The organism is Solihabitans fulvus (genome assembly GCF_008386585.1).
GTDB classification, from domain to species: Bacteria; Actinomycetota; Actinomycetes; order Mycobacteriales; family Pseudonocardiaceae; genus Solihabitans; species Solihabitans fulvus.
On sequence record NZ_VUOB01000047.1, the window covers coordinates 1 to 57,671 of the forward strand.

The 57,671-nt window shown below is 71.1% G+C and carries 52 protein-coding genes (1 of these 52 running past the window's edge); 24 read left to right on the forward strand and 28 right to left on the reverse strand.

Translation table 11 applies throughout. The features are described from left to right. Positions 1-627, reverse strand: a 627-nt coding sequence (locus tag F0L68_RS25345) for an RNA-guided endonuclease InsQ/TnpB family protein (protein ID WP_149852308.1), incomplete at its 3' end; no start/stop codon positions are given. A 315-nt stretch (positions 628-942) separates the two neighbouring features. Here F0L68_RS25345 and F0L68_RS25350 point away from each other — a divergent pair. From F0L68_RS25350 to F0L68_RS25370, 5 genes are all read left to right on the forward strand, one after another. Next, the gene (locus tag F0L68_RS25350; RefSeq protein ID WP_149852309.1) at positions 943-1,200 is read left to right on the forward strand and encodes a hypothetical protein; all 258 of its coding nucleotides are present in this window, start codon (positions 943-945) and stop codon (positions 1,198-1,200) included. 156 nt (positions 1,201-1,356) lie between these two features. Continuing rightward, the gene (locus F0L68_RS25355; RefSeq protein WP_149852310.1) at positions 1,357-2,646 is read left to right on the forward strand and encodes an ABC transporter substrate-binding protein; all 1,290 of its coding nucleotides are present in this window, start codon (positions 1,357-1,359) and stop codon (positions 2,644-2,646) included. A 119-nt stretch (positions 2,647-2,765) separates the two neighbouring features. Then, positions 2,766-3,635, forward strand: coding sequence for a carbohydrate ABC transporter permease (locus F0L68_RS25360; protein WP_149852362.1), 870 nt, complete (start codon positions 2,766-2,768; stop codon positions 3,633-3,635). Between the two features lie 2 nt (positions 3,636-3,637). Next, complete coding sequence (locus F0L68_RS25365) at positions 3,638-4,510, forward strand: carbohydrate ABC transporter permease (protein WP_149852311.1); 873 nt, start codon at positions 3,638-3,640, stop codon at positions 4,508-4,510. Between the two features lie 132 nt (positions 4,511-4,642). Further along, positions 4,643-5,248 carry a hypothetical protein gene (locus tag F0L68_RS25370; protein WP_149852312.1) on the forward strand — a complete coding sequence of 202 codons (606 nt, stop codon included), beginning with the start codon at positions 4,643-4,645 and terminating at the stop codon, positions 5,246-5,248. Between the two features lie 23 nt (positions 5,249-5,271). Here the strand turns inward: F0L68_RS25370 and glf are convergent, their stop codons facing one another. Genes glf through F0L68_RS25390 form a run of 4 tightly spaced genes read right to left on the reverse strand, consistent with a single transcriptional unit; the run spans position 5,272 to position 10,172 of the window. Beyond that, complete coding sequence (glf, locus tag F0L68_RS25375; protein ID WP_188316825.1) at positions 5,272-6,459, reverse strand: UDP-galactopyranose mutase; 1,188 nt, start codon at positions 6,457-6,459, stop codon at positions 5,272-5,274. Then, positions 6,440-8,740 (reverse strand): hypothetical protein, encoded by a 2,301-nt coding sequence (locus F0L68_RS25380; RefSeq protein ID WP_149852314.1) that lies wholly within the window; start codon positions 8,738-8,740, stop codon positions 6,440-6,442. Before F0L68_RS25380 ends, glf begins: the two co-directional genes overlap by 20 nt. Continuing rightward, the gene (locus tag F0L68_RS25385) at positions 8,737-9,147 is read right to left on the reverse strand and encodes a GtrA family protein (protein ID WP_223199123.1); all 411 of its coding nucleotides are present in this window, start codon (positions 9,145-9,147) and stop codon (positions 8,737-8,739) included. The genes F0L68_RS25380 and F0L68_RS25385 overlap by 4 nt, the downstream gene beginning before the upstream one ends. After that, positions 9,144-10,172, reverse strand: coding sequence for a glycosyltransferase family 2 protein (locus F0L68_RS25390; RefSeq protein ID WP_149852315.1), 1,029 nt, complete (start codon positions 10,170-10,172; stop codon positions 9,144-9,146). Before F0L68_RS25390 ends, F0L68_RS25385 begins: the two co-directional genes overlap by 4 nt. A gap of 166 nt (positions 10,173-10,338) precedes the next feature. On the opposite strand from F0L68_RS25390, the gene F0L68_RS25395 reads away from it, so the two are divergent. After that, complete coding sequence (locus tag F0L68_RS25395; protein WP_149852316.1) at positions 10,339-12,282, forward strand: DUF8189 domain-containing protein; 1,944 nt, start codon at positions 10,339-10,341, stop codon at positions 12,280-12,282. Positions 12,283-12,360: 78 nt separating this feature from the next. On the opposite strand, the gene F0L68_RS25400 is transcribed toward F0L68_RS25395, so the two are convergent. The 3 genes from F0L68_RS25400 to F0L68_RS25410 all read right to left on the reverse strand — a co-directional run bounded on the left by F0L68_RS25400 (position 12,361) and on the right by F0L68_RS25410 (position 16,340). After that, entirely contained in the window at positions 12,361-13,260 is a 900-nt protein-coding gene (locus tag F0L68_RS25400) for a glycosyltransferase (RefSeq protein ID WP_149852317.1), read from the reverse strand. After that, positions 13,257-14,885: a glycosyltransferase gene (locus F0L68_RS25405; protein ID WP_223199124.1), complete on the reverse strand. Its 1,629-nt coding sequence runs from the start codon at positions 14,883-14,885 to the stop codon at positions 13,257-13,259. The genes F0L68_RS25400 and F0L68_RS25405 overlap by 4 nt, the downstream gene beginning before the upstream one ends. Before the next feature lie 132 nt (positions 14,886-15,017). Continuing rightward, positions 15,018-16,340, reverse strand: coding sequence for an acyltransferase family protein (locus tag F0L68_RS25410; protein WP_149852318.1), 1,323 nt, complete (start codon positions 16,338-16,340; stop codon positions 15,018-15,020). Positions 16,341-16,608: 268 nt separating this feature from the next. Between F0L68_RS25410 and F0L68_RS25415 the strand changes: the two genes are divergently transcribed. Then, positions 16,609-18,540: a DUF6541 family protein gene (locus tag F0L68_RS25415; protein ID WP_149852319.1), complete on the forward strand. Its 1,932-nt coding sequence runs from the start codon at positions 16,609-16,611 to the stop codon at positions 18,538-18,540. A 222-nt stretch (positions 18,541-18,762) separates the two neighbouring features. On the opposite strand, the gene F0L68_RS25420 is transcribed toward F0L68_RS25415, so the two are convergent. Then, on the reverse strand, positions 18,763-19,641 hold the full coding sequence (locus F0L68_RS25420) for an LLM class flavin-dependent oxidoreductase (protein WP_149852320.1): 879 nt from the start codon (positions 19,639-19,641) through the stop codon (positions 18,763-18,765). A 91-nt stretch (positions 19,642-19,732) separates the two neighbouring features. On the opposite strand from F0L68_RS25420, the gene F0L68_RS25425 reads away from it, so the two are divergent. From F0L68_RS25425 to F0L68_RS25445, 5 genes are all read left to right on the forward strand, one after another. Further along, complete coding sequence (locus tag F0L68_RS25425) at positions 19,733-20,545, forward strand: HAD family hydrolase (protein ID WP_149852321.1); 813 nt, start codon at positions 19,733-19,735, stop codon at positions 20,543-20,545. A 118-nt stretch (positions 20,546-20,663) separates the two neighbouring features. Then, positions 20,664-21,362 (forward strand): LbetaH domain-containing protein, encoded by a 699-nt coding sequence (locus tag F0L68_RS25430; protein ID WP_149852322.1) that lies wholly within the window; start codon positions 20,664-20,666, stop codon positions 21,360-21,362. Between the two features lie 20 nt (positions 21,363-21,382). After that, entirely contained in the window at positions 21,383-23,233 is a 1,851-nt protein-coding gene (locus tag F0L68_RS25435) for an HAD-IIIC family phosphatase (RefSeq protein WP_149852323.1), read from the forward strand. 9 nt (positions 23,234-23,242) lie between these two features. Next, entirely contained in the window at positions 23,243-23,476 is a 234-nt protein-coding gene (locus F0L68_RS25440) for an acyl carrier protein (protein ID WP_149852324.1), read from the forward strand. 13 nt (positions 23,477-23,489) lie between these two features. Next, the gene (locus F0L68_RS25445; RefSeq protein WP_149852325.1) at positions 23,490-23,942 is read left to right on the forward strand and encodes a VOC family protein; all 453 of its coding nucleotides are present in this window, start codon (positions 23,490-23,492) and stop codon (positions 23,940-23,942) included. A 79-nt stretch (positions 23,943-24,021) separates the two neighbouring features. Here the strand turns inward: F0L68_RS25445 and F0L68_RS25450 are convergent, their stop codons facing one another. Then, on the reverse strand, positions 24,022-25,056 hold the full coding sequence (locus F0L68_RS25450; RefSeq protein WP_149852326.1) for a lysylphosphatidylglycerol synthase domain-containing protein: 1,035 nt from the start codon (positions 25,054-25,056) through the stop codon (positions 24,022-24,024). Between the two features lie 287 nt (positions 25,057-25,343). Between F0L68_RS25450 and F0L68_RS25455 the strand changes: the two genes are divergently transcribed. The 4 genes from F0L68_RS25455 to lhgD are packed head-to-tail and all read left to right on the forward strand — an operon-like array spanning position 25,344 to position 29,843. Beyond that, entirely contained in the window at positions 25,344-26,441 is a 1,098-nt protein-coding gene (locus tag F0L68_RS25455; protein WP_149852327.1) for a DegT/DnrJ/EryC1/StrS family aminotransferase, read from the forward strand. Further along, complete coding sequence (locus tag F0L68_RS25460) at positions 26,438-27,415, forward strand: Gfo/Idh/MocA family protein (protein ID WP_149852328.1); 978 nt, start codon at positions 26,438-26,440, stop codon at positions 27,413-27,415. The genes F0L68_RS25455 and F0L68_RS25460 overlap by 4 nt, the downstream gene beginning before the upstream one ends. A 31-nt stretch (positions 27,416-27,446) precedes the next feature. After that, complete coding sequence (locus F0L68_RS25465; RefSeq protein WP_149852329.1) at positions 27,447-28,652, forward strand: glycosyltransferase family 4 protein; 1,206 nt, start codon at positions 27,447-27,449, stop codon at positions 28,650-28,652. Between the two features lie 6 nt (positions 28,653-28,658). After that, positions 28,659-29,843 carry an L-2-hydroxyglutarate dehydrogenase gene (lhgD, locus tag F0L68_RS25470; protein ID WP_149852330.1) on the forward strand — a complete coding sequence of 395 codons (1,185 nt, stop codon included), beginning with the start codon at positions 28,659-28,661 and terminating at the stop codon, positions 29,841-29,843. Here lhgD and F0L68_RS25475 read toward each other — a convergent pair. The 9 genes from F0L68_RS25475 to F0L68_RS44780 all read right to left on the reverse strand — a co-directional run bounded on the left by F0L68_RS25475 (position 29,840) and on the right by F0L68_RS44780 (position 38,915). After that, positions 29,840-30,862, reverse strand: coding sequence for a YVTN family beta-propeller repeat protein (locus F0L68_RS25475; protein WP_149852331.1), 1,023 nt, complete (start codon positions 30,860-30,862; stop codon positions 29,840-29,842). The genes lhgD and F0L68_RS25475 overlap by 4 nt on opposite strands. Before the next feature lie 103 nt (positions 30,863-30,965). Beyond that, the gene (locus F0L68_RS25480) at positions 30,966-32,441 is read right to left on the reverse strand and encodes a hypothetical protein (protein WP_149852332.1); all 1,476 of its coding nucleotides are present in this window, start codon (positions 32,439-32,441) and stop codon (positions 30,966-30,968) included. Positions 32,442-32,654: 213 nt separating this feature from the next. Further along, positions 32,655-33,923 carry a serine--tRNA ligase gene (gene serS / locus F0L68_RS25485; protein WP_149852333.1) on the reverse strand — a complete coding sequence of 423 codons (1,269 nt, stop codon included), beginning with the start codon at positions 33,921-33,923 and terminating at the stop codon, positions 32,655-32,657. Between the two features lie 19 nt (positions 33,924-33,942). Beyond that, on the reverse strand, positions 33,943-35,187 hold the full coding sequence (locus tag F0L68_RS25490; RefSeq protein WP_223199125.1) for an MFS transporter: 1,245 nt from the start codon (positions 35,185-35,187) through the stop codon (positions 33,943-33,945). Positions 35,188-35,346: 159 nt separating this feature from the next. Beyond that, the gene (locus tag F0L68_RS45530; RefSeq protein WP_438672318.1) at positions 35,347-35,982 is read right to left on the reverse strand and encodes a transposase; all 636 of its coding nucleotides are present in this window, start codon (positions 35,980-35,982) and stop codon (positions 35,347-35,349) included. Positions 35,983-36,016: 34 nt separating this feature from the next. Then, positions 36,017-36,322 carry a transposase family protein gene (locus tag F0L68_RS43675; RefSeq protein WP_223199126.1) on the reverse strand — a complete coding sequence of 102 codons (306 nt, stop codon included), beginning with the start codon at positions 36,320-36,322 and terminating at the stop codon, positions 36,017-36,019. 72 nt (positions 36,323-36,394) lie between these two features. Further along, a complete protein-coding gene (locus F0L68_RS25500; protein ID WP_149852334.1) occupies positions 36,395-36,865 on the reverse strand; it encodes a DUF350 domain-containing protein in 471 nt (156 codons plus the stop codon). A 76-nt stretch (positions 36,866-36,941) separates the two neighbouring features. Beyond that, entirely contained in the window at positions 36,942-38,108 is a 1,167-nt protein-coding gene (locus tag F0L68_RS25505) for a glutathionylspermidine synthase family protein (RefSeq protein WP_149852335.1), read from the reverse strand. After that, positions 38,109-38,915 (reverse strand): hypothetical protein, encoded by an 807-nt coding sequence (locus tag F0L68_RS44780; RefSeq protein ID WP_306463194.1) that lies wholly within the window; start codon positions 38,913-38,915, stop codon positions 38,109-38,111. A gap of 120 nt (positions 38,916-39,035) precedes the next feature. On the opposite strand from F0L68_RS44780, the gene F0L68_RS25515 reads away from it, so the two are divergent. Then, the gene (locus F0L68_RS25515) at positions 39,036-40,151 is read left to right on the forward strand and encodes a septum formation family protein (RefSeq protein WP_223199127.1); all 1,116 of its coding nucleotides are present in this window, start codon (positions 39,036-39,038) and stop codon (positions 40,149-40,151) included. A 4-nt stretch (positions 40,152-40,155) separates the two neighbouring features. Continuing rightward, positions 40,156-40,506 carry a metallopeptidase family protein gene (locus F0L68_RS25520; protein ID WP_149852336.1) on the forward strand — a complete coding sequence of 117 codons (351 nt, stop codon included), beginning with the start codon at positions 40,156-40,158 and terminating at the stop codon, positions 40,504-40,506. An 81-nt stretch (positions 40,507-40,587) separates the two neighbouring features. Here F0L68_RS25520 and F0L68_RS25525 read toward each other — a convergent pair whose 3' ends face one another. Both F0L68_RS25525 and pheA read right to left on the reverse strand, forming a co-directional pair. Next, complete coding sequence (locus tag F0L68_RS25525) at positions 40,588-41,226, reverse strand: histidine phosphatase family protein (protein ID WP_149852337.1); 639 nt, start codon at positions 41,224-41,226, stop codon at positions 40,588-40,590. Further along, positions 41,223-42,134 carry a prephenate dehydratase gene (gene pheA / locus F0L68_RS25530; protein WP_149852338.1) on the reverse strand — a complete coding sequence of 304 codons (912 nt, stop codon included), beginning with the start codon at positions 42,132-42,134 and terminating at the stop codon, positions 41,223-41,225. The genes F0L68_RS25525 and pheA overlap by 4 nt, the downstream gene beginning before the upstream one ends. 148 nt (positions 42,135-42,282) lie before the next feature. On the opposite strand from pheA, the gene F0L68_RS25535 reads away from it, so the two are divergent. The 3 genes from F0L68_RS25535 to F0L68_RS25545 all read left to right on the forward strand — a co-directional run bounded on the left by F0L68_RS25535 (position 42,283) and on the right by F0L68_RS25545 (position 44,818). After that, positions 42,283-42,897, forward strand: coding sequence for a macro domain-containing protein (locus F0L68_RS25535; RefSeq protein WP_149852339.1), 615 nt, complete (start codon positions 42,283-42,285; stop codon positions 42,895-42,897). 300 nt (positions 42,898-43,197) lie between these two features. Continuing rightward, on the forward strand, positions 43,198-44,124 hold the full coding sequence (gene coaA / locus F0L68_RS25540) for a type I pantothenate kinase (RefSeq protein WP_149852340.1): 927 nt from the start codon (positions 43,198-43,200) through the stop codon (positions 44,122-44,124). 64 nt (positions 44,125-44,188) lie between these two features. Continuing rightward, complete coding sequence (locus tag F0L68_RS25545; protein ID WP_149852341.1) at positions 44,189-44,818, forward strand: response regulator; 630 nt, start codon at positions 44,189-44,191, stop codon at positions 44,816-44,818. A 359-nt stretch (positions 44,819-45,177) separates the two neighbouring features. Here F0L68_RS25545 and F0L68_RS25550 read toward each other — a convergent pair whose 3' ends face one another. The 4 genes from F0L68_RS25550 to F0L68_RS25565 are packed head-to-tail and all read right to left on the reverse strand — an operon-like array spanning position 45,178 to position 52,253. Next, complete coding sequence (locus tag F0L68_RS25550; protein ID WP_149852342.1) at positions 45,178-46,320, reverse strand: GAF domain-containing sensor histidine kinase; 1,143 nt, start codon at positions 46,318-46,320, stop codon at positions 45,178-45,180. Between the two features lie 29 nt (positions 46,321-46,349). Further along, positions 46,350-49,682 carry a thiol reductant ABC exporter subunit CydD gene (gene cydD, locus F0L68_RS25555; protein WP_149852343.1) on the reverse strand — a complete coding sequence of 1,111 codons (3,333 nt, stop codon included), beginning with the start codon at positions 49,680-49,682 and terminating at the stop codon, positions 46,350-46,352. Positions 49,683-49,689: 7 nt separating this feature from the next. After that, a complete protein-coding gene (gene cydB, locus F0L68_RS25560; RefSeq protein WP_149852344.1) occupies positions 49,690-50,700 on the reverse strand; it encodes a cytochrome d ubiquinol oxidase subunit II in 1,011 nt (336 codons plus the stop codon). An 11-nt stretch (positions 50,701-50,711) separates the two neighbouring features. Then, the gene (locus F0L68_RS25565) at positions 50,712-52,253 is read right to left on the reverse strand and encodes a cytochrome ubiquinol oxidase subunit I (protein WP_149852345.1); all 1,542 of its coding nucleotides are present in this window, start codon (positions 52,251-52,253) and stop codon (positions 50,712-50,714) included. Positions 52,254-52,695: 442 nt separating this feature from the next. Between F0L68_RS25565 and F0L68_RS25570 the strand changes: the two genes are divergently transcribed. Then, a complete protein-coding gene (locus tag F0L68_RS25570) occupies positions 52,696-53,286 on the forward strand; it encodes a TMEM165/GDT1 family protein (protein ID WP_149852368.1) in 591 nt (196 codons plus the stop codon). Positions 53,287-53,308: 22 nt separating this feature from the next. Here the strand turns inward: F0L68_RS25570 and F0L68_RS25575 are convergent, their stop codons facing one another. The 3 genes from F0L68_RS25575 to F0L68_RS25585 are packed head-to-tail and all read right to left on the reverse strand — an operon-like array spanning position 53,309 to position 56,096. Beyond that, positions 53,309-53,968: an IclR family transcriptional regulator gene (locus tag F0L68_RS25575; RefSeq protein ID WP_149852369.1), complete on the reverse strand. Its 660-nt coding sequence runs from the start codon at positions 53,966-53,968 to the stop codon at positions 53,309-53,311. A 44-nt stretch (positions 53,969-54,012) separates the two neighbouring features. Next, on the reverse strand, positions 54,013-55,233 hold the full coding sequence (gene fahA, locus F0L68_RS25580) for a fumarylacetoacetase (RefSeq protein WP_149852346.1): 1,221 nt from the start codon (positions 55,231-55,233) through the stop codon (positions 54,013-54,015). Beyond that, positions 55,230-56,096 (reverse strand): hypothetical protein, encoded by an 867-nt coding sequence (locus tag F0L68_RS25585; RefSeq protein ID WP_149852347.1) that lies wholly within the window; start codon positions 56,094-56,096, stop codon positions 55,230-55,232. The genes fahA and F0L68_RS25585 overlap by 4 nt, the downstream gene beginning before the upstream one ends. 69 nt (positions 56,097-56,165) lie before the next feature. On the opposite strand from F0L68_RS25585, the gene F0L68_RS25590 reads away from it, so the two are divergent. Next, positions 56,166-57,350 carry a homogentisate 1,2-dioxygenase gene (locus F0L68_RS25590; protein ID WP_149852348.1) on the forward strand — a complete coding sequence of 395 codons (1,185 nt, stop codon included), beginning with the start codon at positions 56,166-56,168 and terminating at the stop codon, positions 57,348-57,350. Between the two features lie 46 nt (positions 57,351-57,396). Continuing rightward, positions 57,397-57,671: the 5' end (the start) of an SWIM zinc finger family protein gene (locus F0L68_RS25595; RefSeq protein ID WP_149852349.1), read on the forward strand. It continues 685 nt past the right edge of the window; only the first 275 of its 960 coding nucleotides appear in the window; it begins with the start codon at positions 57,397-57,399; the stop codon falls past the right edge of the window.

Genomic DNA, 57,671 nt, shown 5'->3' on the forward strand with positions numbered 1-57,671 from the left:
CTTCGTGCCGTCGGACAGGACCGCGAAATGCGTCAACCCCAGGTCGATACCGACCTCGGCGTCGGCCGGCGGCAGCACCTCGCCCTCGTCCTCGCCGGTCTGGACGACGAAGGAGGCGAAGTACCGGCCCGCCGCGTCCTTCACGACCGTGACCGAGGACGGGTCCGACGGCAGAGGCCGCGACCACCGCACCCGCAGGTCACCGACCTTCGGCAACCGCAACCTGCCGTTGTCCAGGATCGCGAACCGGGCGTTGCGGGTGAATCGGATGGCCTGCCGGTTGTCCTTGCGGGACCGGAACCGGGGCGGAGCGACCTTGCGGCCCTTGCCGGTGCCCGTGACCGAGGCGAAGAAGTTGCGGTAGGCCGTGTTCAGGTCCGCGATGGCCTGTTGCAGCACGACTGCGGACACCTCACCCAGCCAGGCACGCTCAGGCGTCCGTTTGGCCGCGGTGATGACCAGCTTGGACAGGTCCCCGTCGGAGATGTGCTGCTCGCCGTTCTCGCGTGCCCGCTGCCGTGCGCGCAGCCCGTCGTTGAACACCACGCGGGCACACCCGAACGCCCGCGCCAGCGACTGCTGCTGGGCGGGTGTCGGGCACACGCGGAAGTTGTAACGGAGTTGCACACCACCAGCATCGAACACACGTGCGAACCCACGCAAGATCACGATCGAGTGACTCCCACGCCCCGGCACCGTCGCGTGCGTACCTCAAGCAGCGCCACCGCCCGGTGTCAGGCACTGCCCGGTCCTTGACGGCCCGCCCAGCACGGGCTTTCACCCCGCCCTCAAGGGGCGGAGCACTGGCCCGCATTCGGAAGTAGCTCGACAGGTCCGCACCGCCCGCACGACCGTCCGCGCGCCGGTTCACCGACAGCGGACAGGCTGCGCTCACGGTGAACCGGCGTTGCCGCACCGCGGCGACACTGGTGGGCTGGCGCCATGACGACAGCACGAAACGCGCCGAAGGCGCTCGTCCTGCACCTCGTCGGCGGCGGCGAGCCGATCAGGATCGCCGTCTCCGAAGAGACCGCCACCGAGCTGGAGAAGCGGCTGGAGCGGCTGCTCGGCGGGTCGATCACCTCGGTCATTGCCGCCAACGGCGCCAGCGTGGCGATCAACTACGCCCAGGTCGCCGTCGCCCACCTCGAGCGGCTCCGGCCCAACGCGCAGGTGTACGGGAGCCCGGCTCCCCAGTAGCCGGCGCGGCGACCAGCGGGTGACCCGGTTCGTCCCACACTGAGGGAATTCCACCGCACTACGGCTGTTTCGGCACTGGCGCATTGCGGCTCGCGCGATACTCGGCCAACGCGCACGCAGCGCGCAGCAGCCGTCACTCTCGGAGGTCGCGAGCCGATGACCCAGCACGAGCACACCTCGGTTTCCCGCCGCAGCTTCCTGCACGCCACCGGCGCGGTCGCGCTCGCCGGCGCGTTCGGTCCGCTGTTGGCCGCGTGCGGCTCCAACACCGGCCGGGGCGCCTCGGACAGCCAGACGATCCAGCAGTGGTACCACGCCTACGGCGAGCCGGGTGTGCAGCAGGCGGTGCAGCGCTACGCCAAGGACTTCAGCGACAACGCCGGCAAGTCGAAGGTCACCGTGCAGTGGAACCCCGGCGACTACGACTCCAAGCTGTCCACCTCGCTGCTGTCGGGCGGCGGGCCGGACGTGTTCGAGTCCACCCTCCAGCTCAGCATGGTGCGGTCGGGCCAGGTCGTGCCGCTCGACGACGTGATCGCGCCAGCCAAGGACGACTTCACCGCGACGATCCTGGCCGGGCACACCGTCGACGGCAAGATCTACGGCGTGCCGCAGGCCGTGGACATGCAGATGTTGTTCTACCGCAAGAGCCTGCTCGACAAGGCCGGGGTGAAACCGCCGACCACCGTCGACGAGCTGATCGACGCGGCGAAGCGGCTGACCACCGACAAGGTCAAGGGCCTGTTCGCCGGCAACGACGGCGGGGTCGGCGTGCTGGGCGGGCCCGCGCTGTGGTCGGTCGGCCTCGACTACGTGACGCCGGAACACAAGGTCGGCTTCGACGACCCCGCCGCCGCCACCGCGCTTGGCAAGCTGCGCGAGCTGAACACCAGCGGCGCCCTGCTGCTCGGCGCGGTCAAGGACTGGTCCGAGCCGGACGCGTTCACCCAGGGCCTCGCCGCCATGCAGTGGACCGGGCTGTGGGCGGTGCCCGCCGTGCAGAAGGCGCTCGGCGACGACTTCGGCGTGCTGCCGTGGCCGAAGCTGACCGACGCCGGCAAGCCGTCCGTTCCGGTCGGCGCGTACGGCTCGATGGTCAACGCGAAGAGCCAGCACATCGACGAGGCCAAGGCGTTCGTGAAGTGGCTGTGGATCGACCACACCGACTACCAGCAGGACTTCAACACCGGCTACGGCTTCCACATCCCGCCGCGAAAGAGCCTGGCGGACAAGGCGGACAAGCTCAAGAGCGGTCCAGCCGCCGACGCGGTGAAGTTCGTGCAGCAGTCCGCGAAGTCGTCCAACCCGCCGGAGTGGACCCAGGCGATGAGCACCGCCTACCTCGACGCCGTGGCCAAGGTCGTCCGCCAGGGCAGCGACGCCGCGACCGAGCTGCGCACCGCAGCGGGGAAGGTGACCGACGAGCTCAAGCGCCTCTACGGGTGACCGGCGTGCCTGGCTCGACCGTGCCTGGATCTACGGAGCCTGGATCTACGGAGCCGAAACCCCGCCGCGGTAAGAAGGCCCAGGGCGGGAAGGGCCGGGGCAACGCCCGCGCCTTCTGGCTGTTCGTCGGGCCGTTCGCGGTCGGCCTCGCGGTGTTCGCGTACCTGCCGATCGGCTGGAGCGTGCTGCTCAGCTTCTTCGACGCGCGCGACACCGTGACGCCGACGAGGTTCGTCGGCCTGGACAACTACCTGCACATGCTGACCGAGGGACCGTTCCTGGCCAGCCTCGGCACGTTCAGCCTGTTCGCGTTGTTCATCGTGCCGACGACGTTCGTACTGTCGCTCGCCCTCGCGCTGCTGGTGAACCAGATCGGGTTCGCCCGCGCGTTCTTCCGCTCGGTGTTCTTCCTGCCGACGGCCTGCTCCTACGTGGTCGCCTCGCTGGTGTGGAAGCTGTCCATCTTCAACGGCGTCCGCTTCGGCCTGGCCAACACCGTGCTTGGCTGGTTCGGCGTCGACAACATCGCGTGGACCGCGTCGACCGACCCGCCGTGGTACTGGCTGGTGCTGGTCACCCTTCGGCTGTGGTTGCAGCTCGGCTTCTACATGATCCTGTTCATCGCCGGCCTGCAACGGATTCCCCGGCATCTCTACGAGGCCGCGTGGATCGACGGGGCCAGGCCGGGCTGGCAGACGTTCCGGCACATCACGCTGCCGCAGCTGCGCGCCACCTCGGTCGCGGTGCTGCTGCTCAACCTCATCGCCGCGTACCAGGCGTTCGACGAGTTCTACAACGTGCTCTCCACCGCGCGCGGCTATCCGCCGTTCGCGCGCCCGCCGCTGGTCTATCTGTACTACACCGCGCTCGGGCAGGGCGGCCAGGACTTCGGGCGGGGCAGCGCTGGCGCGGTGATCCTGGCCGCGCTGATCGCGATCGTGACCCTGTTGCAGGGCAAGGTGTTCGGCTTCGCCAGAAGGAGTGACTGACGATGGCCGACCACGACGTGCTGCGGCCGGTCGGGTACCGGCGGACGCCGGCCGGGATCCTCGCGACGGTCGCGAGGTACCTCGCGCTCTCCGTCGCGGCGGTGCTGTTCCTGCTGCCGTTCTATCTGGTGCTGCGCAACGGTTTCGCCACCGAACAGGAGATCACCGCGCAGGGCTGGCGGCTGTTCCCCGACCGCGTGCACTGGGAGAACATCGGGGAGCTGCTGGACGATCCGGCCGTGCCGATGCTGCGCAGCCTGGTCAACTCGGTCGTCGTCTCCGTGGCGCAGACCGTCGGCCAGCTGCTGTTCGCCTCGCTCGCCGGCTACGGCCTGGCCAGAATCCCTTACCGGCACTCGAAGAAGGTGTTCTACGCGGTGCTGGCGACGCTGATGATCCCGGCCGCGGTGACCTTCGTGCCGAGCTTCGTCGTGGTCTCCACGCTCGGCTGGATCAGCGACCTGCGCGGCCTGGTCGTGCCCGTGATGTTCAGCGGGTTCACCGCTTTCCTGTTCCGGCAGTACTTCCTCGCGTTCCCGGCGGAGCTGGAGGAGGCCGCGCGGATCGACGGGCTCGGGCACTGGGGCACCTACTGGCGGATCGTGGTGCCGAACTCGCTGAACTTCTTCGCGGCCATCGCGGTGATCACCTTCATCGGCAGCTGGAACTCGTTCCTGTGGCCGCTGGTGATCGGGCAGGACCAGTCGGCCTGGACGGTCCAGGTCGCACTGTCCACTTTCATCACCGGGCAGAGCATCAACATCCACGAGCTCTTCCTCGCCGCCGCGCTGTCCGTGCTGCCGCTGGTGCTGATGTTCGTCGCGCTGCAACGCTTTCTGGTCCGCGGCGCGGCCGAGACCGGCATCAAGGGCTAGCAACTTCCTGCTGGCCCTGCGGACTGGCACTGCGGAATCCGGGTGAAAACCCGGTCGCAGCGTTCGAGATCACGCCGGCACTCCTCGCCGCCGGGGGTGCACGGGCGGTAGCGTGCTGGACACTCTCAGGCGATGTGGAGGGTCCCCGTGATGTCCCGGCGGTGCGGGTTGCCGACCGAGCGAGCGCTGGAGATGCTGAGCCCAGGGCCGCTGTGGTCGCAGTTCCTCATGGTCGGCGTCACGGCGGTGCTCGCGCTGGTGGCGCTGGCGCTGCTCGCCGCGATCTGGCTCCGCGGCCAGCCGATGCCGGCGGCCCGGCAGGCGGTCCGCGCGATGCCTGCTGCGCGGCAGGCGATGCGCGCGATGCCGACCGAGCGTCCGCGCGTGCCGGCGCACGCGCTGCCGGACGGCGACACGCCGGGCCCGATGACCGTCACCGACCTGATCCGCCGCATCCGCGACGAGGACCGCTGGCCCGGCGCGGACCCGGACGGCCCCGGCGCCGACGACGTGGCCACCGTGGAGATCCCGAGGTGGCGAGGCGTGCCGTCGGACGCGAACGAGTACCCGACCACGCCGATCCTGGTCCGGGTCCGCTGGCGCTACGACCGCCCGACGCAGCGGTCGATGCCCAGCCAGTACTGGCCGTCGTCGGCTGGACCGCCCCGCTCGGCGGTCCTGCCCGGCTTCGGCAGCGTGCGCGTGGTGGTGGACCGCCCCCGCGTCGCCGGTCCGTGACGCGGGGGCGGGTCCGCGCGCGGTCAGTCCTCCAGCGACCCGTCCAGCGGCGTGCCGTCGGTCAGGTGCGGCGCGATCTTGTTGTCGAACGCGCTCAGCGCCGCGCCGATGGCCATGTGCATGTCCAGGTACTTGTACGTGCCGAGACGGCCGCCGAACAGCACGTTGTGCTCCTTGGCCTCGCGCTTGGCCAGCTCGCGGTACTTCTCGAGCTTGACGCGGTCCTCGGCGGTGTTGATCGGGTAGTAGGGCTCGTCGCCCTTCTCCGCGAACCGCGAGAACTCCTTCACCACGACGGTCTTGTCCGTCGGGTAGTCGCGCTCAGGGTGGAAGTGCCGGAACTCGTGAATCCGGGTGTAGGGCACTTCCTGGTCGTTGTAGTTCATCACCGAGGTGCCCTGGAAGTCGCCGACCGGCAGGACCTCGCGCTCGAAGTCGAGCGTGCGCCAGCCCAGCTCACCCTCGGAGTAGCCGAAGTAGTGGTCGAGCGGCCCGGTGTAGACGACCGGGGTGCCGGCCGGGATCTCGTCGCGCACGTCGAAGTAGTCGACGTTCAGCCGCACGTCGATGTTCTCGTGCGCGGCCATCTTCTCCAGCCACGCGGTGTAGCCGTCGACCGGCAGGCCCTCGTAGGTGTCGTTGAAGTACCGGTTGTTGAAGTTGTACCGAACCGGCAGGCGGGTGATGTTCGCGGCGGGCAGTTCCTTGGGGTCGGTCTGCCACTGCTTGGCGGTGTAGCCGCGCACGAACGCCTCGTAGAGCGGGCGGCCGATCAGCGAGATCGCCTTCTCCTCGAGGTTCTGCGCGTCCGCCGTCTCGATCTCGGCGGCCTGCCCGGCGATCAGCGCCTTGGCCTCCTCGGGGGTGAAGGACTTCCCGAAGAACTGGTTGATCAGCCCGAGGTTCATCGGGAACGAGTAGACCTGCCCCTGGTACTTGGCGAAGACCCGGTGCTGGTAGCTCGTGAAATCGGTGAACTGGTTGCAGTAGTCCCAGACCCGCTTGTTGGAGGTGTGGAAGAGGTGCGCACCGTAGCGGTGCACCTCGATCCCGGTCTCCGGCTCCGGCTCGGAATACGCGTTGCCACCGATGTGCTCACGGCGTTCGAGCACCAGCACCCGCTTGTTCAGCGTAGTTGCGGTGCGCTCCGCGACCGTGAGGCCGAAGAAGCCGGATCCGACGACGATCAGGTCATAGCCTGCGATGCTCACGCCCGCCGAGGGTACCGGGCTCACTCGGTGTCACCGAAACCGCGTCCCCACCGGTCCGGCGGCGCTGCCGGTACTGCCACCAGGACAGCCCGACCGCGCCGAGCGCGCCGAGCAGCGCGCCGAGCAGGCCGAGCGGGAGTCCGGGCGGCGCCCAGTGCAGCGTCAGTTCGCCGCTGCGCAGCCGCTCGGGGACCTCCACCTCGACCAGGCCGGCCGGCCCCGACCGCACCGGCACCGACACGCCGTCGACCTCGGCCTGGTAGCCGGGCCAGTCGAGCCTGGCGAAGGCGAGCCTGGTCGGCCCCGTCGCGTGCGGGCCGCGCTCGAACCGCACCCGTTCCTCGCGCTGGCCGACGGCCGTGTCCGCCGTCACAGTTGACCCGGCGGACACCCAGCCAAGGCGGCCGTCGGGGAAGCGATCCTGGCCGTCGCGACGCAGCACCGTGACCACGTCGTCGCGCTCGGCGACGGACCAGCCGGCCGGCACCTCCGGCGCGTCGATCAGGGCGCGCTGCACGACGACGGTGCGCAACCGCATCAGGTCCGCCAGCGGCGCCCCGCCGGCCTCGGTCGGCTCCCACAGCCTCGGGTACGCCTTCGCGCAGGTCGCGCCAACGAAGTCGAGGCACAGCGGCCCGGCGAAGTGCCGGTCGCCGATGCCCGTGTACGAGGTCACCGCGTCGACCCCGGCGGCCCGGTACATGTTGCCGAACAACAGGTGCCGCCAGGACCGCTCGGCGCCGACCCGGTTGGCCAGGCTCAGCTCGGCGACCTGGAAGGTCGTGCCCTGATATCGGTCGCCGAACTGCTGCCGCAGGTCGTGCGTGCTGGTCGGGAAGCTGTAGTCGGTGACATCGCGGTTGGCCGGGAACCAGGCCAGCTGGAGCGCGAGCACGGCCACCGTGCCGACCCCGAGCACGGCCGTCAGCCAGCGCGCGCCCCGGCGCGCCGCGAACACCGCCGCCGCGGTCAGCACCGTGAGCAGCGCCAACGCGACCGCGTGCCGGACGGCGATCTTGGGCCACGCGGAGAACGCCAGGTAACCGCTGCCGGCCAGCACACCGACCGTGACCAGGATCCGCCGCCTGAGGTGGTCCGTGCGCAGGCCCGCGGTGAGCAGCACAGCCAGCAGCACGCCGAGGCCGAAGTACGCGTCCTGCACCAGGCGCAACGGCCAGCGGAACATCCACAGGTTCGACGGGCCGAGCGCGGCCACCAGGTAGCAGCCGGAGAACACGAACACCGCCAGGAGCGTGCGCCAGCGCGCCCGCAGCACCCGCCAGTCCAGCCACGCCAGCAGCGGCAGCGCGAACCAGACGAAGTAGGTCGTCGGCACCGTCATGCGGATCGACCCCGGCGCGAAGGACCGGATCGTCGGCACGTAGCTGGGCATGCTCGACGCGAGCAGGTCGTTCACCGACGGCACCAACTGGCCGACGTTGTAGAGGTCCTTGCCCTGCCGCGCGGCCACCGCCCCGTTGTTCAGCAGCGGCAGGAAGACCAGCAGGGCGACGCCGCCGACCATCGCGCCGAGGCCGAGCAGGTGCCGGACCGCGCGCCGATCGCGGCCGACCCAGAACTCGACCAGCAGGCCGAGCAGCACCACGCACACGGCGAGCAGCCCGTAGGGGTTGCCGGCCGTCACCGCGAGGTAGCCGAAGACGAACGGCAGCCACGCGGTCGAGCGGCCCCTGGCCATCCGCCGCGCCGACCACCACACGAACGGCACCCACGCGCTGGACATGAGGCCGGCGGCCCAGGTGGAGGCGTCGAAGAACAGGGTGAACCCGCCGAACGGCAACGCGACCGCCACCGCCGCCGACAGCCAGGTCGACGCGCCGTACTCGCGGCACAGCAGGTACAGCCCGAGCGCCAGCAGCACCAGGTACTCGGACTTGACCACGGCGGCGCCGACCCCGAGGTCAGGGATCAGCGCGACCAGCACGTAGTTGGCCAGGTTGACGGGGTTCCAGGTGCCGAACATGGCCTCGGCGACCAGGTTGCCGCCGACCCAACTGTGCAGGTCGAGCATCAGCGGGAACTCGCCGGACAGGATCCGCTTGCCAAGCGCGTGCCACATCGGCACGAACTGGGCGGCGCTGTCGTCCCAGAAGTAGAACAACCGGTTGCGCAGCAAGGGAAGCTGCGCGAGCAGCGCGACCAGCACGCAGACTCCAGCCGCCGTCGCGACACCATGCCAGCGGCGCACCGGCGACTCGCCGGGGTCGGCGTGCTGGTGGCGCGGCGATTCGTCGACAGCGGTCCCGGACACCGTCGTCACGGCTGGTTCTCCTGTTCTCTCGCCGCCGCACGCTCAGGACGCTCCCGGTCCACGAGCACGAACTGGGCGACGAAGAACGTGATCGGCACGGCGACCAACGCGGCGGCCAGCGGGGCGATCCGCTCGTTCAGGTGGAACATGGCGACGAGCACGTAGAGACCGGCCGAGGTGATCACGAAGTTGGACACGTTGGACAGTGGGAAGAGCAGGAACTTCCGCAGCGTCGGACGGACCCGGAACGTGAAGTAGCAGTTCAGGAAGTACGAGCCGACCATCGCGAGCAGGAACGCGACGGCGTGCGCGACGAGGTAGGGCAGCACCTGCCGGAACACCAGGTACAGCCCGTAGTAGACACCCGTGTTGGCCACGCCCACGACGCCGAAACGGACGATCCTGCCCAGGTTCACCGCTCGTTCGACTCCGTCGAGGCGATCCCGAGCCCCCGGCCTGCCCCGTTGCGGTCCCTCGGGAAGCGCGTCAACGCCTCCGGCCCGAGCGCCACCGAGACCGGCGCGTCACCGCTGGCCTCCTTGACCAGGAAGTGCGGCCTGCGCTTGGTTTCGTAGTAGATCCGGCCGAGGTACTCACCGAGGATGCCGAGGAACATCAGCTGGAGCCCGCCGAGCCCGAGCACGCCGCAGATGATCGTCACGTAGCCCGGGGAGTCCACACCGTCCTTAACGGCGTGCCAGACGACCCAGATCGCGTAGCAGAACGCGATCATGGTGACCAGCATGCCGAGGTAGACGGCCAGCCGCAGCGGGCGGTTGTTGAACGAGACGACCCCGTCGATGCCGTAGTTCACCAGCTTGCGGAACGTCCACTTGCTACTGCCGCTGTGCCGCGCCACGTTCTGGTAGTCCACGGTCGCGGTGTCGAAGCCGATCCAGGAGAACAGGCCCTTGGAGAAGCGGTTGTACTCGCCGAGCGACAGCAGCGCCTGCACCGCGCGCTGGCTGAGGACCCGGAAGTCGCCGACCCCGTCCTGTAGCTCGATCTCGACGGCCTGGTTCATCATCCGGTAGTACAGCCGGGACACCATCCTGCGCAGCAGCGGCTCGCCCGTCCTGCTGCGCCTTGCCACCACCTGGTCGTAGCCCGTGCCGAGCACGTCGATCATCTGCGCCAGCAGCTCCGGCGGGTGCTGGAGGTCGGCGTCCATGATCGCGACGGCGTCGCCGGTCGCCTGGCTCAGGCCGGCCAACATGGCGGCTTCCTTGCCGAAGTTGCGGCTCAGCGCCAGAAACCGCATGCGCGGGTCGGCCTCGTGCAGCCGCCGCATGACCGCGAGCGTCGCGTCCGTGCTGCCGTCGTCGACCAGCAGCACCTCGAAGTCCCCGGTGATTCTGGACAGTGCCGCCACGAGGGCTTCGTGCAGATAGTCGAGCCCCAGCTCCTCGTTGAAGCACGGAACAACCACGGACAAACGCATCGGATTCCTCCAGTGCCGCACCCGGACTGGGATGCGGCCAGCGCCGCCGCGGCGGGACTGGGAACGTTCATGGGCACTGGGAACTGCGCCGTGAACATACCACGGTGACAGACGGCGACCGGCCCCGCCGCACGGCGCACCGGGCGGACCAGGCAGTATCGGCCGGGTGAGGGCGGAGCAAGGTCGACTGAACTCGTTTCGAGCCGTCGCCGCGTGCCTACTCGCGGTGCTCGTGGTGGCCTGCGCCAGTCCGCGCGACCAGCGACCGACCGACCCCGGCAGATCAGTGCTGCTCCAGGTCGTCGCGCACCAGGACGACGACATCCTGTTCATGAACCCCGACGTCGCCACTGGTGTCCGGGCCGGGCGGCCGACGGTCACCGTCTTCCTCACCGCGGGCGAGGCCAACGTCGCGGACCGGGCCGGCTACGCCGCCTCGCGGCAGATCGGCTCGCGCGCCGCCTACGCGGCGATGGCCGGCACCGGGGACCACTGGCGGGCCGAGGTCATCACCATGGACAACGACCACCAGGCCGAGCTGTACACGCTGATCGACAAACCGCAGGTCAGGCTGGTGTTCCTGAACCTGCCGGAGGACACCGACCGGCAGGCCAGCGGCGGGCCGCGCGCGCTGACCAAGCTGTGGGACGACCGCGCCAACGCCTACCTGACGCGGACGCTGGTGCCGACCGGCGGGGTCGTGACCCGCTCCTACGCCTACAACCACCTCGCCCTCGTGCAGGCGATCACCGACCTGTTCCAGCGGTTCGACCCCACCGTGGTGCGCGCCCAGGACCCGCGCCCCGACCAGCGCTCCACCACGAACTGGCGCCCCTTCCACGACCACCCCGACCACGTGATGGCCGCGCGGTTCACCGGCGAGGCCCTCGCCGACTACCGCGCGTCCGGCCGGAACCCTGGCCTGGTCGAGCTGAACTACCGCGACTACAACATCGCCGAGGCGCCGCAGAACGTCGCCGGCACCGCGCTCGCGGACAAGGCACGGTATTTCGCCGGGTACACGGCCAACGACCCCCTGGTGTCCAAACAGGATCTCGCCGGGATCTACGCCGCCTGGCAGAGCCGCATGTACCTCCGCTGGGCGCGCGGCACCTCGTGGGCCGGGGTCGACGCGAACGACCGGCCGGTCGCGTTCGTCGCGCGGGGCGCCGGGGTGGTCGGCTGGGCTCAGCGGGCGGACGGGTCGTGGGGGCGGCAGGCCGGGCCGCGCGACGGCGGCGGCCCGCTGGCGCCCGCCATCGCCGTGGTGCGCGACAACGGCAAACGCCTGCACCTGTTCGCCAGGCGGTTGGACAACGACGAGATCGTCACCACCGACCAGGAGGGCGACGGCTGGAACGGCGGCTGGCGGAGCCTCGGCAACCCCAACGACAGGTCGGGGCAGGCCAGGCGAGGCGAGGTCGGCGTGCCGGCCGCGGCGGTCGACGGCGACGGGCGGATCACCGTGTTCACGCGCAACGGGAACGGCGGTGTCAGCGCGCTCGCACAGACCGGGCGGGACGGTTCCTGGCAGCGGGACTGGCGCGATCTCGGCGGGACGGACGTCCAGGACGGGCTGGCGGCCCGCGCAGGCGACGACGGCAGGATCGAGCTGTTCGCCAGCACGCGGGACCGGGTGCTGCACTGGGCGCAGCCCCGCGGCGGCGCGGAGTTGGCCGCCGATCCCGGCTTCGCCTCGGTCGCGCCGACGGCCGCCCCGGCGCTCGCGCGGCGCACCGACGGGCGGCTCACGGTGGCCTACCCCGTCGCCGGCACTGGGCAGTTGGCCGTCAGCTCGCAGGACGCCGCGCACGGGTGGGGTCGGCCGCCGGTGCTCAGCGGCCCGCCGGGCGGGGTCGGCGGCGTCGGCGCGGTCGACACGCGGCGCGGTGTGCTCGTCGTCGGCAGGGACAACGGCCTCGGCGTGACCACCTGTCTGCTCGGCGCGGACGACCGCTGTCCCGGCTGGACCGCGCAGGGCGGCGAGACCGTCGACGGGGAGACCGCCGCCGTCACCACGAGTGCCGACGCGGACACCACGCTGCTGACGTTCGGGCTGGACGGCAGGCTGCTGGTCAACCAGCGGCAGCGCTGGCAGGCGGTGGACTGAACGCACGACGGGCCCACGGCGGTGTGCCGTGGGCCCGTGGTGCGAGCGTGTGCCCTGGGCTGACCGAGGAACCGGCGGTCAGAGGACCGAGCGCGGCATATCCGGCTTCGGGTTGAACTTGACGCCCTCGATGACCTTGCGGAACAGCTTGGCCCGCAACGACCACGGCACCTTGCCGCCGCGCAGGCCCTGCTCGAGCCGCACGACGAACTTGAGGAACGCCACCGGGTTCTCGTGGTGCAGCCGGAACGACGCCTCGTTGCGCGCGCCGTACTCGAACTTCCACATGTTGGACGCGTTCACGTCACCGAAGTTGACGCCGCGGTTGACGCCGAGGTCGTGCACCACGACGCTGCGCAGCACCTGGACGCCGGGGCCCGCCTTGGTGACCCGCAGCGTGTACTCCTGGTCGTCGAACCAGATGAAGTACTCCTTGAGCGGCAGACCGAACCGGGTGAGCGCCCAGCGCGGGAACAGCACCGAGACGAACGAGCAGTGCGTGACCAGCACGTTCTCCTGCCCGCGCGCGATCAGCTTGCCCCAGTCCCAGGTGGTGCCCGGGTTGTTCATCTCGCAGATGCCGCCGTCGGTCCACTTGACCAGCGAGCACGCGTACGGGAGCTCCATGTCCATGGCCTTTTCGGCCTGGTGCAGGCCGTTGACCAGCTCCTCGAGCGCGTCCTCGTTGGCGTAGCAGTCGTCGTCCATGATCCAGACGAAGTCCGCGCCGAGCTCGTAGCCGCGCGCCATGCCGGCCGCGAAGCCGCCAGCGCCGCCGGTGTTCTCCGACAGTCGCAGGATCACGACGCTGTCGTTGGTCTCGTACTTGGCCAGCACCTCGTCGGTGCCGTCCGTGGAGGCGTTGTCGACCACGACCAGCCACTCGGGCCTGCGGGTCTGCGCCAACACGTGGTCAAGGACCTTGACGAGCTTGTCCTTGCGGTTGTAGGTGACGACGACGGCTGCGACGGTGCTCACGGAAGCCATCCTTGGTAGGTGTCTCGGATCCAGGTGCGGGCGTCGGGAAGCTTCGCGAACGCCTCGGCCTTCGCGGCCTGCTCGTCCAGCCAGGTCTTGCGCTGTGCCGGCGAGATCATCATGGTGCGGATCCGCTGGGCGGCCGTCTTGATGAACGGGTACGGGTGCCGGGAGCACAGCAGATCCTCGGCGATCAGCGAGGCCTGCGAGCCGACATCGGTCGAGACGACCGGGATGCCGGCCGCGGTGGCCTCGAAGGAGGTCAGCGTCAGCCCCTCGTTGTCCGAGGAGATGACCAGCGCGTCCGCGTCCGCCAGCGTGTCCGCGACCGGTCGCGCCGGGGTCCGCAGCTCGAGCACGTCGGACAGGCCGAGGCGGGCGATCAGGCCGTGCACCTCGCTGGACAGCTCGCCGTCGCCGTGCACGATGAACTTGACCGGGCCAGGCGCGGAGGACTTCAGCTCGGCGGCCAGCTGGAGGAACAGGTAGGGCCGCTTCTGCTGGGTGAACCGGCCGACGAACGCGACGGTGAACGGGCCGTCGTGATCCTTGCTGACCGGGCCGGACTGATCGATGCCGCCGGTGGTCAGGTTGGCCAGGGTGGCCAGCTTGACCCGCTCCGGCGCGAGGCCCTGCCGACCGATCAGGTAGTCGCGCAGCATCGGCGAGATGACGTGGTGCACGTCGATGACGTTGGTCATCCGCACCGAGATGTCCACGAAGCCGCCGGTGCGCCACTCCAGGATGTGCAGCGAGTCGATCACCGGGATCTCCGGCCGCACCGACTTGATCCACGGCAGGCGCTGCACCAGCCAGCTGCTGTGGTGCAGGTGGATGCCGCGCACGTCGTAGGCCGACAGCACGCCGTTGAGGAAGGCGGACTCCTGGTCGGGGCTGATCGGGTGGCTCAGCGGGACGACCACCGCGCCGTCCAGCTCCGGCCGCGTGATCCACGGGTGGGTGGACGGCCGGTCGACCACCACGATCGGCAGGAAACCGGCTTCCTTGGCCAGCTGGATCGTCTCCAGCGCGAACCGCTCCGCGCCGCCGAGCTCGAGCCAGTGCAGGCCGAACAGGATCGCCGGCGTGTCGCCGTGCGGGTTGGCCGAGGCGCCGCGGCTGATCCGGACCGGGGCTTTTCGGGGCACGTCGTGCCTGCGGTAGCGCCGCTCGGTCATGTCGGTGCGGTACTGCCGCAGCACGTCGAACTGGACCGGCGCGAAGAACCGAACGGACCGGCGGACCTTGCCGAGCACGCCGTTGAGCTGGTGGTAGGCCGAGGCGACCTCGGGCTCGCCGCCCAGGTCGACGGCCAGGTCCACGAGCTTGTCCTGGGAGCCGGCATCGGCGGTGGTGTGCACCGAGCTGCGGAACACCAGCGAGCCGACGACCTCGCGGTCGTCCTCCCATTCGATCCGACGCGTCTGATCGTCGGTCAGCGACGGCATGGTGCCTCGCGGGCCCCGCAGCACCGTGAGGCGGAAGGTCTGGCCAGGACCGGCCAGCGCGTGGAAGTTCGCGGCCCCGACCACGAGACGACGCTCCCGGTCGTCGAGGAGACCGTCGTTCTCCACCAGTCCGACGCAGCTCTCGTCGAGCACCTCGAACGGCATGGCTGATTTCACGTTCTCAGTATTGTCGGTCACAGCTCTCGAATGGGTAGAGGGCGCTCACCGCGCTGCGCGGCAGCCGATCGATCTAGATAGTACCCAGTCGCCTCGGCAGCCCGTCGGGGTGTCGGTCGACACACACCGGGCTCAGACGTTCATGGAGCGCGGAAGCAGCCTGCGCATGGTCTTCCTGGCCCGCTCTTCGACGAAGTTGAACAACAGGTGCGCGGAGAGCACGGCGAGCGCGATGGCGACCAAAACGATCAACCGATAGGCCAGGGACGTCGGCCGGTCGGCAATGTGCAGGTGATTGCCCAACACCCTGCGCATGGCGTCCAGGTAGAGCCAGTGCACCAGGTAGAGCGCGAAGGACACCTTGCCGCCCCAGACCAGCACCCTGGTGGCGAGCAGCCTGGTGAACAGGTCGCGCCTGCTGACCGCGAGGGAGCCGATCAGCAGCAGGAACAGCGGGACGACGACCACGGTCTCGATCGAGCCCCACATCAGGTGCCCGTAGATGCTCCAGTTCTGGTCGTAGCGCCACCGCTTGGCCGGGTCGATGGCCGGGATCAGGTACAGCAACGCGATGATCACCACGAACACCGTGGTCGGCCGAAGGAACCACGGCAGCCTGGCGTTCGTTCCGTGGCGCATCACCAGGATCGAGACGATCGCGCCGCCGGCGAACTCGGACAGCACGCGGAGCGGGACGATCCCCTCCACGATGTTGTCGTTGTTCCACAACAGGTCGCTGCCGTCCTGGAAGCCCATCCCGATGAACACCACCGGCAACACGGAGAACAGCGCGAGCAGCACGAGCCCCCGGCTGCTCACGTGCAGGCGCAGCTTGGCGAACAGCACGACGAACACGGTGAACGCCAGGTACGCCATCCACTCGGCGGACAGCGACCAGTCGATCGGATTCCAGTCGTGATGGGTGGTCGTCCACGCCTGCACGAGGAAGACGTGCGCAAGGAATCGCTCCGGGTTGAGCGCGGCCTGCATCCGTCCGTCATTGTTGTGCACGGTCAGAAACGCCAGATAGGCGGCCCACACCAGCATCATGAAGAACATCAGCGGCCAGATGCGAGAGAAACGCAGCCAGAGGAAGCCGACCATCTTCTTCCAGCTGTAGCCGTCGATCATCCGGTCGAGGTGCGTGTAGGTCAGGATGAATCCGCTGAGCACGAAGAACAGGTCGACGCCGAGGTAGCCCACGTTCATCAGCGGCACGAGCGGGTGCAGGAAACCGAAGCCCAGCAGCAGCTCTGGCCGGAAGTGGAACATCAGCACCCAGCTCGCGGCCAACGCGCGGACGCCGGTCAGCTGAAGGATGTGCGAGGCCGGTTTCGCCGGCTCGGCGGCGTGCGGCGTCGTCGTGCCCGGGGTGTCCGTGATCGGCACCTCCGGACCGGCCGGTCCGGCCGGGTCCGTCAGAGCCACCGCGGCGTTGCCATCGGTCGTGTTCATCTCAGTCCTCGAACCAGTCGATATCCGAACGTGCGCGGGCCGCCGAGACCATCGACTGGCTAGCCGAGATTCCGGACCGAGCGGTCGCGCCGGGCCGGGGTCCGGCACACCGTGCAGCAGGTTAACGTCCCCGCCCACGCCACGCGTACCCAGGAGGGTGACGGTCGTCGCAAGATGCACGCACCGTTACCCATACACTGACCGCCACCCCACAATCCGTACCCGGAACCATGAGGATCCTGTGCTATCAGCCGTCCTACTAGCTGCCGTGTACCTGGTCCTGTTGTACGGGCCGGGCATCGTGCTAGGCACGCTCCTTGGACTTCGCGGTCTCGTCACGGTCGCGGTCGCGCCTGCCGTCACCTACGGCGTGGTCGGCGCGGCCACACCGCTGCTCGGCAAGCTGGACATCAGGTGGAACCTCGGCACCGCAGCCGTGGTGTTCGCCATCACCGTCGTCCTGAGCTGGCTGGTCGGCCGCTTCGTCCGCCCGCTGCTCGACCGGTGGACCGGTCGCGGCGAGGTGCCTGACGAGGCGACCGACGAGGTCCCGGCCGACGAGGCACACCGCACGCGGAAGATCCTCGCCGTGCTGGTCGGCCTCGGCTTCGCGGCCGTCATCGGCGTGGTCGAGGTGCTGCGGGGCATGGGTTCCGAGGGCATCGACTCGGTGCACCAGGGCTGGGACCCCGCCTGGCACGCGAACTACACGCAGTGGATCACCGACACGGGCGACGCCTCGCCGTTGCGCGCCGGCGACTTCCAGAACTGGTCCTCGCACGCGCCGACCTACTACCCCTCCGCGATCCACGCCCTCGGTTCGCTGGTGCAGCAGGTCACCGGGCAGAACGCCGTTCGACTGATCAACATGGACATGCTGCTGATCACCGCAGTGCTTGTGCCGATCAGCGTGGCGGCCCTGACCTGGTACGTGTCCCGGCGCAACGCGCTGGCCACCTCGCTCGCGGCCGCGTTCTCCGCCAGCTTCTCGATCTTCCCGATCGACCAGATCTGGCGACCCGCGCTGCCCTTCGCCATCGGGCTCGCGCTGCTCGGCCCGGTCCTCGTCGTCCTGCTGACCGGCGTCACCCGACACCGGGGGCTGATCCCGGTGGCCGCGCTCGCGCTGGTCGGGATCGCCTCGGTGCACACCAGCGTCGCGTTCTGCGTCGCGTTCTTCTGCTTCTGGTGGTTCGTGGTCCGGGCGCTGAAACCCCGCCGCGAGCTGGTCGGGGAGTTCCTCGCGCTGGCCGCGCTCGGCGCGCTGGCCGCGGTCGCGCTGGCACCCCAGGTCAAGGGCATCCTGTCCCAGGCCGGTCGGGTCGCGACCTTCGACTGGAGCCAGGGCGTCAGCACGATCGAGGCGTCGAGGCAGGTCTTCGGCTTCGGCTTCGGCGACGACCAGCTCGCCAAGTTCGGCTTCCACACGGCCCAGACGACGCAGTACCTGCTCGCGGTCGTCGTCACCCTGTCCGCGCTGGTGGCGCTTCGACACCGCAGAACAGCCTGGCTGACCGTCACCTATCTGTTCTTCGCCCTGCTGTCGGTGCACGCGTCGGTGCCGCACTGGAAGATCATCGGACTGCTCAGCGCCCCCTGGTACAACGATCCGTGGCGCACCGCGGCCATCGCCTGCGTCGCGGCCACACCGCTCGTGGGCATCGGTCTGGCGTCGCTCGGCGGGCTGCTGCGGCTGCCGGGCACCGCGCGGCCGTACGTGGCGATCGGCGTCAGCCTGGTGATCTTCTTCGCCTCGGGATTCGGCTACGTCGACCAGAACGCGAAGCGGGTCGAACGGGGCTACCGGCCGGGCGTGCTCGACGCGCACGAGGTCGAGGCGATGCGCGAGCTGCCGAGGGTGACCGGCGGCAAGGGGCGCGTCCTGAACGACCCCTACGACGGTTCCGTGTGGATGTACGCGATCAGCAAGCAGCCCTCGGTGTTCACCCACTACGACGTCGGCGTGTTGAGCGACGACCAGTGGTACATGGTCAACATGCTCAACCAGTGGGACACCAATCCCGCCGTGCGGGCCGCCGCCAAGCGGCTCGGCGTCCGCTACCTGTATCTGGCCACCGACGAGATCTACGGGAGCCTCGCCCGGCCGAAGGGCTACCTCGGCATCGAGAAGGTGCCCGGCGTGAAGGTCGTGCTCGACACGGGCACCGCCAAGGTCTACCAGCTGCCCGATCTCGGCTGAGGTCCGTGCCGTGGGGCCCGGCACCGGTCGTGCACCGGTCCCGGGCCCCACGGCCGCCGGCCCGTCACGGTGGTGTGGGTCGGCTGCCCCTGCCGGCCCACACCACCAGCACCGCGCCCTGGCCAGCTGCCCCGTCCGGCCACGACCACGATCGGGTCGTCTGAAGGGTCCCGCCCCGCGTGCCACTAGACCAGTGGGGCCACTCGGTCGAGTGGGGACCGATCAACCAGCCAGCCCCGGCAGCACCTCGGCCGCCACCTGCTCCAACACGGACTCCCTGCCCGCGTACACGCCGTCGGCGCGCGGCCAGTGCGTCACCAGATCGGTGAAGCCCAGCTCGGTCGCGCGACCCACCATGTCGCGGAAGCACTCCACACTGGACAGCGAGAACACCGGGGACGAGTCCACGCTGATGTACTTGTCCAGCGTCGCCGGATCGCGGCCGGCCTCGGCCGCGGCCTTGTCGAACCGCTCCGACAGCTCGCCGACCCCGCGCCACCACTCGGCGTTGTCCTCGGTCTCCGGGCCGGTGGTCACCCAGCCGTTGCCGTACGTCGCCGCCACCCGCATCGCCTTCGGGCCGTTCGCGGCCACCAGGAACGGCAGCCTCGGGCGCTGCACACAGCCCGGCGCGCTGCGGGCCTCCTCCGCCGCGTAGTAGCTGCCCCGCCAGGTAGTCCTGTCCTGCCTGAGCAGCTTGTCCAGCAGCTCGACGAACTCGGTGAACCTGGCCGTCCGCTCCCTCGGCGCAAGCGGCTCGGCGCCCAGCACCACGGTGTCGTAGCCCGGGCCGCCCGCACCGACGCCGAGGGTGAACCGGCCGTCGGAGATGTCGTCGATGGTGAGCAGCTCGCGGGCGAAGGGCACCGGGTGCCGGAAGGCCGGGGACGCGACGAACGTGCCGAGCCGGATCCGCGAGGTCACCATCGCCGCCGCGGTCAGCGTCGGCAGCGCGCCGAACCACGGCCCGTCGACCAGCGTGCGCCAGCCGAGATGGTCGTAGGTCCACGCGTGCTGGAAGCCGTACTCCTCGGCGGCCCGCCACTTGGGCTCGGCAACCCACCACCGGTGTTCGGGCAAGATCACGATGCCAATACGCACCTTTGGACCCTAACGATCGTGCCCGGCAGGTCGACAGTGAGTGCGCTCACGACCGCCGTGTCCGACGTCGGGACAGGGCAGGATGGACAGAGTGGAAAGACCCGGCCTGGTGGCCTCCGACGTGGACGGAACCCTGATCACCCCGCTGGACCGGGTGACCGATCGCACCGCTGCGGTGCTCGGCAGGGTGATGGCGTCCGGAACACCGTTCGTGCTCGTCACGGGCCGGCCGCCGCGCTGGGTGCCGTCGGTGGCCGAGGCCGCTGGCACCGACGGGTACGCGGTCTGCGCGAACGGCGCGGTGCTCTACGACATCGGCGCGGACCGGGTGCTCTGGCAGCGCGGGCTCGCGCCGACGCTGCTCGCCGACCTGGCCCGCGAGCTGGACCTGGCGCTGCCGGGCTGCGCCGTGGCCACCGAGCGGGTCGGCACGTCCGCGCTGGACCACACAGTCCGCCAGTTCGTCGCCGAGACGGCCTACCACCACCCGTGGGGCGACGGCGACCACACCGAGGTGACCCGCGGCGAGGTGCTCGGGCACACCGCGGTGAAGCTCCTGGTGCGGCACGGCGAGATGACCAGCGCGGCGATGGCCGTCGCCGCCGAGGCGGTGTTCGGCGACGCCGTGGACGTCACCTTCTCCAGCAACTCCGGCCTGCTGGAGATCTCGGCGCGTGGGGTGACCAAGGCGACCGGGCTGGCCGAGGTCGCGCAGCGGGCCGGCGTCGACGCGGCCGAGGTCGTCGCGTTCGGGGACATGCCCAACGACGTGCCGATGCTGCGCTGGGCCGGCCACGGTGTGGCCATGGCCAACGCCCACCAGGCCGCGCTCGCGGTGGCCGACGAGGTCACCGCGCCGAACTCCGAGGACGGCGTCGCGCTGGTCCTGGAACGCTGGTTCTGACCGGCAGCTGAGCCGCTGCGGACCTGGTCCCTGCGGCATTGGGTGCCTCGGCGAGACCGGCCGGGCCCACCCGTGACCTGTGCGGGCCACGCGCCGCACCCATGACAGGATGGTTGGCGTGGCGAACCGCATCCACCCCACCGCGATCATCGGCGACGGCGTCGAACTCGGCGACGACAACGTCATCGGGCCGTACGCGGTCATCCTGGGGCCAACGACGATCGGACACGGCAACTGGATCGGCCCGCACGTGGTCATCGGCACGCCGCCGGAGAACCGGTCCACCCCCCACGTGGTCGGCTGGGAGGGCGAGCAGGGCGAGTTCGGCGTGCGGGTCGGCGACCGCAACCGGCTCCGCGAGCACGTCACCCTCCAGGGCGGCACGCACCGGCCGACCCAGGTCGGCAGCGACTGCTTCCTGCTGGTGCACAGCCACATCGGGCACGACGTGGTCCTCGGCGACCACGTGACGCTGGCCCCGGTGGTGCAGGTGGCCGGGCACAACGACGTCTGGTCCTACGCGAACCTCGGCATGAGCGCGGCGGTGCACCAGGGCGTGGCGATCGGGCCCGGCGCGATGGTCGGCATGTCCTCGGCCATCCGCAAGGTGGTCAAGCCCTTCTCCGTGACGGTCGGCAACCCGGCGAAGGCAGTGAGCGTCAACACGGTGGGTTTGTCCCGGCTCGGCTGTGATGATGAGACGGTGCAGGCCATGTTCGGGTACCTGGCCGGCAGGGAAGCGCTGCCGGACGGCCTGCCCACCGAGGTCGCCAGCCTGCTCAAGGCGTGGGACGACCGTCCGAAGACCAAGAAGTGACCGTGTCCCGAGCCCGGGAGATGAGTGCGATCAGCGAGACAGTCGACAACATCAAGAGCGCGGTGCGGGACGGACGTGTCCCCGCACCCGCCGACCTGGCGGCCCTGGCGGACAGCCGGGACGGCGCGCTGCTGCGGCAGGCCGGCCGGGCGCTGGCCAAGCTGACCGAGGCCGACGGCCTGCGGCCGGTGCGGGTCGGCCTGCTGGCCACCGCCACCCCTGGCCCGCTTGAGCAGCTGGTCAGGGCGACCGTGGTGGCTGGCGGCATGCTGCCCACGTTCACGGCGGCCGACTACGGCGCCTTCGACCTCACGCTGACCGACGCGGACAACCCGCTGTTCGGCGCCGAGCAGGACGTGGTGTTCTGCCTGCTGGACGACTCCTACTTCCTGCCGAAGGACTGGGGCGGCGCGGACGTCGACGCGCTGACCGAGTTCGTCACCGAGCGGGCCACCGCGCTGTGCGGGCTGCTCTCGGCGGTGGCCGAGCGCAACGGCACGACCCTGTTGCTGCACACCGTCCCCGCGCCGACCGAGGTGCTGGACACGATCGTCAGCTGGCGGCAGCGAGCGGCGTTCGCCAGGTGCTGGGCGAAGCTGAACGCGGCGCTGCTCGAACTGCCCGAGGCGAACCCGACGATCGCGGTCGCCGACTTCACCAGCGCGCTGGCCGAGGCCGCGGTGGCCGCCCGCGACGACCGGCTGCGCCGGTACGCCGACCTGCCCTACACCGACGACGCGCTGGTCCTGCTGGCCACCGAGGTCCGGCGGTTCCTCCAGGCGAAGTCGGGGCTGTCGCGCAAGGTGCTCGCGCTGGACCTGGACAACACGCTGTGGGGCGGCGTGCTCGGCGAGGTCGGCGCGGAGGGCGTCGAGCTCGGCGGCCTGTACCCGGGCAAGTGCTACAAGGAGCTCCAGCGGACCGCGCTCCGGCTGCGGGACCAGGGCGTCATCCTGGTGCTGGCCAGCAAGAACGACGCCGAGCACGTGGACGCGGCGCTGCGCGACCACCCGGAGATGCTGCTGCGTCCCGACGTCTTCTCGGCCACCGCGGTGAACTGGTCCCCCAAGGCCGGCAACCTGCGGCAGATGGCCGGCGAGCTGGACCTGTCGGTCGGCTCGTTCGTGTTCCTGGACGACTCGCAGTTCGAGCGCGGCCATGTCGCCGACGAGCTGCCCGAGGTCACCGTGCTGCCGGCCGACGGCGACCCGGCCTACCTCACGCGCACCCTGGTGCGCGGCGGCTGGTTCGACACCCTCGACCTGACCGAGACGGACAAGAAGCGTCCCGGCTTGTACAAGGTCCGCGCCGAGCGCAGCCAGTTCGCCGGCGGGTTCGGGTCCTCGGAGGACTACCTCGCCGCGCTGGACATCACGCTGTCCGTCGCGCGGGCGACCCCGTTCGAGGTCCCGCGCATCGCCCAGCTCGCCGCCCGCACCAACCAGTTCAACCTGACCGGCGTGCGGTTCAGCCAGAACGAGACCGCGCAGCTCGCCGAGGACCCCGCGCACCTGGTGTTCTCCTGGTCGGTCAAGGACCGGTTCGGCGACGAGGGCGTCGTCGGGGCGGCCTGGGTGGCCGCCGACGGCGACACCTGGCGGGCGCTGAACTTCGTAATGAGCTGCCGGGTGCTCGGCAGGGGCATCGAGCTTGGCGTGCTCGGCTGGCTGGCCAGGCAGGCCAAGGCCGCAGGCGCCAGCGCGCTCGAAGGACGGTTCGTGCCCTCCGCCCGCAACTCGGTCGCCGCGCAGCTGTGGTCCAAGGCTGGCTTCGACCTCACCGAAGAGGGAGCCGACGGCAAGATCTTCACCCTCCACCTGGACAATGTGGAGGATCTGGTGCCCGCCTGGGTACGCGTAGAGGAAAGGTAGACAGCTCCCGTGAGTGACACCCAGCAGGCCGTGGTCGCGGTCGTGGCGGACGTGCTCGACATGTCCGAGGATGACCTGCACCCCGACACCGAGTTCTCCTCGCTGGAGGACTGGGACAGCATGGCGGCCCTTGAGCTGCTCATGCAGTTGGAGTCCCAGCTCAAGGTGAAGCTGGACCTGCGCGAGTTCCACACCGTGCGCACCGTCGGGGAGCTCGCCGCCCTGGCCAAGCCGGGCAAGTGACGGCGGTACCGGCATGATCCTCGGCATCGACCATGTGGGGCTGCTGACCGACGACCTGCCCAAGGCCGGGACCTATCTCGCGGCCATGGGCCTGGACAAGGTCGAGGCCGGGGTCGCCGAGCAGTACGGCGTGGCCTGCGAGTTCTGGCAGCTCAGCCCCGATCCCGCCGCCTTCGCGATCGAGCTGGTCGCGCCGGTCCGCGAGGACGCGGTGGTCAGCAGCAGGCTGAAGCGCAACGGGCCCGGTCTGTACCACATCGCCCTCGAGGTCGACGACATCGTCGGCGAGCTGGAGCGGCTGCGCCAGTCCGGCTTCGTCCAGGTCGACCAGGAGCCCTGCGCGGGCGCGCGGGAAGGCATGCAGGTCGCCTTCATGTTCCTCGGCAAGCCGGTGGGCATGATGGTCGAGCTGGTCAAGTACGACGCGCCCCGACGTTCCGCCCAGGACACCTCTTCAGTGTCCTAAAGGGTCCCTTCAGGACACCTCCTAAAAGGGTCTCTTCAGGACACCCAACGTCCTGAAGAGACCCTTCATGACCTGACACTCAGGAGGGGTCGGCAGCCACTGCGACGCCGTCGACCCGCTTGCGGTGGAGCTGGGCGATCAGCCACGCCGCGCCGGCCGAGCTCAGGTCGGCCACGGTGAACATCAGCCGGGACACCACGACCAGCGCGGTCGCCTGACCCAGCGGCATCACGGTGGTCAGCGCCGCGGCGACCACGGCCTCACGGGCGCCGAGGCCGGACGGCAGGAAGAACGCGAACAGGCCGGCCGTCATCGCCACACCCATCGTGCCGACGCACAGCAGCAGCGAGCCGAGGCCCGGCGACCCGGCGGAGTGCGCCAGCAGCCACAGGTGCACGCCGAAGACCACGTAGACCAGCGCGGCGACGGCCGTCGCCTTGAAGATCGCGATGCCGTTGAGCGGGTGCGGCAGCGGCTGCTTGCCGATCAGCCGCAGCACGCGGGAGACCAGCCAGGTCAACGGCTTGGGGTGCAGGAAAACCAGGCCGACGGGCAGCAGCGCGAACAGCCACAGCAGCTCGCGGTTGCCGGTCAGGATCACCGGGAGCGCCAGCAGCGCGGTGATCATCGAGGCGACCACGCCGATCCCGGTGGCGATCAGGCCGGCCGTGAAGGTCCGCGCCCTGCTCACCCCGGCCTCCTTGGCCAGCTCCATGGACAGCAGCACCGCCCACACCGAGCCCGGGATGTACTTGCCGAGCTGGCCGACCAGGTAGAACTTGGACGAGTCGACGACCGACACGGGCGCGCCGAGGTCGGACAGCACGATCTTCCAGACGACCGGGCCGAGCCACACGCCGACGAGCACGGCCAGCATGGACAGCGTCACCGACTGCCAGGACAGCTTCAGCAGCGTCGCCGAGATGTCGTTCCACTGCCTGACGACCTGGTAGGTCGCGCCGGCCAGCACCACCAGCAGCAGGATCCGCCTCGCCCACGCGATCAGCGTTGCCCTGCGCGTGCGCGCCGGCTTGGCGGTCGCCGCCGCCGCATCGTCCGTGACGGACATGTCCTCCGCCTGCCCTCCGGCATTCAGGTCGTGCTCGACCGTCATCGAGTCTCCCGTGATCTTGACGGATGCGCCCGTCCGGACGCATGCCAGGCTGCGCGGGCCGCCCCACGCCACCTTCGTGCCGCGGCGGAATTCGGCGTTGAGATGGTAACGGTCGCTTCAACCCCGGCCGGGGGCGCGGGTCGCGGTGACTCCCACCGATCCACGCCACAGGGTCTCAGGCCAGGCCCACCAACGATCCAGGTAGCCTGTGGAACCGCGCCGGGGCGGAACCGCAAGGTGACTGTACCTGACGCGTCCGACCGTCTCCGGAAGCGAAAGACTGCTGCATGATCCCCATCACCGTTGTAGACGTTCGCGATGCAGAGCCCCTCGTCACCGAGGTGCTCAAGTCCGGTGCCATCGCTCAGGGCCCGATGGTCAAACGCCTCGAGGAGGCGTTCGCCAGCGTCGCGGGTGTGCCCCACGCCATCGCCGTCAACAACGGCACCACGGCGTTGGTCGCGTCCATCCAGGCGCTTGACCTCCAGCCCGGAGACGAGGTCGTCACCACGCCCTTCACCTTCGTCGCCACGCTGAACGCGATCCTGGAGGCCGGCGCGACGGCCCGGTTCGCCGACATCCGCGCCGACGACTTCTGCATCGACCCCGACGCGGTCGCCGCGCAGATCGGCCCGAGGACCAAGGTGCTGATGCCGGTGCACCTCTACGGGCAGATGGCCGACATGGGCCGCCTCGCCCCGCTGGCCAAGGAGCACGGCCTCGCCCTGGTCGAGGACGCCGCGCAGGCGGTTGGCGCGACCTTCGACGGCAGGCCGGCCGGCAGCTACGGCATCGGCTGCTTCTCGCTCTACGCGACGAAGAACGTCACCACCGCCGAGGGCGGCATGATCACCACCTCGGACGACGCGATCGCCGACTACCTGCGGGTGTCGCGCAACCAGGGCATGCGGGCGCGCTACCAGTACGAGATGGCCGGCCACAACTACCGGATGACCGACCTGCACGCCGCCGTCGGCATCCCGCAGCTGGAGAAGCTGGAGCAGCTCACCGAGGCGCGTCGGCGCAACGCCGAGACGCTGTCCAAGGGGCTGTCCGGCATCACCGGCCTCCAGGTGCCGGAGGTGCTGCCCGGCCGCACGCACGTGTGGCACCAGTACACGGTGCTGGTCACCGACGACGCCCCGGTCGACCGCGACGAGTTCGCCGCGAAGCTCACCGAGAAGGGCATCGGCAACGGGATCTACTACCCGAAGGTCGTCTTCGACTACGACTGCTATCGGGACAACCCGAACGTGATCGCCTCCGACGTGCCGGTCGCGACGAGGGTCGCGCGGCAGGCGCTGTCGCTGCCGGTGCACCCGAAGCTCACCGACGCCGAGCTGGACACCATCGTCAGCGCGGTTCGGGAGGTGCTGGGCGCATGACCGCTCGTCCCAAGATCGCGCTCATCGGCGCGGGCAACATGGGCTCACTGCACGCCCGCGTGCTGACCCAGTCGGACCGCTGCGACCTCACCGTCCTCGTCGAGCAGCGCGAGGACGTCGGCCAGGAGATCGCCAACCGCTACGGCACCACCTACGCGCCGTCGCTCGACGCGATCGCCGACGTGGACGCCGTGGTGATCGCCGCGGCGACGCAGGCGCACTACGACATCGCCAGGCAGGTCCTCGAACTCGGCAAGCCGATGCTCGTGGAGAAGCCGCTCGCGGCCACCTACGAGCAGTCGGTCGAGCTCGTGGCCGAGTCCGAGAAGCGCGGGCTGCCGCTGATGTGCGGCTTCGTCGAGCGGTTCAACCCGGCCGTGCTGACCGCGCGGCAGTTCGTCGGCGACGTCGTCCAGATCAACGCGATCCGGCACTCGCCGTTCGTGCCGAGGATCAAGACCGGCGTCGCGGGCGACCTCCTGATCCACGACGTCGACCTGGCCATCCAGTTCACCAGGCAGTCGCCTGCCGCGGTGAAGGGTTCGTTCGGCTACTTCCACGAGCCGTCCAGGCAGAACCGGTCCGAGGACAGCGCCGACGCGACGATGTCGTTCCCCGACGGCGCGCTGGCCACCATCTCCGCCAGCCGGATCAGCCAGCGCAAGGTGCGTCAGCTGTCCGTGTTGGAACTGGACCGGCTCATCGAGATCGACCTGCTCCGCAGGGACATCACGATCTACCGGCACGTCGCCGACTCGCCGGCCGCCGACGGCGTCGGCTACCGGCAGCAGACCGTGATCGAGCTGCCCACGATTCTCCAGAGCGCCGAGCCGCTCGCCGCCCAGCTCAACCACTTCCTCAACCTGCTCGAGCTCGGTGCGGGTTCGGACGAGGTGAAGGCCGAGCGGGCCGGGATCCTGCCCGCACACAAGGTGGTCAGGGACGCCACCCTGTCCGCCACCAACGGCCACTGACCGGACAACGAGAGCTGAGAGGACTTCCCGCGTGCGCATCGCAGTCGTCAACAACTTCTTCCCGCCCCGTGTGGGGGGCAGCGCCTACGTCTCGGACACGCTTGCCAGGCACTACGCCAAGCAGGGCCACGAGGTTCTGGTCATCACGGCGGCCTACAAGGGTGCGCTGCCGGTGGAGGAACGCGACGGCATCAAGATCGTCCGCATGGACTCCTGGACGCTGCCCGAGACCAGGATCTCGTTCAACTTCGACATCACCTTCGCGCTGCGCTGGGGCAACCGCAAGAAGGTGTTCCGGCTCCTGGACGACTTCCGTCCCGACGTGATCCACCAGCACGGGCAGTTCTTCGACCTGACCTGGCAGACCGGCCTGTGGGCACGCAGCAGGAAGGTGCCGACGCTGCTGACGCTGCACACCAGGTTGCAAAGCCCGATGAAGCCGGTGCACGCGGTGTTCCGCGTCATGGACGCCACGATCGTCCGGCCGATCTTGGCGTTCATCAAGCCCACCAAGGTCGTCGCCATCGACACGGTGTTCAACGAGTACATCAAGAAGCGCTACAAGCTCCGCGACGACCGGATCGAGAAGATCGCGGTCGGCGTCGAGCTGGACCGCTTCCACGACCTGGACCACGTGGCCGAGCGCGCGAAGCTGCGCGAGCGCTTCGAGATCGGCGACGGCCCGCTGATCGCCTCGCTCGGGCACGTCATCCCCGTGCGCGACCGGGTCAACCTCGTCGAGGCGCTGCCCGGCGTGCTGGCCAAGCACCCCGACACCAAGGTGCTGATCATCGGCGGCATGTACTACCACCGCTTCCTGGAGCGGGCCAAGGAGTTGGGGGTCGAGCACGCCCTCATCTGCACCGGCGCGCTGCCCAAGGCCGACATCCCTGGCATCCTGGCCGGCGCGGACATGGAGGTGCACGACCTCCAGGGCTTCGGCATCGGCATCGCCAGCCTGGAGGCCATGGCGGCCGGCCGGCCGACCGTGATGGCCGAGCGGCCCGACTACTTCCAGAACGCGGCGCTGCGGGACGGCGAGGACTCGCTGCTCGTGCGTCCCGGCGACCACGCCGCCCTCGCGGCCTCGATCAACCGGCTCATCGAGGACCCGACGCTGGCCAGCAAGGTCGGCGAGGCCGGCCGCAACTGGGTCTTCGACAACTTCGAGATGCCGGAGATCTGCGAGGCCAACCTCCAGGTGCTCAAGGGGCTTGCCGGTAAGAGCGGCAAGTAGCCCGCCGTGCGCCACGTGGTCGTGATCGGTGGCGGGATCGTCGGCCTGGCAACGGCCGACGAGCTCGCCGCCCGCGGCGACCGGGTGACCGTGCTGGAGAAGGAGCCGCGCTGGGCGGCCCACCAGACCGGGCACAACAGCAACGTCGCGCACGCCGGGCTGTACTACCGGCCCGGCTCGCTCAAGGCGCGGATGTCAGTGGCCGGCAACGCGTCGATGGTGCGGTTCGCGCGCGAGCACGACGTGCCCGTCGAGGTCTGCGGCAAGCTGGTCGTCGCGGTCTCGCCCGACGAGCTGCCGAGGCTGCGCGCGCTCGCCGAACGGGCCGAGGCCAACGGGGTCGAGGCGGCGCTGATCTCGCCGCAGCAGGCGCGGGAGCACGAGCCCGAGGTGTCCTGCGTCGCCGCGCTGCGGGTGGAGAGCACCGCGATCATCGACTTCCCCGCCGTGTGCGCCGCGCTGGTCCGGTCGCTCGCCGCGCGCGGCGCCGAGCTGCGCACCGACTGCGCGGCGCTCGCGATCAGGCCGTCCTCGACGCGCGCCGGCGTCGAGGTGGCCACGCCGCAGGGGGTCGTGCGGGCCGACGCCCTGGTCAACTGCGCCGGGCTGCACAGCGACCGGGTGGCGCGGCTGGCCGGGCTGCGGCCGGCAGCGCGGATCCTGCCGTTCCGCGGTGAGTACTACGAGCTGCGCCCCGACCGGCGGCACCTGGTGCGCGGGTTGATCTATCCGGTGCCCGACCCGACGCTGCCGTTCCTCGGCGTGCACCTGACCAGGATGCTGGACGGCAGCGTGCACGCCGGCCCGAACGCGGTGCTCGCGTTGCGCAGGGAGGGCTACCGCTGGCGCGACGTGTCGCCGCGCGACCTCGCCGAGATGGCCGCGTTCCCCGGTTCCTGGCGGCTGGCCATGCGGTACGGGCGCACCGGGCTAGACGAGGTGCTGCGCTCACTGTCCCGGCGGCGCTTCGCCGCCAGCCTGGCCAGGCTGGTGCCGGCCGTGCGCGAGGCCGACCTCGTGCCGTCCCATGCCGGCGTGCGGGCCCAGGCGATGCTGCCCAGCGGCGCGCTCGTTGACGACTTCCTGATCGAAACGGCGCCGCACCAGGTGCACGTGCTCAACGCGCCGTCCCCGGCGGCAACCAGCGCGCTGGAGATCGCGCGGCACGTGGCGAACCAGCTGCGGGACTAGCTGACCGGCGGGCTCGGCAGCACAGCGACATCCCTCGGCGTGGTGCCGGCGGGGAACTGCCAGGTCGTGGTGACCGTGTTGGAGGCCGTGTCGATCACGGTCAGCGTGTTGGCGTAGGCGTTGGTCACGTAGGCGGTGTCGCCGGCGCCGCTCAACGTGAGCGAGGACCCGCCGACCCCCTTGGGGGTGCTGATGGTGGTGATCGTGGTGTTCTGCTGCGCGTCGACCACGACCACGTCGCCGGCGTAGTAGCTGCCGTACAGCTTCGCGCCGTCCGGAGTGACCGCCAGCCCGGTGACGAGCCCGCTGCTGGCCGACTCCGTGTCGGACACCGCCATGGTGTCTGTGTCCACAATGGACACTCCGTCAGACTGCGCGGTGTAGAGCTGCGAGTTGTCCGGCGACACGGCCATCGCGCTGGGATGCGACGGCAGCTCCACGGAGTCCACGACCGCGTTGTCGCTGGTGTCGACGGCCCGCACGAGGTTGGACCGCAGCGTGTTGGCGTAGAGCCGGCTCCCGTCGGGAGACATGGCGATCCGGTATGCGGTGTCACCAGCGTCGGGATCGGCGACCAGGACGGTGTCGACGATCGCGGAGATCCCGGTGTCGATGACGTCGACGTCGACACCGCGTTCCTCGCTGGCGTACAGCCGGCTCCCGTCGGGACTCACGGCGAGGTCGACGGCCGGTTTGGGCAGCTTGACCGTGCTGACCCAGCGATTGGTCCTCGTGTCGATCGTGGCGACCGACCTGGTGCCCCTGCTCGCGACGTACACATGCCGGCCGTCCGGGGCGGCCACGAGCCGGTTCGGGGACGCGCCGACCAGGATGGTGGCCGTGGTCGCGCCCGTCGCCGCGTCGATGACCGACACGCTCCCGGTTCCCTCGTCTGGCACGTACAGGAAGGTCCGCGGCGCGCCGACCTCCGCCGCAGGCGCCGCCGAGGCGGCCCCGACGGACAACGCGGCCAGCATCGTCATGGCCAGGGCGACGGTGGTTCCACTGGCTCTACGCACGTGGCGGCTCCTCCGGACAATCTGTCCCCACGCAGCAGTAAACCAGACGACAGCGCTGTCAGAACCCGTCAAACCCGAAGGCCGCCCTGCTCCGCGCCGATGATCAGCCGGTCAGCAGCGTCCGGCAGGCGTCGAGCACGATCCGCTGGGTGCTGCCAACGGCCGGCGGCGTGGTGCCGACCGGCGAGAACCGCAACGGCGCAGGCCACGCGAAGAACATCGGCGCGGTGTTCTCACCGGTGATGGTCGGGTCGTCCGTCCAGCCGGCCTCGTAGCCGAAGTGCTTCGAGCCGCCCGCCCAGGACACCTCGTCGCCTGGGACGTAACAGGCCACCTCGTTGGTGTAGCCGAGCACCCAGACCTTCTTGCCAGGCATGAGGGCCTTGACCGCGCCGTCGTAGACGCTCAGCGCCTCGTGCGCCAGGCCCATGATCGTGAGCCCGCCCAGCTTCCAGCACTGGATCGGCATCGGGATCGACGTCGGCAGTGTGCCGTCGTCGAGCTGCCCGAGCATGACCTGGGCGTGCCGGTTCACGTACTCGGTCGGCGGGTTGTCGTTGACCCGCTGCTGGTAGCGCGTCCTGAGCTGGTTCCGCACCGATGCCTTCGAGGTGTCCACCGTGAACGGGAGGTCCACCTCGGTCAGCTGCGTCGCGAACGGCCCGGTGACCGGAGTGAACGCGCCGTGCACCACGACGTCCGCGATGGTCCTGGCGAGCTGGTCACCGAGGTTGGCCACCTGGTCCGGGCTCTGTGGATCGGCCGGCTGCTGGTCGCCTGCCGTGCCCTGGAGGAACAGCGCCGGCACGCCAAGCCACCGCTCGACCTGCTCGGCGGCCTCGCCGCAGTAGTCGCTGTCGAACACCTCGTCGTTGCCCCGCGCGACCGCGTGACAGGCGTAGCCGAACACCAACGCGACCGGGCTGTTGTCCGAGACTGCCCGCGCCAACAGGACCGGCACGGTGGACAACACGGTCGGCATGTCGACCCGGTTGTAGCCGATCGTCGTGTTGCCCTCGGCGTAGCCGAGCGTGACCGCGACCGGCGGGACCTGGAGGGTGTCGGTGACGAGCTGCACCAGCAGGTCGATCAGGATCTGGGTCGACAGGTTGATCGCATCGATGTCGGCGGGCTGGAGATTCATCATGATGAACGGGTTCGGCGTGGTGTCGCCGACGTACATGCCCGAGTGGGTATGGCTCGCCATCATCATGAAGTCGGCGGAGTCCGCGACGAGGCCCGCGTCCACGATCCGGCTTCGGACGGCCTGGTGCACGTCCCGGGGAATGTGCACGATGTCGGCCCGCAGCAGCACGTTCGGCGTGCCCTGGTCGTAGAACACGACACAGTGCGCCCGCAGCGTGCGCGCGACGTCGCCGTGGTTGCCGCGCGGCCCGCCCGCGTAGCCTCCCATCCACAGGCTGGGCCACCGCGGCACGCTCGGGGTGATGTCGACGGTGCCGACGGCGAGTGTCAACGGCGCGTCGACGCCGCCCGACCCGGCCGCCGCCCCGACCCTGACCTCGAACTTCGCGTCGACACCGGCCGGCGCGCCGCTCGTATTGCCCTGCGTCTGCATAGCGTGGCCCCCAGCCATTGCCCCAACGCCGCGCGTCGGCCCCTGACTACGAGGATGTGTAAGGGCTACTGAGAGTACTCCCCGTGGCCATTTCGACGTTCCACCGTAGTCCTACCGAGACATTCCACAATGGGCAGGGCCCCCAATGCCGAACCCGGGCGCGTCGGGCCAGACGGCGGGAGTGCCGCACCGGCCGGCCGAACTAGCGCTAGGTCACTTCTTGATCGGCTCCAGCACCTCGCGGCCGCCGAGGTAGGGGCGCATCGCGACCGGCACGCGGACCGAGCCGTCGGCCTGCTGGTGGTTCTCCAGGATCGCCACGATCCACCTGGTGGTGGCGAGCGTGCCGTTGAGCGTGGCCAGGGTCTGCGGCTTGCCGTCGGCGTCCCGGTGCCGCACGTTGAGCCTGCGGGCCTGGAACGTCGTGCAGTTGGACGTCGAGGTGACCTCGCGGTAGGTCTCCTGCGTCGGCACCCACGCCTCGCAGTCGTACTTGCGCGCCGCGCTGGTGCCAAGGTCGCCGGCCGCCACGTCGATCACCCGGTAGGGCAGCTCGACCTTGGCCAGCATCTCCTCCTCCCAAGCCAGCAGCCGCAGGTGCTCGTCGTGCGCCTGCTCCGGCTCGCAGTAGGAGAACATCTCGACCTTGTCGAACTGGTGCACCCGGATGATGCCCCTGGTGTCCTTGCCGTACGAGCCGGCCTCGCGGCGGTAGCACGACGACCAGCCCGCGTACCGCTTCGGCCCCGAGGACAGGTCGAGGATCTCGTCGGAGTGGAAGCCGGCCATCGGCACCTCCGAGGTGCCGACCAGGTACAGGTCGTCGTCGCGCAGCCGGTACACCTCGGCCGCGTGCGCGCCGAGGAAGCCGGTGCCCTCCATGATCTCGGGGCGGACCAGCGACGGCGTGATCAACGGCGTGAAACCGGCCTCGATCGCCTGCTGCATGGCCATGTTCAGCAGCGCGAGCTGGAGCTGCGCGCCGACGCCGGTCAGGAAGTAGAAGCGCGCGCCCGACACCTTCGCGCCGCGCTCGTTGTCGATCGCGCCGAGCAGCTCGCCGAGCTCGACGTGGTCGCGCGGGGTGAAGTCGAACGCGGTCGGCTCGCCGACGTGCTTGCGCACGACGTAGTCGTCCTCGCCGCCGGCAGGCGCGCCGTCCTCCACGAGGTTGGCCAGGCTCCGCTGCGCCGCGTGCAGCGCGGCGTCCGCCTCGGACTGCGCCGCCTCGGCCGCCTTCACCTCAGCGGCGAGCTCCTTGGCCTTGGCCAGCAGCGCGTCCCGCTCCTCGCCGCGAGCCTTGCCGACCTCCTTGCCGAGCGCCTTCTGCTCGGCGCGCAGCCCGTCGGCCCGCGACACCACGGAACGGCGCGTCTCGTCGGCGGACAGCAGCACGTCGACGAGGCTCGCGTCCTCACCTCTGGCGCGCTGCGAGGCGCGCACGGCTTCGGGATTCTCGCGCAGTGTCCTGAGGTCGATCACGGCTGGTCAGCCTAGTCCGTCACACCGCGGCCCGACGACCGGATATGACAAGCGCGAACAGAGCAGCGGCCTGCAACACGGCCACCACCGCGACCAGCGCGGGCACCGACCAGGAGTACAGCGCGCCGCCGAGCACGCCACCGAGCGCCGTCGCCCCGCCGACCACCGCGCCGAACAGCCCGTAGGCCGCGCCGCGCACCTCGGCGGGGACGGCGGTGGCGACCGCGGCACGCAGCGTGGACTCCTGCACGCCGAGCAGGAATCCCCACAGCAGGACGCCGGCCAGCGCCGTGGCGAACGAGCCGGACAGGCCGAGCAGCGGCACGAGCACGGCGAGCGGCGGCAGCACGAACAGCACCCGGCGGCCGATCCGGTCGAACGCGAGGCCGGTCAGCACCGCCGAGCCAGCGTCGACGAGCATCGCCGCCGCGTACCCGACCGGCACCAGTGCGACCGAGGCCAGCCCCCGGTGCACGGCGTTGAACGACAGCAGCCCGAAGCCGGTGAACCCGAGCGTGGACAGCACCACGAACAGCAGGTACCAGCGGAAGTCCGCAGGCAGGCCGGCCAGCCGCAGCCGGCGCGCGGGCGCGGCCGTGACCTTCGGCAGCTCAGGGTCGATCGCCGCGCGCCCGGCCCTGCGCACCGCGAGCAACAGGGCGAGCGCGGCCGCGCCGGGCAGCGCCAGCAGCGCGAACCCCAGCGTGTAGTTCCCGGTCAACGCGGCGGTGCCGGCCAGCAGCAGCGGCCCGGCCGCCGCGCCGATCTGGTCGAACAGCTGGTGCACGGCGAACGCCCGCCCCGCGCCGAGCTGTCGACCAGCGGTGGCGATCAGCACGTCCCGCGAGGGCGTGCGCACCGCCTTGCCGACCCGCTCGGTGACGAGCAGGACGGCCGCTGCGACCAGCCCGACCGGGCCGCCGACGATCGGGGCGAAGGCCAACAGCGGCACGCTGACCACCGTCATGCCGTAACCGGTGAGCGCGAGCCGCCAGTAGGCCCGCGTGCGGTCCGCGAGCGGCCCGGTGAACAGGCGCAGCAGCAGCGCCGAGCCCTCGCCGACTCCGCTGACGACACCGACCAGCACCGCAGACGCGCCGAGCGAGGCGAGCAGCGGACCCGTGGCGGAGCGCGCCGTCTCGTAGACCATGTCGGCGAGCAGGCTGACCACACCGAAGCCCGCGACCACCCGGTAGGCGCCACGACGCCCGGTCGGTTCGGTGCTCACCGGTCCGGCCTCCAGTCCGGCCTCCGGTCGCGCCACCGGTCCCACCTCGGGGCCCGCCTCGGGTCTCGCCTCCGGTCGCGCCACCGGTCCCGCCTCGGTGCCCGCCTCCGGTCGCGCACGCCCATGGCGCTCACCGCCGATCTCCGCACTCACCGCGACCTCCGCCGGTTATCCACTTATCCACAACAGCCCCGGTTATCCACAGCCGGCCACCTGTCGCTGGCCCGCGCCGGTGGCCCGGAATAGGCTGGCCAAGGGCAGTCCCCCCGGGTGGGTGGGGGTTCCGACAGAGTCGTTTGTGCTGGTCAGCCCGTGATACCGGGCAAGCGTAGTGGTCGGTTGATGTCTCGGGCCATGTGTCGTAGCCCTTGGGCGATGTTGGTGTGCCCGGCCAGCCGTAGCGCGGAGATCGCGAGGGTGCGCGGTGACGCCATCACCCGGGGTGCGTGCCCGGGAGGCGTCTTCGCCGTAGGTGACATCCCGTACCCAGTGCGGACGGTTCTCGATCCGCCAGTGCCCCCGCAGACAGTCCGCGATCCAGGCGGGACCAGCCTGGTAGGCGGGCAGCGTGGTCAGGACGCGGTGTTCGGTGCGACCGTGCCCGGTGTCGGTGTTGTCGGGCCCGGTGTTGTCGGGCCAGGGCAGGTATTTCAGGCGGGTGTGCAGGCGGTGTTGGTTGGCCTTGCCGGTGAACACGCAGTGCGCGCCGGTGAGGTGGTGGGCGTGGTCGCGGGTGGTGTGCAGGGCGTCGGCGGCAACCACCGTCTCGGCCAGGGGTAGCGGGTCCAGTAGCGCTGGCAGCCAGGCGATCTCGCCGGTGCCGATGGGCACGAGTCGTGGGCCACCACGGTTGCGGTGTGGTGGGTCAGGGCGGCCAGCAGGTGGACGCCGGCGCCGCCGGACGGGGCACGGTGCTTCGGGGGTCTTGCCCTCCACCGCGATCACGACCGGCTCGTCGGGCGCGAGTTCGGGTGCGGGGTGTCGGCTGGTGCCGCCCGGTGACGGGATCGCGGCGCGCGCCCAGCTCCGCGAGGACGTGGTGGGGCAGGTCGGAGGCCCATTCGGCGATCGCGGCCAACGACCGCGCACCGGTCGTGACCGCTAACGCCGCCAGCGTCAGCAGGGTTCCGATCAGGTGCCCGATACCGCGACGGTGGCGTGGGTCGGGCACCCCGGCCAGGTATCGCCGCAGGTCAGCGAACTCGACGACACTCCAGGCTGAACCGAGGCGAGCGGCACCGGATCAGCTGATCGCGACGGCGACGACCAGGCCGAGCGCGAGATGCGCTGCGGCGACCACGGCGCTGGCCGGGGCGAACCGCTCCGACCTGATCAGCGCGCCGACGTCGAGCCCGGTCACCCACTCCAGGACGCGCACCGCCAGCACCTGCGCGATGATCCCGGCCAGGCCGAAGATCAACGCGCTGAGCAGCCCGTCGGCCAGCCGGCCTGCCGAGTTGAAGATGGCGACCACGATGATGAACGCCATGCTGAGCAGCCCGGCCGAGGTGATCACCACGGCGTTCGGCGCGCCGTCGCGCACCAGCTCGCTGAGTTTGCCCGGCGTGGTCCAGTCGATCGCGTAGAAGCCGATGATGATCAGCAGCAGGCCGGCCACGGCGTACAGCGCGATCGCGCCGAGGCCCCTGCCGATCGCGCTGCCGAATCCCGGGTCGAGGGCGAGGTTCGCCGTCTCGCCTAGACGAGTGGTCACTGGTCCTCCTTGGCCTGACACGAACGCGGCGGTCGCGGTGGGGACGCGGGGCACCGGCGCACGTAGTGTCCGACCGTCAGGACTCCGGGATGCGGTGCGGCACGAACGCGGCGCCGTCGTCGGTGACCAGCCCGGTCGTCTCCCGGATGCCAAGGCCCGCCGACGCGTCGCCGACGACCCACGCGCCGAGCGCCGGACGGTAGCCGTCGAACTCGGGCAGCGGGTCGAACAGCTGGTAGACGAAGCCCTCCTCGCCGTAGACGCCGCCGGTCTGCGTCTCGTAGCCGGGCGCCACGATCTGGATGTTCGCGCCCTCCCGACCGAGCCTCGGCTTGCGCACGTACTCGGTGAGCATCCCCGGCTCGTCCAGGTAGGCGGGCAGCAGGTTGGGGTGCCCCGGGTACATCTCCCACAGCACGGCCAGCAGCGCCTTGTTGGACAGCAGCATCTTCCACAGCGGCTCGACCCACATGGTGCTCGGCAGGGTGTCCACCGCGTAGCGGCCGAACTCCTCGTCGACCACCCACTCCCACGGGTAGAGCTTCACCACGGTGTTCATCGGCGCTTCCTCGAGGTCGACGAAGCGCTTGAGCACCGGGTCCCAGCCGATGTCCTCGATGGCGAGGCCGATGGTGTTCATGCCGGCCTCGGCAGCCGTCTCCTGGAGGTAGGCGACGGTGACGTGGTCCTCGCCGCTCGGGTCGGCGGTGGACCAGGTGAAGTGCAGGTCCTTGGAGGGCAGCTTCGCGCCGATCTCCCGCCACCGGTCGACCAGCTTCTCGTGTATCGAGTTCCACTGGTCGTCGTCGGGGAAGACCTCGGTCTTCCAGTACCACTGCACCACCGACGCCTCCAGCAGCGACGTCGGGGTGTCCGCGTTGTACTCCAGCATCTTGGCCGGGCCCGAGCCGTCGTAGCGCAGGTCGAAGCGGCCGTAGACGTGCGGGTCCTGCCGACGCCACGACTCGGCGATGGCCGGCCAGATCCACTCGGCGATGCCGAAGTCCTTGTACCGCTCGGTGAGCACCACGTTGTCGACGGCCTCGAGGCACATCGAGTGCAGCAGCTCGACGTCGGCCTCGACGGAGAGCACCTCGTCCATCTCGAGGACGTAGTGCACCGACTCGTCCCAGTACGGCCGCTGCTGCCCGTTCAGACCGGCGGCCGGCGCACCGAAGACGAGACCCTGCTCCTCGACGATGCGCTGCCAGTCCTTGCGCGGCTTCGAGCTGTCCCGACGCACTCAGCTTCCCCCACTCTTGCCGCCGCTCTTGATGCCGAAGCCGCCGCGTTCGATCGTCTTGCCCGAGTTGGTCTTGATCGTCGCGCCGTCCGGCTTGGTGGTGCTGCCGCCGACGGCGGTCTGCCCGATGCTGCCCGTGCCGCCGTAGTAGTAGTGGTACTGGCCGTACGGGCTGCCCACCGGCCAGAAGATCACGCCGTTGGTGATGTGCCCGCCGTGCGAGTTGACGAAGTCGGGGTCGCAGTAGTTGTCCTCGGCGACCTTGTCACCCGAGGCGGTGCACTTCGCGGTGACCTCGTTCGGGCTGGCCGCCGCGTAGCCGACCGCGATCAGCGCGACGACGCCGACGGTCACGCCACTGCCGATCATCACGCGCCTGCGGACCTTGCCCTTGCGGTCGGCCGCGGCCTGCTCGACGACGGCGGCCTGCTCCTGCTCCTCCTCGGCGCGGAGGCGGGCGCGCTTCTCGGCGAGCGTTGGCTCTCTCGGCTTGGTCAGCTCGGGATCCTGGAAGCGCATCGTCCCGGCTGGCCCCTGCGATGGGGCGCCCGGCGATGACGCGCCCGGCGCGCCGAACTCGTGCGTGCCGAGATCGTGCGGGCCGTTGTGCGCGCCGGTGCCCGGCTTCGCCCACGGCGTGGCTCGCCCGACCTGCTCGGTCGGCTGCTCGCCCATCGGGACGCCGAGCGGCGGCGTCGGTCGGTCGGAACCCGTTGCGGGCGCGTCAGCCGCCCCGGCTGGGGACTCCGGACGGTCCGGCTCCCCACTCGGTCGCTGCTCGCTACCCGACTTCTCGTTCTCAGTCATCAGCCACTCCCGCGGGGCACGGTACCCAGGTCAGCGGCTTCGCGAGTGACGAGTGTCCCAATAGCAACACACATCACCCACCGGTCGGCCGTCCCTGGCAACACAGGCATCATGGAACAGATGTCTCCGACTGCTCAGTGGTTCCGTGGAGGTCGCCGGACGCGCAGCACGCGTCTGGTGATGCTCGGCGCGGTCGCCGGCGCCTTCGCACTGCTCGCGTCGAGCACGCTGACCTCCTGGCCCATGCAGGGCGGATCCCTCCACGCGGAGGATGCCAGCCGAGGGGTGAACATCGCGTACGCCGCGACGGCGGGCCAGTGTCTTGCCTGGTCGAAGCCGGACCTCTCGGACGCGACGAAGGTCGGCTGCGACGCGGAGCACATGTTCGAGGTGACCGGCACCGCGGACGTGTCGGCCAAGTACGGCAAGGACGCGAAGTTCCCTGACGCGACCCTGTGGCAGAAGATCGGCCAGGACAGCTGCACCGACACGTCGACCAAGTACCTTGCCGGCAAGCTCGACCCGTTCGGGCGGTACGGGATCGGCGCGCTCAAGCCGGGCTCGGACCGCTGGCAGTCGGGCAACCGCACGCTCCAGTGCGGGCTCCAGGTCATCGGGCCGTCCGGCTCGCTGTTCGCGACCGTCGGCAGCGCCAAGCAGCAGGACCAGTCCGACGTGCACGAGGTGGGCACGTGCCTCGGCATCCAGGGCAAGACGGTGAGCGACCCGGTGGAGTGCTCGCAGCCGCACTCGTGGGAGATCGTCGGTCTGGTCGACCTCGGCCAGCAGTTCCCGGACTACCCGTCCGTGGACAAGCAGGACGCGGCGCTGGCCGACCAGTGCGGCAAGCTCGCCGCCGACTACACCGGCGGCATGGACCTCAAGGCGAAGAAGCTCGGCGTGGCGTGGGACAACCGCGCGCAGGAGAGCTGGGCGGCCGGCTCGCACCGGGTGAACTGCAAGATCGGCTCGATGGAGCCGGACGGCAGCGGGCTCGTCGCGGTGACCGGCAGCGTGCGCAACCCCGGCGCGCCGCCGCTGACCACCTCGGCGAAGCCGAGGCAGACGCCGGTCAAGCCACAGCAGGAGCCGACCGGGGACCCGATGCACCCGATGGAGAGCGGCCAGAGCTCGGCCCCGCCGGCCACCTCGGGGTCGGCTCCGCCGTCGAGCGGGTCGGCCTCGTCACCGGCCCCGACATCCTCGTCGTCGGTGACGCCGACGAGCAGGAGCTGAGCCGATGACGGTCGAGATGTCCCAGCAACGCTTCGAGGAGCTGGTCGGGGACGCCCTCGACCTGATCCCGCCGGACTTCGCCGCCGCCATGAGCAACGTGGTGATGCTGGTCGAGGACCGAAACGAGGAGAACCCGACGATCCTCGGCCTCTACCACGGCATCGCGCTGACCGAGCGGACGTCGAGCTACGGCGGGGTGCTGCCCGACCGGATCACCATCTACCGGCTGGCGATCCTGGACATCTGCGACACCGAGGACGACGTCGTCGAGGAGATCGCGATCACCGTCGTTCATGAGGTCGGCCACCACTTCGGCATCGACGACGACAAGCTGCACGAACTCGGCTGGGGCTGACCTCCCGCCGAACTCCACAGGAGCGAACTCCGTCGGAGCCGAACCTCGCAGGAGCCGAACCTCGCCGGGGCAGCGCCGCGCTCAGGCCGAGCGGCGGCGCGTCACCTTGAGACCGGTCCACTCCAGGCAGGTCCAGCCGGTCGACGCGGTCGGGTCGGCCTCGAGCACCACGCGCCCGGTGTTGGGCAGCACGCCGCTCTCCGCCAGCGTCGGCGCCACGTTGGTGCACAGCGCGAGGGCCGCCAGCCGCACCGCGGCGCCGTGGCTGACCACCACGATCGTGCCCTCCTCGTGCTGCGCCGTGACGTCCGAGATAACCCCGAGGTACCGGTCGAGCACCTCCTGGCCGGTCTCGCCGCCCGGCATCGGCGCGTCCAGCTCGCCGCCCGCCCACGCCGAGTAGATGCGGAAGAACCGCTCCAACGCCTTGCGGTCGTCGCGGCCCTCCAGGTCCCCGACGAACACCTCCTGCACGCCGTCGACGATCTCGACGTCCAGCCCGTGCCTCGCCGCGACGGGCGCGGCGGTCTGCTGCGCCCGCAGCGCCGTGCTCGCGTACACCGCGACGACCGGCGCGGTGGCCAGCGCGTCGGCCAGCTCGTCGGCCTGCTTGGCGCCGAGCGTGGTCAGCGGCGGCCCCGGCGGCAACGAGTCCAGCGCCATCTTCAGGTTCGACGCGGTCTCCCCGTGCCTTGCCAACACCAGCCGCAACGGCCTCATGCCTGATCCCCATTCCTGATTGCCGCCACCCAGTCGGCGGCCGTGACGAAGTCCGTGTCGCCCGCCGTCGCCGACACCGTCGACGGCACGCCGTCGGCCCTCGGGAACGAGCCGAGGAAGCGGACGTTGGTGCAGCGGCGGTGCAGCGCGGCGAGGGCGTCGCCGATGCGCTGCTCGGCGATGTGCCCCGCCATGTCGAGGTGGAACCGGTACTCGCCGAGCCTGCCCTTGGTCGGCCGGGCGTCCAGCCTGGTCAGGCTGATGCCGCGGACCGCGAGCTCGTTGAGCACCTCGGCGAGCGCGGCGGTGCGGTCGGGCATGAACGCGATGATCGAGGTCCGGTCGGCCCCGGTCGGGGGCGGCGGCGTCGCGGGGCGGCGCAGCAGCAGGAACCTGGTGACCGCGTCCGGCACGTCGGCGACGTCGGTGGCCAGCACGCGCAGCGGGTAGTGAGTGACGGCGACCGGCGCGGTGACGGCGGCGTCGAACTCGCCGCGCTGCACGCCGACGGCCGCGGCGGCGGTCGACGTCGAGGCGACCAGCTGCGCCTGCGGCAGGTGCTCGGCGAGCCAGCCGCGGACCTGGGCCAGCGCGTGCGGGTGGCTGGCGACGGTGCGGATCTGCTCGGTGTCCTGGCCGGTCAGGACGGTGAACCTGACCGGGAGCACGGCCTCTGCGACGGCCGTCACCGGCTCGCCGTCGGCCAGCGCGTCCATGGTGGCGGGGACCGCGCCCTCCACGGAGTTCTCCACCGGCACGCAGGCCGCGTCGGTCTCGCCGGCACGGACCGAGGCGAGCGCCGAGGCGATCGTGTCGACCGGCACCAGTTCGTCGCCCTGCCCGGCGAGCGAGCCGGCCGCCTGTTCGGTGAACGTCCCCTGCGGTCCGAAGTACGCGATGCGCGGCACGAGTTCAGCCTAAGAGGCCGCTCCGACGGGCGGGGCGGCCGGGTCACCGGTGCGGGGCCGAACCGCGCGGGAGTGACGCTGCGCTGAGGCGGAGATCACCCGGCCGGCGGGTGGCTAACCCGGTTACGCCGAGGCCGGTTCTCCTGCAATGCTTGGGGCCGTGACCGCCGATACGGAGGGTGAGACCTACGCTCCGGCCGCCGCGCCCCGACTGGTGTTGGGGGCGGTTGACGAACCGCTCGCGCGGGCGTGGCTCGCCGTCGCCGAGGGACGAACCGGTGTCAGCGTGCATCGGGGCTCCGTGCTCGACGTGGACGCCGACGCGGTGGTCAGCCCGGCGAACTCGCACGGGTGGATGCGCGGCGGCATCGACGCGATCTACGCGCAGGCGTTCCCCCAGGTCGAGGAGCGGGTCCGCAGCGCGGTGCTGGCCTATCACGGCGGCGAGCTGCCCGTCGGCGAGGCGGTGGTGGTGCCGACCGGGTTGGCGCGGCCTGCCCTGCTGATCAGCTCCCCGACGATGCGGCTGCCCGGCGAGCTGCTGCCGGCAGACACCGTGCACCCGTACCTGGCGGCGCGGGCCGTGCTGCGGCTGTGGGTGCACGGCAGGCTGGAGGACGGCAGGCCGGTGCGCGAGGTGGTCCGCACGATCGCCATGCCGGGGCTCGGCACCGGCGTCGGCGGGGTCGCCCCGCAGACCTGCGCGCGGCAGGTCGCCGCCGCGTGGGACGAGGTCTTCAGCTCGCTGACTCACAGCTCTTGACCCACAGCTCTTCACTAGTGGCTCGTGACCCGCGCCTCCTGGAGCACGGCTCCGGCCCACCGGCTCCGGCTTGCGACCCGCCGTTCCACCGAGCTGTGCACAACCTGTGGACAACTCTGTGGGTAACTGGCGGGTGGCTGTGTATCGCCGGCGCGGCTGCGAGGTCTGCGCGGCCGCGGGCTGGGGATGCGTCGATCCCCACGCGTTGCACGACTATGGCAACCCCCACAGATCGGTGACCGAGGCGTCGAACGGACGTACCTTTCCCCGGTGCGACTCATCGGCGAGGAGTGCTAGCGGATGTCACGCGTCCGCGACCTGACGCCCTACGTGGAACTCAAGCGGGAGCAGTGGCGGGAGCTACGGCAGTCCACCCCGCTGACGCTCACCGACACCGACCTGCGGCGGCTGCGCGGGCTCGGCGAGCCGATCTCGCTCGACGAGGTCGCCGACATCTACCTGCCGCTGTCCAGGCTGATCAACCTCCAGGTGCAGGCGAGACTGGGGCTGCACCAGGCCACGGCGACGTTCCTCGGCGACCGGGCCGAGAAGGTGCCGTTCGTGATCGGCATCGCCGGCAGCGTCGCGGTCGGCAAGTCCACCACCGCGCGGGTGCTGCGCGAACTGCTCGCGCAGTGGCCGGACCACCTGAGGGTCGACCTGATCACCACCGACGGCTTCCTGCTGCCGACCGCCGAACTGGTCCGCAGGAACATCCTGCACCGCAAGGGTTTCCCGGAGAGTTACGACCGGCGCGCGCTGGTCCGGTTCCTCGCCGAGGTGAAGGCCGGGGCCGCCGAGGTCCGCGCGCCCGTGTACTCGCACCTGCGCTACGACATCGTGCCCGGCCAGGAGCAGGTGGTGCGCCGCCCGGACATCCTGATCGTCGAGGGCCTCAACGTGCTGCAACCCGGCCCCCGGCTCGCGGTGTCGGACCTGTTCGACTTCTCCATCTACGTCGACGCGCACACCGAGCACATCGAGCACTGGTACGTGGAGCGGTTCCTCGCGTTGCGCGACACGGTGTTCACCAACCCTGACTCGTTCTTCCACTCCGACGCGACGCTGAGCGACGCCGACGCGCGGCGCGAGGCGAGCAGGCGCTGGCGGGAGATCAACGAGCCGAACCTGGTGGAGAACATCAGGCCGACCAGGGCGCGGGCCACGCTGGTGCTGCGCAAGGGCGCGGACCACATGATCACCAGGGCGCGGCTGCGCAAGCTCTAGTTGTGATTGTCCCGGCGCGATTCCGGACACCGCGCGGGCGTGTGCTGGCCGTACCGTTGGGGACGTGCCGATCAGGGTGTTGCTCGTCGACGATCACGAGGTGGTCCGCAGGGGCGTGCGCGACCTGCTGGACGGCGAGGACGACATCGAGGTCGTCGCCGAGGCCGGCAGCGTGGCCGAGGCGCTGGTGCTGGCGGCGGCGGGCCGGCCGGAGATCGCGGTCGTGGACGTGCGGCTGCCCGACGGGGACGGCGTGACGCTGTGCCGCGAGCTGCGCGCGTCGGCGGACGGCCCGAGGTGCCTGGTGCTGACCGCGTTCGACGACGAGCAGGCGCTGATCGGCGCGATCATGGCCGGGGCGTCGGGCTACCTGCTCAAACAGGTGCGTGGGCAGGATCTGGTGACGGCCGTGCGCGAGGTCGCCGCAGGCCGGTCGCTGCTGGATCCGGTCACCACGGCCAGGGTGCTGGAGCGGATGCGCCGGCCCGCGCAGGAGGACGAGCTGTCCAGGCTCACCGAGCAGGAGCGGAAGGTGCTGGCGCTGATCGGCGAGGGGCTGAGCAACCGGCAGATCGCGGAACGGCTGTTCCTGGCGGAGAAGACGGTGAAGAACTACGTGACGTCGGTGCTGGCCAAGCTCGGCATGGTGCGCCGGACGCAGGCGGCGGCCTGGGTGGCCCGGCGCGCGCGGTAGGTGCGGTAGGTGCGGTCACACCCGGCGCACGATGCGAATACACGCATGGGTGGCCCGGCGCACGCGGTAGGTGCGGTAGGTACGGCCACACCCGGCGCACGATGCGAATACACGCATGGGTGGCCCGGCGCGCGCAGTAGGTCGCGCGGTAGGAGCGGTAGGAGCGGTCACCGGCGACCGGCGCAGATCGACATTCGGGTCGGCCGGTTGTCCACAGGCGGCTGGTGTTCCTGGCCGCCGCTGTCGACCGTCGATACGCTGGCCAAGGGCAGGCCCCCAGGGCGGGTGGGGTTTGACCGGTGGGGCTTGACCGGTGGGTTTCACGGCGGGTGGGGCTTGGCAGGCGGTGACCGCGTGCCTTACAGGGGTACGCGCCAGGTGACGGTGGTGCCGGTGCTGGCGCTGGAGGTGACCTCGCATCGGCCGCCGACGGACGCCGCGCGTTCCTCGAGGTGTCGGAGGCCGCGCCTGGTCACGTCGGAGGGGATGCCGCAGCCGTCGTCGACGACGCGCAGCAGCAGCGCCGTCTCGTCCCGGCGCAGCTCGACGGTGACAGCCCGCGCGCCGGAGTGCCGGACCACGTTGGACAGCGCCTCCCGCAGTGCGGCGCGGGCGTGGTCGGCGAGGTCCACCGGGACGCCCGCCGGGTCGCCGTGCGCCTCCAGGGTGGGCGCGAAGCCGAGCAGCTCGCCCGCCGTGCGGACCTCCGACCTGACCGAGTCGAGCAGGTCGGCTGGCGCGGGGCTCGACTCGCCGGGGTCGGGGTAGCGCAGCGCCCGGACGGTCGCCCTGACCTCGGCGATCGTCTGGTCCAGCTGGTCGACCGCCTCCGCGAGCCTGGCCGCCTCCGGCTCGGCCAGGCGGCCGGTCAGCTTGCGGTCCAGGAGGTCCAGTTGCATGCCGGCGGCGTACAGCCGCTGGATGATCACGTCGTGCAGGTCGCGGGCGATGCGCTCGCGCTCCTCGTAGACCGCGACCCGTTGCCGCGCCGTGGAACCCTCCGCCAGCACCAGCGCCAGGCCGGCCTGAGCGGCGAACGACGTCAGCACGTCCACCGTCACCGGCGTGAACGGCGCTGCTCCTCGCCTCCGATACACGGCCAGGGCGCCGAGCCTGCGTTCCCTGGTGCCGAAGGGCGCCACCGCGAACGGGCCGTAGCCGCGCAGCACCCTCGGCACGAACGGCGCGGTGCGCGGGTCGACGGTGAAGTCGTCGGCCACCACGGGCACCCCGCTGCGCGCCACCCTCGCCGCGGCGGACCTGGCCGACAGGACCGTGCCGACCGGGTCCTCGTCCAGCACCGCGGGCTCACCGTGCGCGGCCTCCACGGTCAGCCTGCCGTCCTCGCCGCGCACCATGACCAGCCCGAGGTCCGCCTCGGCGAGCGCGGCGGCGCTGCGCACCACCAGGGGCAGCACGGCGTCGGGGTCGTCGCCCGCGAGCGCGGCCGAGGTGATCTCGGTGGACGCGGCGAGCGCCCTGCGGGCCAGCGATGGATCCATGATTTCCACGCTAGGCCGCCGTCGCTCTACTAGACCCGTGCGCCGTGCGCGAGCAGGACTCGGCCGTCCGTGACCTCCACCACGAGGTCGGTGTCGGCGACCTCGTCGGGCCGGTGGGTGATGTGCACGACGGTGCGGCCGGCCAGCTCGGTGCGCAGCCGCGCCAGCAGGGCTCGCGCGGTCGGCTCGTCGAGGTGCGCGGTCGGCTCGTCGAGCAGCACGAGGTCCGCGTCGGACAGCAGCGCCCTGGCCAGCGCGAGCCGCTGCGCCTCTCCCCCGGACAGCGCCGCGCCGCCGGTGCCGACGAGCGTGTCGAGGCGGTCCGTCCAGGCGGGCAGGCCAGCGAGGCGGAGCACCTCGCGCAGCCGGTCGTCGTCGGCGTGCGGGTCGCCGAGGCGGAGGTTCTCCCGGACGGTGGTGGACACGAGCTGCGGTTCCTGCGGGCACCAGGCGACGGAATCGGGCAGCGCGACCCTGCCGGTCTCCGGCGGCAGGAAACCGAGCAGCAGCGCGAACAGGGTGGACTTGCCGGCCCCGGACGGGCCGACCACGGCGACCGTCGAGCCGCGGGGCAGGTCGAGGCTGACGTCGCGCAGCGCGGGCTCGGCCGCGCCCGGCCAGCGGACGTCCGCGCCGGACACCCGCACGGTGTCATGGAGGGTCCCTTCCTGACGTTGGGTGTCTGGAAGGGATCGACCTGTGCCGGCGGCGAGGAGGGCGGTGAGGCGGTGGTGGGCGGCGGTGAGGGTTTCGCGGTGTTGGGCGGCGGGGGCTAGCGCGGCCATCGCCTCGGCCAGCGCGAGCGGCACCAGGCCGAGCAGCGGCGCGAGGACGGGGTCCAGCCTGCCGGTGTGCACGGCGACGGCGGCGAGCGCCGCGCAGGCCAGCGCGGCGAGGCCGGTGGCGGCGGTGACCACGGCGGTGGCCGCGCCTGCGCCGAACGCCTGCCGCCTGGCCTGCCGGGCCAGCTCGGCGTCCTCGGCGGCCAGCGCGGCGCGGCGGCGGGTGTGCGCGCCGGTCGCGATCAGGTCGGGCGCGGCGTCGAGCAGGCCGAGCACGTCGGCGGCGACCCGGCGACGGCCCGCCGACAGCGCCGTGCTGGCCCGCCGTTCGACCGCGACCGCGACGGCCGGCGCGGCCACCCCGGCGACCAGCAGCGCAACGGCGAGCGCCAGGCCGGCCGTCGGCAGCACGAGAGTGTGCAGCAGCACCGCGGCAACGCCGACCCCGGCGGCGGCCAGCGGCGGCAACAGCACTCTCGGCACGAGGTCGCGCACCGTGTCGGTGTCGTCGACCAGCCGTTGCAGGCCGTCGGCGCGGCGCAGGCCGAGGGTGCGGGCCGGGCCGAGCCGGACCAGCGCCGCCCACAGCCGCACCCGCAGCGACCCGGCCAGCCGGAACGCGGCGTCGTGCGAGACGAGCCGTTCGACGTACCGCAGCGCGCCCCTAGCCAGGCCGAAGGTCCGCACGCCGACCACGGCGACGGACAGCATCAGGATCGGCGGATGTTGGGACGCCCTGGCGATCAGCCACGCGGCGGTCGCGGTCAGCCCGACGCCGCAGCCGAGCGCCGCGGCCCCGAGCAGCGCGGCGGCCACCGAGCGCCAGGTGAGCAGGGCGCGCAGCGGCGGCGCTGGCACGGCCGGCACGGTCTCCGCCGTCGACGGCCGGATCGCCTGCGCGGCAACGGGTTCCTCGGTGCCGGCGGCCCGGTGCGTGGCGAGGACGACCGCGACACCAGCGTCGGCGGCGCGGCGCACGGCGGCGAACACCTGCGCCGAGGTGGCCGGGTCGAGGTGCGCGGTCGGCTCGTCGAGCAGCAGCACCCCAGCGCCGCGGTGGACCCGCAGCAGGGCTCTGGCCACGGCCACCCGCTGCCGCTCCCCGGTGGACAGCTGGGCGATCGGCCGGTCGAGCAGGTGCCCGGCGACCGCGTCGGCCGCGACGAGCGCGAGTTCGGCGTCGGTCGGCGCGCCGCCGGGTTGGTCGGCCACCGCGAGTTCGAGTTCCTCGCGCACGGTCGCCGCGCCGAACGCGGGCCGCTGCGGCACCCAGGCGACCTGTCGACGCCACTCTGAACTATCCATAGTGGACAGTTCGACGCCGTCGATGGTCACCCGGCCCACGTCGCCCGCGAGGAAACCCAGCAGCACGGCCATGGTCGTCGACTTGCCCGACGCGCTCGGCGAGTCGAGGCGGACGATCTCGCCGGGCCGGGCCGTGAAGGACAGCCCGTCCGGGGCGAGGCCGCCGCGCCTGCGCACGCCGAGCCCGGTGACGCGAAGCTGGCGCCGAAGGCGGTCCACGCGCACCCCTGAACGGGAACCTCCTTCGGCACCAACGATTTCCGCGACCCTGCGGACCGCCTCGACGCCGTCCTCGCTGGCGTGGTGCGCCGCGCCCGCCGCGCGCAGCGGCAGGTAGCACTCCGGCGCGAGGATCAGCACGACCAGTCCGGTCATCAGCCCGAGTTCGCCGGACACCAGGCGCAGCCCGATGCCGACGGCGATCAGCGCGACGGACAGCGTCGCGGTGAGTTCGAGCACCAGCGCGGACAGGAACGCCACCCGCAGCGTGCCCATGGTGGCCCTGCGGTGCCGTTCGCCGACCCGCCGCACCGCCTCGGCCTGCGCGCCGGCCCGCCGGAACGCGGTGAGCACCGGCAGCGCGCGGACCAGTTCGAGCAGGTACCCGGACAGCCGCGCGGTCGCGTCGGCGGCGCGCGCGGCGCGGTGCTCGGTGAAGCGGCCGATCAGGATCGCGAAGACCGGGATCAGCGGCAGCGTCACGACGACCAGCACGGCCGAGGTCCAGTCCGTGCACAGGATCCAGACGCCGATCAGCGGGGCGGTGACGGCGGCGGTGACCAGCGCGGGCAGGTACCTGGTGAAGTAGGCGTCGAGACTGTCGAGTCCCTTGGTGGCCAACACGGTCAGCTCGGCGGGGCCGCGAGCGGCGATCCACTCCGGGCCGCGCCGCAGCGCCGCGTCGAGCATGGCCGCGCGCAGCTCCTCCTTGGCGCCCGCGGCGGCCCGCGCGGACACCGACTCGGCCGCCCAGCCAAGGACCGAGCGGGCGACGACGGCGCCGGCCAGCAGCAGCAACCCGCCGCGCAGGTCGGACAGCGGCGGCGCGGTCGTGACGATCCTGGCCAGCACCGACGCGAGCGCGAGCGCCTGCGCGACCAGGGCGACCGCGTTGAGGGCCGCGAGCACCGCGCCGAGGACCAGCGCTCGGCGCGCCGAAGGGGACAGTTCCGGAAGCGCGCCGAGCGGGCCTCTCCCCGACCGGCGGTTGGCGGAAGGGTGGCCGGGGAGGTCTTGGGTGCTCGCCGTCGTCGGCGAGTCCTGGCTGACGGTCATGGCCGGGCTACTTCGGCACGTGCACTGCGGGGATGTGCCTGGTGCCGATCCGCTTGCGGAACACCCAGTACGTCCAGCCCTGGTAGACCAGCACGGCCGGGGTGCCGAACGCGGCGACCCAGGTCATCACGGTCAGCGTGTAGGAGCTGGACGCGGTGGCCGCGACGGTCAGCGAGTTCGCCGGGTCGAGCGTGGACGGCAGCACGTTCGGGTACAGCGCGCCGAACAACGTCACCACGGTGCCGACCACGGCGACGCCGAGCAGCGCGAACGCCTGCCCCTCCCGCCCCTTGGCCAGCCGCAGCAGCGCGCCGACGGCGGCGACCAGAACGACCGCGACGGACACCCAGGTCCAGCCAGCGCCCTCGCGCAGCTGCACCAGCAGGAGCAGGCCGACCAGCGGCAGCAGCGCAACGGGCGCGATGCGCAGCGCGAGCCTGCGGGCCCGGTCGCTGATCTCGCCCTCGGTCTTGAGGGTGAGGAACACCGCGCCGTGCACGAGCGCGTAGCCGGCGACCGCGAGCGCGCCGAGCAGCGTCTCCCAGCGGATCACCGCCAGCGGCGAGCCGACCCGGTCGCCGTGCTCGTTGAGCGGCAGGCCGAGCACGGTGGTGGACAGCACGAGGCCGATGCCGAGCGACGCGATCCAGGAGCCCGCGACGATCACCCTGTCCCAGTTGCGCCGCCAGCGTTCCGTGTCGACCTTGCCCCGGTATTCGAAGGCGACGCCCCGGCCGATCAGCGCGACCAGGAACAGCGTCAGCGGCAGGTAGGCGGCGCTGAACAGCGCGGCGTACCAGCCGGGGAACGCGGCGAAGGTCGCCCCGCCGGCCACCAGCAGCCACACCTCGTTGCCGTCCCACACCGGGCCGATGGTGTTCACCATGACCCGGCGCTCGGTGTTGTCGCGGCCGAGGACGGGCAGCAGCATGCCGACGCCGAAGTCGAAGCCCTCGAGGAAGAGGTAGCCCAGCCACAGCAGCGCGATCACACAGAACCAGAAGATCGGGAGACTCATGATCCACTCCGTCAGTACGCGAACGCGAGCACGTCGTCGGATTTCGCCGAACCGCCACCGGATCCGGATCCGTCATCGGGGCCGTCGTCGGAGTCGCCTTCTGGGGGAACAGGTGGCATCACCCCGGCTATCCCGGCCCGCACGTAGCGGCGGATCAGGAAGACCTCGACGACGGCGAGCCCGCCGTAGAGCAGGGTCAGCGCGATCAGCGAGGTCAGCACCTCGCCGACGGTGACCCCGGCGGACACGGCCTGCGCGGTGTACATCCACACGCCGTCCACGCCGGACGGGTTGGGCACCACCACGAAGGGCTGCCGGCCCATCTCGGTGAAGATCCAGCCGAAGCTGTTGGCCAGGAACGGGGTCGCGATGCTGAGCAGGGCGAGCCGGCCGAACCACTTGGTGCGCGGCACCCGGCCCCGGCGGGTCAGCCAGAGCGCGAGGACGCCGACCCCGGCGGCGATCGCGCCGAAGCCGATCATCAGCCGGAAACCCCAGTAGGTGACCGGCAGCGTCGGCACGTAGTCGATCGGCTTGCCGGACAGCTCGCCGAGCCGCTCGTCGACCGGGTAGTTGGCGCCGTACTTGGCCTGGTACTCGGGCACCAGGTCCTGCACGCCCTTGACCTCGCTGGAGAAGTTGTTGTGCGCCAGGAAGGACAGCAGCGCGGGCAGGGTGAGGCTCTTGACGTTCTCGCAGTCGGGCCGCGCCACGTCGCCGTAGGCGAACACGGAGAAGCCCGCCGGCTTCTCGCTGTGGCACAGCGCTTCCGCGGCCGCCATCTTCATCGGCTGCTGCTCGAACATCAGCTTGCCCTGGAAGTCGCCGCTGATCGCCACGGCCGCGAACGCGACCACACCCACCCAGGTGCCCAGCCGCAGCGAGCTGTGCCAGACCTTCCTGTCCGGGTCGTCGGCGGCCGACTCGCGGTGCTTGCGCCACAGGTGCCACGCCGAGATGCCGACCAGGAACGTCGCGGCGACGGCGAACGCGCCTGCGATGGTGTGCGGGAACGCCGCCAACACGGTGTTGTTGCCGAGCACCGCCCAGATCGAGGTGAGCCGGGGCCTGCCATCGGTGAACACGATGCCGACGGGGTGCTGCATCCACGAGTTGGCGGCCAGGATGAAGTACGCCGAGGCCATCGTCGCCAGCGAGAACGCCCACGCGCAGGCCAGGTGCGCCCGCTTGGACAGCCGGTCCCAGCCGAAGATCCACAGGCCGAGGAAGGTCGACTCGACGAAGAACGCGACCAGGCCCTCCATCGCCAGCGGCGCGCCGAACACGTCCCCGACGAAGCGCGAGTAGGAGCTCCACGCCATGCCGAACTGGAACTCCTGCACGATGCCGGTGACGACACCCATCGCGAAGTTGATCAGCAGCAGCTTGCCCCAGAACTTGGTCATCTTCAGGTATCTGGGGTCGCTGGTGCGCACCCACGCGGTCTGCATGCCGGCGACCAGCAGCGAGAGGCCGATGGTGAGCGGCACCATCAGGAAGTGATAGACGGTCGTGATACCGAACTGCCACCTGGCGACATCGAGCACGTGCACGTCCGCGCCCACCCTCCGGCTGCGTTGTCCTTCGACCACCGGGTTCGGCGGTCCCCGACCCCGTGACGGGGACCGTCGAACTCCGAAAACGAGCCTAGGTTGGGCGACCGGACCACGATCAGGTCCGAGCGTCCCCCGTTCGGGTGGGACCTTGGTCCCTGCTGGGCGGGACCGTCGCGGTGCGGGCGGTCACCTCGCCGGACAGTGCGTGACCAGCTAGAATAGGTGTCGCCTGAGGGGAGTAGTTCCGACGGCCGCGCGTCTGACGGGTGGCCCGGCGAGGACATCGACATGCTGACTCCGCGTTCCGGAGTCCGGTGCCTCACCCAGCGCAAGCTGGGCGAACGAGACCTCCGGCCGGGTTTTCGCATACCCGGTCGGGGTCAACTGTCCCCCCGTCCGGGCCGGACGTGGGAAGGACTGAAGCCTCGTGGCTTCCTCGATGCTGGCGCTCGTCGCCGCATTCGGCCTCGTGTTTGTGGTCGAACTGCCCGACAAGACGCTGGTCGCGACGCTCGTGTTGACCACCAGGTATCGCGCGCTCCCGGTGTTCGTCGGCGTCTGCGCGGCCTTCGCCGTCCAGTGCGTGGTGGCCGTCGCCTTCGGCAGCGTGCTCACCCTGCTGCCGGAGCGGCTGGTGGCCGGGGTCGTCGCCGCGCTGTTCGGTCTCGGCGCGGTCATGCTGCTCCGCGAGGGCTTCGCCAGGCAGGACGACGATGACGTCGACGGCGCCCGCTCCGGCCCGCAGCCCGTGTCGTTCCTGCGCGCCGCGCTGACCTCGTTCGGCGTGCTGTTCGCCGCCGAGTGGGGCGACGCCTCGCAGCTGGCCACCGCCGGCCTGACCGCCCGCTACGGCAGCCCGGTCGCCGTCGGCGTCGGCTCCTGGCTCGCGCTGGTGCTGGTGGCCGGGATCGCGGTGCTGATCGGCCGCAAGCTCGCCCATCGGCTGCCGACCAGGCTGATCCAGCGCGCGGCCGGGTTCCTGTTCGCCGCGTTCACCGCCGTGGCCCTGTGGCAGGCGATCGCGGCCTGAGCCGCGCCGGGCCGACCTTGTGTCAGCGCAGCGCGATCGCGACCTCCTCGGCGGCCCGCAGCACGTGCGGGCCGATGACGTCGCCGTCCAGCTTCTCCAGGGCCACCACGCCGACGCTGGCGCGCAGGCCGGGCACCCCGCGCACCGGGGCGGCCACCCCGTACGCGCCGGGCTGGAGTTCCCCGGTGGAGGCCACCCACGGCCGGGAGTCCGCCGGCAGCCCGATCGCCTTGCCGGCCGCGCCCCGGTGCACCGGATGCCTGCTGCCCACCCGGTAGGCCACGTGATAGGCCGTCCAGGACGGCTCGACCACGGCGACCGCCTGCGCCTCGGCGCCGTCCGCGACGGTCAGGTGCGCGGTCGCGCCGACCTGCTCGGCCAGCGCGCGCAGCGCGGGCTGCGCGGCCAGCCGCAGCTGCGGCAGCACGTTCGCGGCCAGCCGCAGCACGCCGAGGCCCAGCCGCACCTTGGAGCCCTCGCGCCGCACCAGGCCCCTGGCCTGCAACGGCACCAGGAGCCGGTAGACGGCCGCCCGGCTCGCCCCGATCGCCGCGGCCAGGTCGCTGATGCTCGGCGCCTCACTCTCGGCGTCCGCCACCGCCTGGAGCAGGGCGAGGCCCCGCTCCAGGGTCAGCGAACTCTCCTTCGACGCGCCGGCCTGCTGCCCCGCCGACGCGCCCAGCGGGCGGCCGCCGGAGCCCGCGTGCGACCTGATGGTCACCGCGATCAGCCCCGGTCGGCGCGCTCGGTGCCCGAGTCGGCTGGCACGACCGTGCCGACGACCTCGGCGAGGCCGACCAGCGAGTCGTCCTCGCCCGGCGCGGTGCCGGTGATCCGCACAGTGTCACCGTCCTGGAGGAACGTTCGCGGGCTGCCGTCGTCGAGGGTGATCGGCTCGGCCCCGCCCCAGGTCAGCTCGAGGAAGCAGCCGCGCTGGCGCTTCTGCGGCCCGGAGACCGTGCCGGAGGCGAACAGATCACCCGCGCGAACGGTAGCGCCGTTCACCGACATGTGCGCGAGTTGCTGGGCGAAGGTCCAGGACATCTCGGCGAACGGCGGCGCGGACACCCGCGTGCCGTTCCAGTCCACCGCGAGGCTCAGGTCAAGGCCCCACGGCTGGTCCTCGACCAGGTAGTCCAGCAGCGGGTTCGGCAGCGCCGGCGGGGTCACCCTGGCCACCGCGAACGCCTCCAACGGCGTGACCCACGCCGAGATCGAGGTGGCGAACGACTTGGACAGGAACGGCCCGAGCGGCTGGTACTCCCAGGCCTGGATGTCCCGCGCGGACCAGTCGTTGACCAGCACCACCCCGAACACGTGCTCAGCGGCCTGACCGGTGGACACCCTGCCCTCGGTCGGGCCGCCGCAGACGAAGCCGACCTCGGCCTCGATGTCCAGCCGCTCGCACGGCCCGAACACCGGGCCCTGCTCGCCCCTGCGCTGCCCGTGCGGGCGCACCACGTCGGTGCCGGACACGACCACCGTGCCGGCCCTGCCGTGGTAGCCGACGGGCAGGTGCGTCCAGTTCGGCAGCAGCGGGGCGCCGTCGGGCCGGAAGATCCGGCCGACGTTCTCCGCGTGGTGCCGCGACGAGTAGAAGTCCACGTAGTCGGCCACCGTGAACGGCAGCCGGGTGGTGGTCTCCGCGAGCGGCAGCAGCGTGCCGCCCTTCGGCGCGACCTCGGCCGTGACCAGCTCGGTCAGCCTGGCGCGCAGCGCGCTCCAGACCGGCCGGCCGGCCCGCAGCAGCGGGTCGAGCGAGTCCGCCGACGTGTGGGCGGCGAGCTCCGCGCCGAGGGACTCGGCCAGCGGCCGCAGCGGCAACGCGTGGTCGCCGACGCGGACCGCGAGGCCGGGCCCGTCCTCGGTCTCGACGACGCCGTAGGGCAGCGTCTGCGGGCCGAACGGCGCATCCCGGCGGAACGCCGGGTCGTGGATCCAGCTCACAGCAGGCCAAGTCCTTCCAGGTCCGCGACCGGGTCGGCCAGCGAGCAGGAACCGTAGGAGGCGAAGACGCCACGCACGGCGTGCGCGGCCTGGTCGGACAGCGCGCCTGCCTCGGCGGCGAGCGCGGCGCCGTCGGTGTTGCCAAGCGCCTCCCTGACGTCGCCGCCCGACAGCGAGCGGGCCGTGGCCACCAGCAGGTTGAGGAACCCGTGGTGGGTGAACCCGGTCTCCTCGTCGGTGTGCCGGACGGCGTTGTGCAGCCCGGCCGTCGCCTTGAACGACACGCCGCCGGTGGTCACCACGGACAGGAAGTCCGCGACCTCGTCAATGCTCGGGAAGGTCTCCTGGCTGACGCCGCCGCAGCGCAGCTTCGGCCAGCTGCCGTGCTCCGCGACCCTGCGGATGCCGTCCAGCCATCCAGCGCCGCCCCGGCGGGGCTCGACCACGCGGATGACGTCCTCCGGCACGAACTCGGAGACACGTTCCAGCCAGACCTCGTCCACGTCGGACGGGGCCGGCATCTCGACCATGCGCAGCGTCAACAGCTCACTGCGCGACTCCACGATCGACACGGCCTTCGGCACACCGCCGAGACCCGTGTCGATCACCAGTGACAGGGCGACCGGCTTCGCCGGCTTCGCCTTGATGAGCTCGGTGATGAGCTCGGGCAGCCGGGACGCGGGACACAGGAAAAAACCCATCACGCCGGCCCAGTCGCCGACCCGTCCATCCAGGTGACCGCGCACCCCATCGGGCATCGTCGCACTCCCCGGAGGGAACAACGCTGCATCGTCTACGAGCCTCGCCAGCAGGGGCGGAGTGCCGCGTGGACCGGGCGCACGGAGTTCGACAGCGCTTGACACGCCTGACACGCTAGTGGTGTGCCGGCAACTGAACAAAGGTGTCCGGTATTCGAACACCCGGAGGGAGCAATGGCCTACTACCGGAACGTCGGTGCGATCCCCCGAAAGCGCCACACGCAGTTCCGCAGACCGGACGGCGGCCTGTACGCAGAGGAACTAATGGGGGTCGAGGGTTTCTCGGCCGATTCGGCGCTGCTGTACCACCGGCACCTGCCGACCGCGATCGTCGACGCCGTGACCGTCGAGGACACCAGGGGAGGCACCGCGCCGAACCTGCCGCTCAAGCCGAGGCACTTCAAGACCACCGCGCTGGACTGGCCGGACGCCGGCGTCGACGCCGTCACCGGGCGGCGCACGCTGTTCGGCAACGCCGACGTGACCATCGGCTTCGTCGCCGCCACCGCGCCGAGCCCCCTGTACCGCAACGCGTTCGGCGACGAACTGCTGTACGTGCAGGCCGGGTCCGGCACCATCGAGACGATCTACGGCGCGATCACCGTCGGCGACGGCGACTACGTCGTCATCCCGACCTCGTGCACTTACCGGGTGGTGCCGGCCGCTGGTGAGCCGCTGCGCGTGCTGACGCTGGAGGCCACCGGCCACATCGGGCCGCCCAAGCGCTACCTGTCCGCCAAGGGACAGTTCCTGGAGCACTCGCCCTACTGCGAGCGCGACCTGCGCGGGCCCGAGGAGCCGCTGCTGGTGGACGGCGAGGACGTGGACGTGCTCGTCCGGCACCGCGCCGGGCTGACCAGGTTCACCTACGCCAACCACCCGTTCGACGTGGTCGGCTGGGACGGCTGCCTCTACCCGTTCGCGCTCAACATCCGCGACTTCGAGCCGATCACCGGGCGCGTGCACCAGCCGCCGCCGGTGCACCAGACCTTCGAGGGCCCCAACTTCGTGGTCTGCTCGTTCGTGCCGCGCAAGGTCGACTACCACCCGCTGTCCGTGCCGGTGCCCTACAACCACGCCAACGTGGACTCCGACGAGCTGCTGTTCTACGTCGGCGGAAACTACGAGGCGCGCAAGGGTTCCGGCATTGGCCTCGGGTCGCTGTCGCTGCACCCGTCCGGCTGCACGCACGGCCCGCAGCCCGGCGCCGTCGAGGCGTCGCTCGGGGTGGACTACTTCGACGAGACCGCCGTCATGGTCGACACGTTCCGGCCGCTGGAGCTCGGCGAGGCGGCCACCGCGAGCGAGGACCCGCGCTACGCGTGGAGTTGGGCCCGCAGGGGACCCGACTGGAACTGACTGTCGGTGCCACCCCCTAGCGTTTCGCTCGTCTGGGGGTGGTCGGATGGACGCGGGCGAGCAGCGGCGGTCCCGCGCGCGGGCGAAGTCCGGTCGCGACCGGGCCGACGCCGTGCGCGGGGGCGTCGCCGGGCTGCGCGAATGGCTGCTCGACCTGGCCGACGGCGGGATCGCCGGGCTGCCCGGCCGGGACGGGGCGTGGTGGCAGGCGATCGCCGCGCGGATGGTCGACGCGCAGGCGCGCGGCCTGGCGTCGGCGATCACCGAGCTGAGCGGGCTGGTCGCCGCGGCGGGCCCGCGCTGGGCCGAGGAGGCCGCTGA

Excerpts from the sequence above, each read along its gene's own strand:
- F0L68_RS25350 (WP_149852309.1), top strand. The coding sequence starts at position 943 with ATGACGACAGCACGAAACGCGCCGAAGGCGCTCGTCCTGCACCTCGTC.
- F0L68_RS25355 (WP_149852310.1), top strand. The coding sequence starts at position 1,357 with ATGACCCAGCACGAGCACACCTCGGTTTCCCGCCGCAGCTTCCTGCAC.
- F0L68_RS25365 (WP_149852311.1), top strand. The coding sequence starts at position 3,638 with ATGGCCGACCACGACGTGCTGCGGCCGGTCGGGTACCGGCGGACGCCG.
- F0L68_RS25370 (WP_149852312.1), top strand. The coding sequence starts at position 4,643 with ATGTGGAGGGTCCCCGTGATGTCCCGGCGGTGCGGGTTGCCGACCGAG.
- F0L68_RS25390 (WP_149852315.1), bottom strand. The coding sequence starts at position 10,172 with ATGCGTTTGTCCGTGGTTGTTCCGTGCTTCAACGAGGAGCTGGGGCTC.
- F0L68_RS25410 (WP_149852318.1), bottom strand. The coding sequence starts at position 16,340 with ATGAACACGACCGATGGCAACGCCGCGGTGGCTCTGACGGACCCGGCC.
- F0L68_RS25435 (WP_149852323.1), top strand. The coding sequence starts at position 21,383 with ATGAGTGCGATCAGCGAGACAGTCGACAACATCAAGAGCGCGGTGCGG.
- F0L68_RS25445 (WP_149852325.1), top strand. The coding sequence starts at position 23,490 with ATGATCCTCGGCATCGACCATGTGGGGCTGCTGACCGACGACCTGCCC.
- F0L68_RS25450 (WP_149852326.1), bottom strand. The coding sequence starts at position 25,056 with ATGACGGTCGAGCACGACCTGAATGCCGGAGGGCAGGCGGAGGACATG.
- F0L68_RS25455 (WP_149852327.1), top strand. The coding sequence starts at position 25,344 with ATGATCCCCATCACCGTTGTAGACGTTCGCGATGCAGAGCCCCTCGTC.
- F0L68_RS25460 (WP_149852328.1), top strand. The coding sequence starts at position 26,438 with ATGACCGCTCGTCCCAAGATCGCGCTCATCGGCGCGGGCAACATGGGC.
- F0L68_RS25480 (WP_149852332.1), bottom strand. The coding sequence starts at position 32,441 with ATGCAGACGCAGGGCAATACGAGCGGCGCGCCGGCCGGTGTCGACGCG.
- F0L68_RS44780 (WP_306463194.1), bottom strand. The coding sequence starts at position 38,915 with ATGACTGAGAACGAGAAGTCGGGTAGCGAGCAGCGACCGAGTGGGGAG.
- F0L68_RS25515 (WP_223199127.1), top strand. The coding sequence starts at position 39,036 with ATGTCTCCGACTGCTCAGTGGTTCCGTGGAGGTCGCCGGACGCGCAGC.
- F0L68_RS25520 (WP_149852336.1), top strand. The coding sequence starts at position 40,156 with ATGACGGTCGAGATGTCCCAGCAACGCTTCGAGGAGCTGGTCGGGGAC.
- F0L68_RS25525 (WP_149852337.1), bottom strand. The coding sequence starts at position 41,226 with ATGAGGCCGTTGCGGCTGGTGTTGGCAAGGCACGGGGAGACCGCGTCG.
- F0L68_RS25535 (WP_149852339.1), top strand. The coding sequence starts at position 42,283 with ATGCTTGGGGCCGTGACCGCCGATACGGAGGGTGAGACCTACGCTCCG.
- coaA (WP_149852340.1), top strand. The coding sequence starts at position 43,198 with ATGTCACGCGTCCGCGACCTGACGCCCTACGTGGAACTCAAGCGGGAG.
- F0L68_RS25550 (WP_149852342.1), bottom strand. The coding sequence starts at position 46,320 with ATGGATCCATCGCTGGCCCGCAGGGCGCTCGCCGCGTCCACCGAGATC.
- cydD (WP_149852343.1), bottom strand. The coding sequence starts at position 49,682 with ATGACCGTCAGCCAGGACTCGCCGACGACGGCGAGCACCCAAGACCTC.
- cydB (WP_149852344.1), bottom strand. The coding sequence starts at position 50,700 with ATGAGTCTCCCGATCTTCTGGTTCTGTGTGATCGCGCTGCTGTGGCTG.
- F0L68_RS25570 (WP_149852368.1), top strand. The coding sequence starts at position 52,696 with ATGCTGGCGCTCGTCGCCGCATTCGGCCTCGTGTTTGTGGTCGAACTG.
- F0L68_RS25590 (WP_149852348.1), top strand. The coding sequence starts at position 56,166 with ATGGCCTACTACCGGAACGTCGGTGCGATCCCCCGAAAGCGCCACACG.